Source organism: Xanthomarina maritima (genome assembly GCF_008084905.1).
Lineage (GTDB): Bacteria > Bacteroidota > Bacteroidia > Flavobacteriales > Flavobacteriaceae > Xanthomarina > Xanthomarina maritima.
In genome coordinates, this window is the sequence record NZ_VSFC01000031.1 from 528 (window position 1) to 58,198 (window position 57,671).

61 protein-coding genes and 1 other RNA gene (1 of these 62 only partly in view) are annotated in these 57,671 nt (G+C 30.8%); 29 read left to right on the forward strand and 33 right to left on the reverse strand.

Annotation, left to right across the window (positions count from 1 at the left end):
- The 8 genes from FVF61_RS06080 to FVF61_RS06115 form a co-directional block, all read left to right on the forward strand.
- On the forward strand, nucleotides 1-2,764 hold a 2,764-nt coding region (locus FVF61_RS06080), incomplete at its 5' end, for a T9SS type A sorting domain-containing protein (protein WP_158635188.1).
- 206 nt (nucleotides 2,765-2,970) lie between these two features.
- The gene (locus tag FVF61_RS06085; protein ID WP_148454412.1) at nucleotides 2,971-4,071 is read left to right on the forward strand and encodes a sensor histidine kinase; all 1,101 of its coding nucleotides are present in this window, start codon (nucleotides 2,971-2,973) and stop codon (nucleotides 4,069-4,071) included.
- 3 nt (nucleotides 4,072-4,074) lie between these two features.
- Entirely contained in the window at nucleotides 4,075-5,403 is a 1,329-nt protein-coding gene (locus tag FVF61_RS06090; RefSeq protein WP_148454414.1) for a sigma-54-dependent transcriptional regulator, read from the forward strand.
- A 182-nt stretch (nucleotides 5,404-5,585) separates the two neighbouring features.
- Entirely contained in the window at nucleotides 5,586-5,780 is a 195-nt protein-coding gene (locus FVF61_RS06095; protein ID WP_148454416.1) for a hypothetical protein, read from the forward strand.
- Nucleotides 5,781-5,791: 11 nt separating this feature from the next.
- Nucleotides 5,792-7,087 (forward strand): Glu/Leu/Phe/Val family dehydrogenase, encoded by a 1,296-nt coding sequence (locus FVF61_RS06100; protein WP_148454418.1) that lies wholly within the window; start codon nucleotides 5,792-5,794, stop codon nucleotides 7,085-7,087.
- A gap of 19 nt (nucleotides 7,088-7,106) precedes the next feature.
- Nucleotides 7,107-7,520 (forward strand): GreA/GreB family elongation factor, encoded by a 414-nt coding sequence (locus FVF61_RS06105; protein ID WP_148454420.1) that lies wholly within the window; start codon nucleotides 7,107-7,109, stop codon nucleotides 7,518-7,520.
- The gene (locus FVF61_RS06110) at nucleotides 7,520-7,897 is read left to right on the forward strand and encodes a hypothetical protein (protein WP_148454421.1); all 378 of its coding nucleotides are present in this window, start codon (nucleotides 7,520-7,522) and stop codon (nucleotides 7,895-7,897) included. The genes FVF61_RS06105 and FVF61_RS06110 overlap by 1 nt, the downstream gene beginning before the upstream one ends.
- A gap of 150 nt (nucleotides 7,898-8,047) precedes the next feature.
- On the forward strand, nucleotides 8,048-8,677 hold the full coding sequence (locus FVF61_RS06115) for a MarC family NAAT transporter (protein WP_148454423.1): 630 nt from the start codon (nucleotides 8,048-8,050) through the stop codon (nucleotides 8,675-8,677).
- Nucleotides 8,678-8,752: 75 nt separating this feature from the next.
- Here FVF61_RS06115 and FVF61_RS06120 read toward each other — a convergent pair whose 3' ends face one another.
- From FVF61_RS06120 to FVF61_RS06150, 7 genes are all read right to left on the reverse strand, one after another.
- On the reverse strand, nucleotides 8,753-9,319 hold the full coding sequence (locus tag FVF61_RS06120) for a DUF1579 domain-containing protein (protein WP_148454425.1): 567 nt from the start codon (nucleotides 9,317-9,319) through the stop codon (nucleotides 8,753-8,755).
- A gap of 66 nt (nucleotides 9,320-9,385) precedes the next feature.
- A complete protein-coding gene (locus FVF61_RS06125) occupies nucleotides 9,386-10,927 on the reverse strand; it encodes an acyl-CoA carboxylase subunit beta (protein ID WP_148454428.1) in 1,542 nt (513 codons plus the stop codon).
- Nucleotides 10,928-10,987: 60 nt separating this feature from the next.
- A complete protein-coding gene (gene accC, locus FVF61_RS06130) occupies nucleotides 10,988-12,427 on the reverse strand; it encodes an acetyl-CoA carboxylase biotin carboxylase subunit (RefSeq protein WP_148454430.1) in 1,440 nt (479 codons plus the stop codon).
- A 1-nt stretch (nucleotide 12,428) separates the two neighbouring features.
- Complete coding sequence (locus FVF61_RS06135) at nucleotides 12,429-12,914, reverse strand: acetyl-CoA carboxylase biotin carboxyl carrier protein subunit (protein ID WP_148454432.1); 486 nt, start codon at nucleotides 12,912-12,914, stop codon at nucleotides 12,429-12,431.
- A 46-nt stretch (nucleotides 12,915-12,960) separates the two neighbouring features.
- The gene (locus FVF61_RS06140; RefSeq protein ID WP_148454434.1) at nucleotides 12,961-13,635 is read right to left on the reverse strand and encodes a PrsW family intramembrane metalloprotease; all 675 of its coding nucleotides are present in this window, start codon (nucleotides 13,633-13,635) and stop codon (nucleotides 12,961-12,963) included.
- A gap of 18 nt (nucleotides 13,636-13,653) precedes the next feature.
- Entirely contained in the window at nucleotides 13,654-14,226 is a 573-nt protein-coding gene (locus FVF61_RS06145; RefSeq protein WP_233586721.1) for an NUDIX hydrolase, read from the reverse strand.
- An 86-nt stretch (nucleotides 14,227-14,312) separates the two neighbouring features.
- Nucleotides 14,313-15,401: a M42 family metallopeptidase gene (locus tag FVF61_RS06150; RefSeq protein WP_148454438.1), complete on the reverse strand. Its 1,089-nt coding sequence runs from the start codon at nucleotides 15,399-15,401 to the stop codon at nucleotides 14,313-14,315.
- Nucleotides 15,402-15,548: 147 nt separating this feature from the next.
- Between FVF61_RS06150 and FVF61_RS06155 the strand changes: the two genes are divergently transcribed.
- Together FVF61_RS06155 and trhA are read left to right on the forward strand one after the other, a co-directional pair.
- Nucleotides 15,549-16,211, forward strand: a complete 663-nt coding sequence (locus FVF61_RS06155; RefSeq protein ID WP_148454440.1) for a DUF4294 domain-containing protein — start codon at nucleotides 15,549-15,551, stop codon at nucleotides 16,209-16,211.
- Nucleotides 16,199-16,843 (forward strand): PAQR family membrane homeostasis protein TrhA, encoded by a 645-nt coding sequence (trhA, locus tag FVF61_RS06160; RefSeq protein ID WP_148454442.1) that lies wholly within the window; start codon nucleotides 16,199-16,201, stop codon nucleotides 16,841-16,843. The genes FVF61_RS06155 and trhA overlap by 13 nt, the downstream gene beginning before the upstream one ends.
- Before the next feature lie 29 nt (nucleotides 16,844-16,872).
- Here the strand turns inward: trhA and FVF61_RS06165 are convergent, their stop codons facing one another.
- The 5 genes from FVF61_RS06165 to FVF61_RS06185 form a co-directional block, all read right to left on the reverse strand.
- Entirely contained in the window at nucleotides 16,873-18,078 is a 1,206-nt protein-coding gene (locus FVF61_RS06165; protein WP_148454444.1) for a dioxygenase family protein, read from the reverse strand.
- A gap of 89 nt (nucleotides 18,079-18,167) precedes the next feature.
- Nucleotides 18,168-18,974, reverse strand: a complete 807-nt coding sequence (locus FVF61_RS06170) for a LytR/AlgR family response regulator transcription factor (protein WP_148454446.1) — start codon at nucleotides 18,972-18,974, stop codon at nucleotides 18,168-18,170.
- 125 nt (nucleotides 18,975-19,099) lie between these two features.
- Entirely contained in the window at nucleotides 19,100-19,528 is a 429-nt protein-coding gene (locus FVF61_RS06175) for a DUF4268 domain-containing protein (RefSeq protein ID WP_148454448.1), read from the reverse strand.
- Between the two features lie 79 nt (nucleotides 19,529-19,607).
- Nucleotides 19,608-20,282: a ZIP family metal transporter gene (locus tag FVF61_RS06180; protein ID WP_148454450.1), complete on the reverse strand. Its 675-nt coding sequence runs from the start codon at nucleotides 20,280-20,282 to the stop codon at nucleotides 19,608-19,610.
- A 49-nt stretch (nucleotides 20,283-20,331) separates the two neighbouring features.
- A complete protein-coding gene (locus tag FVF61_RS06185; protein WP_148454452.1) occupies nucleotides 20,332-21,063 on the reverse strand; it encodes a class I SAM-dependent methyltransferase in 732 nt (243 codons plus the stop codon).
- 93 nt (nucleotides 21,064-21,156) lie between these two features.
- Here FVF61_RS06185 and FVF61_RS06190 point away from each other — a divergent pair, with 93 nt between their 5' ends.
- Nucleotides 21,157-22,314, forward strand: coding sequence for a THUMP domain-containing class I SAM-dependent RNA methyltransferase (locus FVF61_RS06190; protein WP_148454454.1), 1,158 nt, complete (start codon nucleotides 21,157-21,159; stop codon nucleotides 22,312-22,314).
- Between the two features lie 43 nt (nucleotides 22,315-22,357).
- On the opposite strand, the gene FVF61_RS06195 is transcribed toward FVF61_RS06190, so the two are convergent.
- From FVF61_RS06195 to rlmD, 6 genes are all read right to left on the reverse strand, one after another.
- Nucleotides 22,358-22,969 (reverse strand): MarR family winged helix-turn-helix transcriptional regulator, encoded by a 612-nt coding sequence (locus FVF61_RS06195; RefSeq protein WP_148454455.1) that lies wholly within the window; start codon nucleotides 22,967-22,969, stop codon nucleotides 22,358-22,360.
- A gap of 64 nt (nucleotides 22,970-23,033) precedes the next feature.
- Nucleotides 23,034-23,297 carry a DUF2024 family protein gene (locus tag FVF61_RS06200; RefSeq protein ID WP_148454457.1) on the reverse strand — a complete coding sequence of 88 codons (264 nt, stop codon included), beginning with the start codon at nucleotides 23,295-23,297 and terminating at the stop codon, nucleotides 23,034-23,036.
- Between the two features lies 1 nt (nucleotide 23,298).
- Nucleotides 23,299-23,532, reverse strand: coding sequence for a thioredoxin family protein (locus tag FVF61_RS06205; RefSeq protein ID WP_148454459.1), 234 nt, complete (start codon nucleotides 23,530-23,532; stop codon nucleotides 23,299-23,301).
- A 126-nt stretch (nucleotides 23,533-23,658) separates the two neighbouring features.
- Entirely contained in the window at nucleotides 23,659-24,390 is a 732-nt protein-coding gene (locus tag FVF61_RS06210; protein ID WP_148454461.1) for a DUF6048 family protein, read from the reverse strand.
- Nucleotides 24,356-24,877, reverse strand: a complete 522-nt coding sequence (locus FVF61_RS06215; RefSeq protein WP_148454463.1) for a DUF6452 family protein — start codon at nucleotides 24,875-24,877, stop codon at nucleotides 24,356-24,358. The genes FVF61_RS06210 and FVF61_RS06215 overlap by 35 nt, the downstream gene beginning before the upstream one ends.
- 65 nt (nucleotides 24,878-24,942) lie before the next feature.
- Entirely contained in the window at nucleotides 24,943-26,352 is a 1,410-nt protein-coding gene (gene rlmD, locus FVF61_RS06220) for a 23S rRNA (uracil(1939)-C(5))-methyltransferase RlmD (RefSeq protein WP_148454465.1), read from the reverse strand.
- 334 nt (nucleotides 26,353-26,686) lie between these two features.
- On the opposite strand from rlmD, the gene rocD reads away from it, so the two are divergent.
- The gene (gene rocD, locus FVF61_RS06225) at nucleotides 26,687-27,931 is read left to right on the forward strand and encodes an ornithine--oxo-acid transaminase (protein ID WP_148454467.1); all 1,245 of its coding nucleotides are present in this window, start codon (nucleotides 26,687-26,689) and stop codon (nucleotides 27,929-27,931) included.
- A gap of 81 nt (nucleotides 27,932-28,012) precedes the next feature.
- Here rocD and FVF61_RS06230 read toward each other — a convergent pair whose 3' ends face one another.
- A complete protein-coding gene (locus tag FVF61_RS06230; protein WP_148454469.1) occupies nucleotides 28,013-28,339 on the reverse strand; it encodes a CCC motif membrane protein in 327 nt (108 codons plus the stop codon).
- A gap of 9 nt (nucleotides 28,340-28,348) precedes the next feature.
- Nucleotides 28,349-28,636 carry a DUF2752 domain-containing protein gene (locus tag FVF61_RS06235; RefSeq protein ID WP_199757281.1) on the reverse strand — a complete coding sequence of 96 codons (288 nt, stop codon included), beginning with the start codon at nucleotides 28,634-28,636 and terminating at the stop codon, nucleotides 28,349-28,351.
- A gap of 127 nt (nucleotides 28,637-28,763) precedes the next feature.
- On the opposite strand from FVF61_RS06235, the gene FVF61_RS06240 reads away from it, so the two are divergent.
- Nucleotides 28,764-28,967, forward strand: a complete 204-nt coding sequence (locus FVF61_RS06240; RefSeq protein ID WP_148454471.1) for a hypothetical protein — start codon at nucleotides 28,764-28,766, stop codon at nucleotides 28,965-28,967.
- Nucleotides 28,964-29,527, forward strand: a complete 564-nt coding sequence (locus tag FVF61_RS06245) for a Smr/MutS family protein (protein ID WP_148454473.1) — start codon at nucleotides 28,964-28,966, stop codon at nucleotides 29,525-29,527. Before FVF61_RS06240 ends, FVF61_RS06245 begins: the two co-directional genes overlap by 4 nt.
- On the opposite strand, the gene FVF61_RS06250 is transcribed toward FVF61_RS06245, so the two are convergent.
- Nucleotides 29,524-30,465: a hypothetical protein gene (locus tag FVF61_RS06250; protein ID WP_148454474.1), complete on the reverse strand. Its 942-nt coding sequence runs from the start codon at nucleotides 30,463-30,465 to the stop codon at nucleotides 29,524-29,526. The two genes, FVF61_RS06245 and FVF61_RS06250, sit on opposite strands and share 4 nt — an antisense overlap.
- 129 nt (nucleotides 30,466-30,594) lie before the next feature.
- Here FVF61_RS06250 and FVF61_RS06255 point away from each other — a divergent pair, with 129 nt between their 5' ends.
- Entirely contained in the window at nucleotides 30,595-31,743 is a 1,149-nt protein-coding gene (locus tag FVF61_RS06255; RefSeq protein WP_148454476.1) for a cysteine desulfurase family protein, read from the forward strand.
- Between the two features lie 88 nt (nucleotides 31,744-31,831).
- Here FVF61_RS06255 and FVF61_RS06260 read toward each other — a convergent pair whose 3' ends face one another.
- The 4 genes from FVF61_RS06260 to FVF61_RS06275 all read right to left on the reverse strand — a co-directional run bounded on the left by FVF61_RS06260 (nucleotide 31,832) and on the right by FVF61_RS06275 (nucleotide 37,050).
- Entirely contained in the window at nucleotides 31,832-32,335 is a 504-nt protein-coding gene (locus tag FVF61_RS06260; RefSeq protein ID WP_148454478.1) for a hypothetical protein, read from the reverse strand.
- A gap of 111 nt (nucleotides 32,336-32,446) precedes the next feature.
- Nucleotides 32,447-32,821, reverse strand: a complete 375-nt coding sequence (locus FVF61_RS06265; RefSeq protein ID WP_148454480.1) for a hypothetical protein — start codon at nucleotides 32,819-32,821, stop codon at nucleotides 32,447-32,449.
- A 53-nt stretch (nucleotides 32,822-32,874) separates the two neighbouring features.
- Nucleotides 32,875-35,292 (reverse strand): TonB-dependent receptor, encoded by a 2,418-nt coding sequence (locus FVF61_RS06270; RefSeq protein ID WP_148454540.1) that lies wholly within the window; start codon nucleotides 35,290-35,292, stop codon nucleotides 32,875-32,877.
- A gap of 54 nt (nucleotides 35,293-35,346) precedes the next feature.
- Complete coding sequence (locus FVF61_RS06275; protein WP_233586723.1) at nucleotides 35,347-37,050, reverse strand: M23 family metallopeptidase; 1,704 nt, start codon at nucleotides 37,048-37,050, stop codon at nucleotides 35,347-35,349.
- A 159-nt stretch (nucleotides 37,051-37,209) separates the two neighbouring features.
- Here FVF61_RS06275 and FVF61_RS06280 point away from each other — a divergent pair, with 159 nt between their 5' ends.
- The 4 genes from FVF61_RS06280 to rny all read left to right on the forward strand — a co-directional run bounded on the left by FVF61_RS06280 (nucleotide 37,210) and on the right by rny (nucleotide 39,616).
- Nucleotides 37,210-37,500 carry a hypothetical protein gene (locus tag FVF61_RS06280; RefSeq protein WP_148454484.1) on the forward strand — a complete coding sequence of 97 codons (291 nt, stop codon included), beginning with the start codon at nucleotides 37,210-37,212 and terminating at the stop codon, nucleotides 37,498-37,500.
- Nucleotides 37,501-37,515: 15 nt separating this feature from the next.
- Nucleotides 37,516-37,809 carry a cell division protein ZapA gene (locus tag FVF61_RS06285; protein ID WP_148454485.1) on the forward strand — a complete coding sequence of 98 codons (294 nt, stop codon included), beginning with the start codon at nucleotides 37,516-37,518 and terminating at the stop codon, nucleotides 37,807-37,809.
- Between the two features lie 52 nt (nucleotides 37,810-37,861).
- Nucleotides 37,862-37,989: non-coding RNA, 6S RNA (gene ssrS, locus FVF61_RS06290), on the forward strand.
- 52 nt (nucleotides 37,990-38,041) lie between these two features.
- A complete protein-coding gene (gene rny, locus FVF61_RS06295) occupies nucleotides 38,042-39,616 on the forward strand; it encodes a ribonuclease Y (protein WP_148454487.1) in 1,575 nt (524 codons plus the stop codon).
- Nucleotides 39,617-39,662: 46 nt separating this feature from the next.
- Here rny and xerD read toward each other — a convergent pair whose 3' ends face one another.
- Nucleotides 39,663-40,559, reverse strand: coding sequence for a site-specific tyrosine recombinase XerD (gene xerD, locus FVF61_RS06300; protein WP_148454489.1), 897 nt, complete (start codon nucleotides 40,557-40,559; stop codon nucleotides 39,663-39,665).
- A gap of 296 nt (nucleotides 40,560-40,855) precedes the next feature.
- Between xerD and FVF61_RS06305 the strand changes: the two genes are divergently transcribed.
- Both FVF61_RS06305 and aroQ read left to right on the forward strand, forming a co-directional pair.
- Nucleotides 40,856-41,476, forward strand: coding sequence for a hypothetical protein (locus FVF61_RS06305; protein ID WP_148454491.1), 621 nt, complete (start codon nucleotides 40,856-40,858; stop codon nucleotides 41,474-41,476).
- 107 nt (nucleotides 41,477-41,583) lie between these two features.
- Complete coding sequence (gene aroQ / locus FVF61_RS06310; RefSeq protein WP_148454493.1) at nucleotides 41,584-42,003, forward strand: type II 3-dehydroquinate dehydratase; 420 nt, start codon at nucleotides 41,584-41,586, stop codon at nucleotides 42,001-42,003.
- A gap of 115 nt (nucleotides 42,004-42,118) precedes the next feature.
- On the opposite strand, the gene lpdA is transcribed toward aroQ, so the two are convergent.
- From lpdA to msrB, 3 genes are all read right to left on the reverse strand, one after another.
- Nucleotides 42,119-43,495, reverse strand: a complete 1,377-nt coding sequence (gene lpdA, locus FVF61_RS06315; protein WP_148454495.1) for a dihydrolipoyl dehydrogenase — start codon at nucleotides 43,493-43,495, stop codon at nucleotides 42,119-42,121.
- A 133-nt stretch (nucleotides 43,496-43,628) separates the two neighbouring features.
- Entirely contained in the window at nucleotides 43,629-44,183 is a 555-nt protein-coding gene (locus tag FVF61_RS06320) for a DUF1572 family protein (RefSeq protein WP_148454497.1), read from the reverse strand.
- 76 nt (nucleotides 44,184-44,259) lie between these two features.
- Nucleotides 44,260-44,739, reverse strand: a complete 480-nt coding sequence (gene msrB / locus FVF61_RS06325) for a peptide-methionine (R)-S-oxide reductase MsrB (protein WP_148454499.1) — start codon at nucleotides 44,737-44,739, stop codon at nucleotides 44,260-44,262.
- A 140-nt stretch (nucleotides 44,740-44,879) separates the two neighbouring features.
- Here msrB and FVF61_RS06330 point away from each other — a divergent pair, with 140 nt between their 5' ends.
- From FVF61_RS06330 to FVF61_RS14400, 3 genes are all read left to right on the forward strand, one after another.
- Complete coding sequence (locus tag FVF61_RS06330) at nucleotides 44,880-45,710, forward strand: M48 family metallopeptidase (protein ID WP_148454500.1); 831 nt, start codon at nucleotides 44,880-44,882, stop codon at nucleotides 45,708-45,710.
- 76 nt (nucleotides 45,711-45,786) lie between these two features.
- Nucleotides 45,787-47,094: an MFS transporter gene (locus tag FVF61_RS06335; protein WP_148454502.1), complete on the forward strand. Its 1,308-nt coding sequence runs from the start codon at nucleotides 45,787-45,789 to the stop codon at nucleotides 47,092-47,094.
- A 336-nt stretch (nucleotides 47,095-47,430) separates the two neighbouring features.
- On the forward strand, nucleotides 47,431-47,559 hold the full coding sequence (locus tag FVF61_RS14400) for a hypothetical protein (protein ID WP_262712005.1): 129 nt from the start codon (nucleotides 47,431-47,433) through the stop codon (nucleotides 47,557-47,559).
- A gap of 83 nt (nucleotides 47,560-47,642) precedes the next feature.
- On the opposite strand, the gene FVF61_RS06340 is transcribed toward FVF61_RS14400, so the two are convergent.
- The 4 genes from FVF61_RS06340 to FVF61_RS06355 are packed head-to-tail and all read right to left on the reverse strand — an operon-like array spanning nucleotide 47,643 to nucleotide 50,578.
- Nucleotides 47,643-48,353, reverse strand: coding sequence for a head GIN domain-containing protein (locus FVF61_RS06340; protein ID WP_148454504.1), 711 nt, complete (start codon nucleotides 48,351-48,353; stop codon nucleotides 47,643-47,645).
- Nucleotides 48,354-48,371: 18 nt separating this feature from the next.
- Nucleotides 48,372-49,463 carry a hypothetical protein gene (locus FVF61_RS06345; RefSeq protein ID WP_148454506.1) on the reverse strand — a complete coding sequence of 364 codons (1,092 nt, stop codon included), beginning with the start codon at nucleotides 49,461-49,463 and terminating at the stop codon, nucleotides 48,372-48,374.
- The gene (locus FVF61_RS06350; protein ID WP_148454508.1) at nucleotides 49,441-50,004 is read right to left on the reverse strand and encodes a hypothetical protein; all 564 of its coding nucleotides are present in this window, start codon (nucleotides 50,002-50,004) and stop codon (nucleotides 49,441-49,443) included. Before FVF61_RS06350 ends, FVF61_RS06345 begins: the two co-directional genes overlap by 23 nt.
- Before the next feature lie 10 nt (nucleotides 50,005-50,014).
- Nucleotides 50,015-50,578 (reverse strand): RNA polymerase sigma factor, encoded by a 564-nt coding sequence (locus tag FVF61_RS06355; RefSeq protein WP_148454510.1) that lies wholly within the window; start codon nucleotides 50,576-50,578, stop codon nucleotides 50,015-50,017.
- Between the two features lie 239 nt (nucleotides 50,579-50,817).
- On the opposite strand from FVF61_RS06355, the gene lon reads away from it, so the two are divergent.
- From lon to pyrR, 5 genes are all read left to right on the forward strand, one after another.
- Nucleotides 50,818-53,268, forward strand: a complete 2,451-nt coding sequence (gene lon / locus FVF61_RS06360; protein WP_148454512.1) for an endopeptidase La — start codon at nucleotides 50,818-50,820, stop codon at nucleotides 53,266-53,268.
- 119 nt (nucleotides 53,269-53,387) lie between these two features.
- Nucleotides 53,388-54,407 (forward strand): type IX secretion system protein PorQ, encoded by a 1,020-nt coding sequence (porQ, locus tag FVF61_RS06365; RefSeq protein ID WP_148454514.1) that lies wholly within the window; start codon nucleotides 53,388-53,390, stop codon nucleotides 54,405-54,407.
- 100 nt (nucleotides 54,408-54,507) lie between these two features.
- Nucleotides 54,508-55,203, forward strand: a complete 696-nt coding sequence (gene cmk, locus FVF61_RS06370; protein ID WP_148454516.1) for a (d)CMP kinase — start codon at nucleotides 54,508-54,510, stop codon at nucleotides 55,201-55,203.
- 220 nt (nucleotides 55,204-55,423) lie between these two features.
- Complete coding sequence (gene rpsA, locus FVF61_RS06375; protein WP_148454518.1) at nucleotides 55,424-57,286, forward strand: 30S ribosomal protein S1; 1,863 nt, start codon at nucleotides 55,424-55,426, stop codon at nucleotides 57,284-57,286.
- A gap of 125 nt (nucleotides 57,287-57,411) precedes the next feature.
- Nucleotides 57,412-57,671: the start of a bifunctional pyr operon transcriptional regulator/uracil phosphoribosyltransferase PyrR gene (gene pyrR, locus FVF61_RS06380; RefSeq protein WP_148454520.1), read on the forward strand. Its footprint extends 280 nt past the window's final position; only the first 260 of its 540 coding nucleotides appear in the window; it begins with the start codon at nucleotides 57,412-57,414; its stop codon lies beyond the right edge, outside the window.

Consider the following 57,671-nt stretch of genomic DNA (forward strand, 5'->3'; position numbering starts at 1 on the left):
TGTAACAGATAATGAAGCTCCAGTAGTAAACTGTTTAGATTTACAGATTCAGCTAGATGAATACGGAAATGGAAGCATTGCGTTAAGTGATATTGATGGAAATTCGACAGATAATTGTGGCATTGCTAATGTCACCTTATCACAAATGACTTTTGATTGTTCAGATGTTGGAGGTGATTTAGATAGTTTGATTATTTCTGAATATGTTGATGGGACACAAAATGATTGTATAGAAATCTATAATGGCACTGGTAATCCAGTAAATATGATAGCTGATAATTACCGATTGAGAATATATGCTAATGGTGCCTCATCAGCCACTTATGATATTACTCTTTCAGGTATTATACCTAATGACGATGTATATGTTATTTGTTTTAATTCATTAGGTGTTAATAGTGCTATTATAGACCAATATTCTGGATTCGAATTTAATGGTAATGATGCCATTGCTTTAGTGAAATCTGGAAATGCTGTAGATGTTATAGGCGTTATTGGCACAGATCCTGGGACTGGATGGTCTTCTGGAGGTGTGAGTACTAATGGTACGACCCTAATTAGAAATGTTGATGTACTTCAAGCAAACATCAATGCTTTTGTTGCTAATTTAGCTACTGAATGGTCACAATTCCCTCAAGATACTTATGGTCATTTAGGAACACATGATATTGAAATTACAGATCTGGCTAATAACGTTATTTTAACGGTAACTGATATTCATGGTAATGTTTCTACCTGTGAAGGAAACGTTACTGTGATTGATGCTACACCACCAGTTGCGTTTTGTCAAAACATAACTGTTGCACTTCTTGAAGATGGTACTGTTAGTGTGGATCCTTCTCAAATAGATAATGGTTCTATGGATGCTTGTGGTATTGCCACACTTCAATTGGATGTTACAGATTTTAATTGTAGCCATATTGGAGTTAATCCTGTAGTTTTAACCGTTACAGATGTTAATGGCAATAGTGCGACATGTAATGCAACTGTTACAATTATTGATACAACACCACCTGTGGTTGCTACTCAAGATATTACAGTGCAATTAGGAGGAGATGGAACTGTGAGTATTAGTCCAGAAGATGTAAATAATAATACCATGGATGTTTGTAGTGCTGTTACATTAGAGGTTAGTCCAAATACATTTGATTGTGACAATATAGGAGAGAACACTGTTACACTAACAGCTACAGATATCTATGGAAATTCGTCTTCAGCTACTGCCATAGTTACTGTTGAAGATGTTTATGATCCAACAGCTGTTTGTAACGCTATTTTTGTTTATTTAGAAGCTGATGGGACTTATACACTATCTAATTCTGATATAGAAGCTATTGCAGATGGTAGTTTTGATAATTGTGATGACGATTTAGAATTTACAGTGACTCCAATGAACTTCAGTTGTGACAATAGAGGAGCTAATACGGTGACTTTAACAGTTACGGATAACTATGGAAATAGTGATACCTGTACAGCAACAGTAACCGTAGGTGGTAGTTTTATTGAGGACATCGTTATTTCAGCGAGTGAATTGCCAGAATTCTGTCAAGGAGCTGCTATTGTACTAACAGCAAATGCAGTCGTATCAGCAGGAAGTATAGATAATACAGTAACATACTTATGGGATACTAATGAAACCACACAATCTATAGAAGTGACTGCCAATGGCACTTACGGAGTATTAGTTACGTCTTCAACCAATTGTTCAGAATATATGGAAATAGATATAACTGACTTTGATGCTGGATCTTTAGTAGCTGCTTATACGATTCTTGCTGAAAATGAAGTCTATTTACATGGTAGTAACTTAGTTCAGTCTGGAGGTGTTGGTTCTATGAATCCTACCAATGGAAATGTTAAACTACACCAAGCAACTACCGTTAGTGGATTTGTTCAGTCGGTAAGTTTAGATCTTAACCAAGGAAGTACTGTAGGATCTTGGAATCAAACAGCAGCGAATCCAACTATACCACAGTTTGTTTACAATACGCAGTCTAATAATAGTAGTCCAAGCGTGACCATTAATAATAACCAGACACAGACTCTAAATGGTTCAGTTTATAAAACGATTACTGTTAAACAAGGAGCTACGGTATATTTCAGTCAGTCGAATGTATATATCAATGAGTTGAAAACCTTTGAAGGAGCTTCCATAGAATTTAATACATGTGCCAACGTATTTATCAATGAGAAATTTATGCTAGCACAAGGTGGGACTATCAATGCTGATGACAGTAACAAGGTAATTTTCTTTGTGAATGAGGATGTGCAGATAGAAAAAGGCTCTGATGTTCGAGCCAGTATTCATGCTAATACACATGAACTTATGGTTAAAGGAGATAATGCTAATGGCAATCAAGTAGCTCAGCCAACCTATATGAGAGGTTTGTTTATAGCAAATAAAGTGCATGGTAATAAGAATGTTATTTGGAATGCAGATGACTTATGTGATCCTTGTCCAATTTCAGCTCCTGCTACAGGAGGGAATGAGCATGTTTCGGAAAACACAAGGCTACAATTTAATATAGAAGTAGAAGCTTGGCCAAACCCGTCTGACACAGACTTTAAATTAAGACTGAAAACCGATAATTTATCAGATAAAGCAGAGATAAATGTATTTGATATGAATAATAGATTAGTGCATAAAAGTAACTTCCAGCCAGAAAATGTTTATAAATTTGGAAACGAATTTGATGGAGGTGTCTATTTAGTAAAAGTCTCTCAAGCAGGTAAGCATGTATATACTAGAGTCGTTAAGTTTTAAATAATTAGTGTTATTAATTTTAAAAAGAAACCTTTCAAGTTATTGAAGGGTTTCTTTGTTTTTTAACAAGTACAATATTTATAAACAACTATAAATAGTAGTATCTTTATCTCAATTTAAAAATAAAATATTTTTAAATATTTCCATATTCTCATCAAGAAATTGATTTGGTATATTAGATATTAAAGCATCATTATTTTGAAAGTATGTCACCATTAATAACAACAAAGGACAAGCTAAAAGAACGTATTAAGGAGCTTACATGCTTGTATAATATAAGTTCTTATATTGCTAATTCTAACCTAGAGAATTTACAGCCTACATGGAAAGCTATTGTACATAGTTTACAAGAAGCTATTAGGTATCCAGAAGATGCTTCTGTAGAACTTAAAATAGAAGAAAAATCCTTATCTGTTGGTAAACTATCTGAAAACAAAGTTTATATAGTTTCTGCCATTAAAGCATTTAATAAGCCTATTGGTTCCATAAAAGTGGGTTATTCAAAATTAAAATACAACGAGAATAGTTTTTTAAACGAAGAAATTCAGCTCTTAAATAAAATAGCTCTAGAAGTAGGTAATCTTATTGAACGTAAGCAGATTATTGAAAGTGAAGCTTTAACTAAGAGACAAATTGAACGTGCAGATAGGTTAGGAATTTTAGGGGAAATAACTGCAGGAATTGCTCATGAGCTTAATACACCATTAGCAAATATTTTGGGCTATACTGAATTATTGAAAGACCAATTAAAAAGCAATCCACAATCCATAAAAGATTTAGATAAAATTATAAATAGTGCTATTTTTTCAAGGGAAGTGGTTAAGAAACTCATGTTCTTTTCTTGTGATATGCCACATCAAATGGAGCTTTTAAATATTGTGCCTATTATTGAAGATGCCATAGGATTACTATCTCCTAATTTTAACAAGAAATCTTTAACCTGTCAGCTTCAAATAGATAATCAGCCCATTTTACTTCGTGTAGATGCTGTTCAGCTTACTCAAGTCATTTTTAATTTGGTTATAAATGCTATTTATTTTTCACCAGAAAAAGGGATCATACGAGTTGTAGTCTCCGAAAAAGAGAATCAGGTTATTTTAAAAATTTCAGATGAAGGTTCAGGAATAAAAAAAGAAAATTCAGAAAATATATTTCATCCATTTTTCACTACAAAACCAGTAGGAGAAGGGTCAGGCCTTGGTTTAAGTGTGGTACATGGCATTGTTAAAAGTCATAAAGGAAACATAACATTTGAGTCAAATACACCAAAAGGTACTATTTTTACAATAATACTCCCAAAAAACTAAGGCATGGGTTTAAATAAAGAAAACATTTTACTTGTAGACGATGATATTCATATTTTGGAACTCATTCAACGACATCTACAATCTTTAAATTACCATACATATAAAGCCGTTTCAGTAATTGAAGCCATAGAAATTTTAAAAGATAAGTCCATAGATTTATTGATTACAGACCTCAAAATGCCAGGAGTAGATGGATTGGAATTGGTAAAATATGTGTCTGAACATTATCCAGATATTCCTAAGTTAGTTGTAACAGGTTACCCTTCAATTGATGGTGCTTTAGAAGCAATGAAATCTGGAGTTATGGATTATCTAACCAAACCATTTACAAAGGAAGAGCTCCGTAAAGCTGTCATTAAATCCTTCAAATTAAAACCCAAAAAGAAGTTGCTAAAAGACCCTTTAAAAAGAGATGAAGCAGTTTCTTATGGTGAAATGATAGGTAAATCGGAAGCCATAAAAAAAGTAACAGACGTTATAGAACGCGTAAAAAACAATAAGGCTACTGTTTTTATTACTGGTGAAAGTGGTACTGGAAAAGAGCTTGTAGCTCGTTCCATTCATTATATGGGAAAATTTGCAAGAGCTCCTTTTATTGCTGTAAATTGTGGAGCTATTCCAGAAAACTTATTGGAAGCAGAGTTATTTGGTTATACAAAAGGCGCTTTTACAGGAGCCAATGATAATAGAAATGGATTTTTTCAAGCTGCAAATAATGGCACTTTATTTTTAGATGAAATTGGCAATGCCTCTTTGGCAACTCAACTTCGTTTGCTAAGAGTTTTGCAAGAAAAGGAAGTTACTAGAGTAGGTTCTCAAAAAGTTGAAAAAGTAGATGTAAGAGTTATTGCTGCTACTAACATTGATTTGAAAGAACTTATAAATAAAGGAAAATTTAGGGAAGATTTATATTATAGATTAACCGTTGTACAAATTCATGTACCACCTCTTAGAGAACGTATTGAAGATGTTAGTTTATTAACCGAAAAATTCTTGTTTAAATATGGAGTAGAGTATAAAGACCGATTGATTAAAATCTCACCTGAAGCGCTACAAGTCTTAGAACGTTATTCATGGCCTGGAAATATTAGAGAACTAGAAAATGTTATTCAACGAGCAGTCATAATGTGCGATAAAGAAATAGAAATAAAAGATCTTCCAGAACATATAAAATACCAAATAGATTTCCCAAAAGAAGATAGACTTTTCACTTTAAAGGAAATTGAAAAAAAACATATTCTTAAAGTACTAGCTGCCACAAATAATAATAAATCTCAAGCAGCAAAAATTCTTCAAATAGATAGAAAGACACTTAGCGAAAAATTAAAATAGTCTTTTTTTAATTGCGTACATTTTCCTCAAGTGAGTAAAAATTACCCAGTCCTATCCTTTTATAAAATTATATTTATTTATTTTAAAGTACTAATAAACAGGTGATTATAAATTATTTTTAAAATAATTTATAAAGTTGGCACAAGAGTTGTCTTAAGTGGTATGAATTAAAAAATGAGTTTATGAATACTTTGGATAGAAGTTTATGTAGAACATGTAGGTACGTAGATTCCTGTAGTTTAACATCAAACAAAAGCTTTATTTGGTCTTGTAGCGAATATGAATTAGCTAAAAGCCCAAAAGAAAACAATCAACCCCTAACATTAACAAAAGAGTTCGATCTAAAAACTGAAGAACGATTAGTTGAACTTATCTAAAAAGCAAAACAATGACATTAGTTAAAGAATTAAAAGTAAAAAAACAACCAAAACAAGGGATGTTAGACAATGTATTAAAACAATTTAATACAGCAGCAGATTTAGTGAATTTAAATCCAAACATTAAAAAAATATTAGAAGTAACAAATAATGAATTAATTATTCATTTTCCAGTAAGAATGGATAATGGCAATGTTGAAATTTTTAAAGGCTATCGTGTACAGCATAATAACGCATTAGGACCATATAAAGGTGGTTTACGTTATCATCCAACAATAGATATAGATTCTGTAAAAGCATTAGCTATGTGGATGACCTGGAAAACCTCTTTAGCAGGACTTCCTTATGGAGGTGCAAAAGGAGGTATTCAAATGGATCCAAGTAAATATTCTACTTCAGAGTTAGAACGTATTACAAGACGTTTTACTTATGCATTAGGAGAAAACATTGGACCAGAGCACGATATACCAGCACCAGATGTTAATACAAATGCACAAACTATGGCTTGGATAGCAGATACGTATATGTCTACAAAAGCTCCTTCAGAACGTTCAAAAAATCAACACGTTGTTACTGGAAAACCTATAGGTTCAGGAGGTTTAGAAGGTCGTGATAGAGCTACAGGTTATGGAGTTTATTTAACTATTAAATTTTGGGCAAAGAATAAAAAAATAGATTTAAAAAATAAAACTTTTATAGTTCAAGGTTTCGGAAATGTGGGCTATTGGGCTGCTCATTTCTTAGAATTAGAAGGAGCTAAAATGATTGGAATTCAAGATGCTTTTGGAAGCATCGTAAATAAAAATGGTCTTCCAGTCGAGTTATTATTTGAATACACAAAAACCAATAAGGGTAGTATTATTGATTATCCAAATTCTAGTGCTATTTTAAAAGAAGATTTCTTTAGTTTGGATTGTGACATTTGTATTCCAGCAGCTTTAGGAAATCAGATTACAGAAGAAAATGCGCATCAAATAAAAGCCTTTTTAGTAGCAGAAGGAGCCAATGGACCTACAACTGTTGAAGCAGAAAAAATTCTTTTAGAACGTGGTATTGAAGTTATACCAGATATTCTGTGTAATTCAGGAGGTGTTATTGGAAGTTACTTTGAATGGCTTCAAAACAGAAATGGAGAGCTTTGGGAACTAGATGAGATACTTGTAAAATTAGAAAAGAAGTTAAATGAAGTCTTTAAAAAAGTGTTACAAGCTTCTGAAAGTAAAGGTATAGACTTGAGATCATCAGCTTACTTTATTGCAATAGAGCGAATAGAGAAGGCTTATATACAACGAGGCATTTTCCCATAAACAATTAAAATTTTTAGCAATGAAATACGGTAGCATTATATTAGAAAAGAAGGAATACGTTACTTTAAAAAGACTTATTAATTTATCTGGAAATTATAAAGATGAGTCAAGAAAAAATTCAGTTTTAAGGTTAAAAACCGAATTAGAAACTGCAATAATAACAGATGAAGATGAGATTCCTTTAGACATTATTAGATTTAATTCCATTATTACAATAGAATCTAATGATGGATGGTCTAACACATTTCAACTGGTTTCGCCAGCCGATAGTAATTATTCTGATAAAAAAATATCTGTATTAACACCAATGGGATCGGCTGTCATAGGCTATGCAAAAGGAGACACTATAGATTGGGAATTTCCTGGAGGTGTAAAATCGTTAAAAGTGTTAGAGGTAAAGCAAAATAATATAAACAATCAATATCAATTGTAATGAAAACACTTACACATTATACTCATGAAACAGATGAGCAGGTTTTGCATAAAAAAAGAATTGTAGAAATAAATATCTGGATTTCGCATTTAAATTATATTATTAATGAATGTGATTGGTTGGCAAAAATAGCATCAAATAAAATTCAGGATAAGGATTTAAGAGATTCGCTTTTGGAAAAATCTGAGAATAACTCGTCATTATTAAATGAGTTTTATAGTTATAGAAGCACATTAAACAGTTTTTACGAATGTAACGATCTTGATTGCGATTTGTATTATATTGATTTGCATAGTACATATTGTAAGAAATATTTAAAGCATTTAGAAAACTATCGAGCAGTAAAAGATCAGGTGTTTCTTAAAATATTATTGTAATTAAGTTTACAATTTTGTTAGTTAGTTGGTTTTTTTAAGCTATGAGAGTTTAATAATTCTTGTGGCTTACTTTTTTACATTTTATTAATTTTATATTAAATGTTGCTTAACTTTGCACACTCAAATTGAATATATTTTTACATAAAAAACATGGAGTTATTTTTATTAAGTTTTGGAGCCTTATTTTCTATTATGAATCCATTAGGAACTGTTCCAGTTTTTGTTGGATTAACGGGAGATAATACAAAAAAAGAGCGTGCAGTAACTGCTTTTTGGACAGCTATCGATGTTTTGGCTATTTTGTTATTATCCTTTTTTGCAGGAAAATTTATTCTTTCTTTTTTTGGTATTAGTTTAAATGCTTTAAAAATTGCAGGAGGTTTAATTATCGCATCTTCTGGTTTTGCGTTATTAACAGGTAAATTTAGAGAGCATAAAGGTATGAAACGAGATCGTGTGCAAGAAGATATTCAAAATAGAGATTCTATTTCCTTAACGCCTTTAGCCATACCTATGTTAGCAGGTCCTGGAACCATTTCGCTTTTAATAGCCTATAACCAAGAATATCAATCTACACAAGACATATTAATTTTAGTAGGTTCTATGATTTTTGTTTCTTTTACTATTTATTTAATTTTAAAAAGTGCACATTTAATTGTGAAATTCTTAGGAGCCTCAGGCATTAATGCACTATCAAGAATCATAGGGTTTATAGTTATTGCAATAGGAGTAGAGTATATTATGTCTTCTGTAATTTCGGTTTTTGAAAGTCTAATATAGATTCGTTGTAATAAAAATAAAAAGCCTTCTTCAAACTTAAATTGAAGAATACTTTTTATTTTATTGATTGAATAATTATTTTTTTCTAGTGTAGGTAATTTCCATGTTCTTTAAATCCTTCCCATTTTCAACTATAAACATTTCAAATTTATGTGAATCTTCAGAAGTTTTTGTAATCACTTCTTTTACGTGCATTTCTTTACCTGTAGCAGGATCGATCATCTTACCTTCTAAGGTTAAGTTATCTGCTTTCGTATTGTATTCCCCTTCCATAAACATAATACTACTTCCAAAATTATCTATCCAAGTAGCTAAGAATTTTTTTTGAGCCTTATCGTATCCCGTAATACTTTCACCCATAAAAGGTTGACCCATCATATTTCCTGAGTGTGAAGACCTTTGGTATAAGCCACCCATAATCATTTCGTTTGTTGTGGATGCTTTAGATATATTAGGTTCTTGAGATGTTGGATCCATCCACATTTTTACAGTGGCATCCCATTGTCCATTCATAGAAGCTAGCCATTTGTGTTGCTCTCCTGGTGTCATATTTTCTTGCCAGGCTTTCATTTCTTCTGGTGTTTGTGAGAAAGCAGTTATACCTACTAACAAACACATATTAGTGATTATTAATTTTTTCATAATTCAAAAGATTAATTGGTTTATTATAAAGATACAATAAAATTTAATCGATTGTTCTTCTGTATATTACAATGGAATGTTCCCATGTTTACGTTTTGGTCTTTCAACCTCTTTATTTTCAAGCATGGAAAAGGCTTTAATTAGTTTACGTCTGGTGTCTTTTGGTAGAATAACTTCATCAATAAAACCACGTTCAGCAGCAGAATATGGATTTGCAAATAAGTCGGCATATTCAGCTTCTTTTTCTTTCCATTTAGCTTCTTTGTCTTCTGCTTTATTTATTTCATTTTTAAAAATAATTTCAGCTGCACCTTTGGCTCCCATAACAGCAATTTCTGCACTTGGCCAAGCAAAGTTCATATCTGCTCCAATATGTTTAGAATTCATAACATCGTAAGCTCCACCATAAGCTTTACGTGTAATTACAGTGACTCTAGGAACCGTAGCTTCGCTAAAAGCATATAATAGTTTAGCTCCATGAACAATTATCCCATTCCATTCTTGATCTGTTCCAGGTAAGAATCCAGGAACATCTTCTAAAACTAGTAAGGGAATGTTAAAACAATCGCAAAAACGTACAAATCTGGCTGCTTTTTTTGAACTGTTTACATCTAATACACCAGCTAAAAACATGGGTTGATTGGCAACTATTCCTATGCTTTTCCCACCTAAACGAGCAAATCCAACAAGAATATTTTCAGCATAATCTTTATGAATTTCATAAAAGGAATCCTCGTCAATAATACCAGAAATGACATCATGCATATCGTAAGGTTTGTTGGCATTGTCTGGTACAATATCTGAAAGGCTTTCTCTAACTTCCTCCTGTAATTCAAACGAAAGTGGAGCAGGAGTTTCTTTATTATTTTGAGGCAAATAACTTAATAATTTTTTTACATCTTCAAGACATTCTATATCATTTGAGGAGGTTTTATGAGCCACACCAGATTTAGTTGAATGTGTACTGGCTCCACCTAATTCTTCACTAGATACCTCTTCGTTAGTTACTGTTTTTACCACATTTGGACCAGTAACAAACATATAGCTGGTATTTTCAACCATGATTGTGAAATCTGTCATTGCAGGAGAATACACTGCTCCACCAGCACATGGACCCATAATGGCTGAAATTTGTGGAATCACTCCAGAAGCCTGTACGTTACGGTAAAAAATATCGGCATAACCACCAAGCGAACGAACACCTTCTTGAATACGTGCACCACCAGAATCGTTTAAACCAATTATTGGAGCACCAACCTTAACAGCTAGATCCATGACTTTACATATTTTCTCAGCATGTGTTTCGGATAAGGAACCACCAAAAACAGTAAAGTCTTGTGCAAATACATAAACTAATCTGCCATTTACAGTTCCATAACCTGTTACCACACCATCTCCATAAAACTGTTGGCTTTCCATGCCAAAATCTTTGGTTCTATGTGTTACAAGGGTTCCAATTTCTTCAAAAGAACCTTCGTCTAATAAATACATGACACGTTCTCTAGCTGTTAATTTTTTCTTTTCGTGTTGTTTATCAATACGCTTTTGTCCACCACCTAAATAGGCTTGATTTAGTTTTTCGTTGAGGGTGTTTATTTTTGATTTCATAATAGTTTTTCTATAAAAGAAACACTTCGACAAGCTCAGTGTAACAATAATAAATTTCAGTTAATTAGGTAAACGTAATAGTTTTTGATCTTCTAAATATTGCTTTACTGCTAAGTATGCTGCTATTTTAGCTTCGTTTTCATGCTTAGCTTTGAGAATTTCAGGGGCATAGTATTTCTTCACAAAATGCGTGTCGAAATTTCCAGATTTAAAGGCCTCATGTTCGCAGACAAAGGTTCCAAAAGGTAAGGTGGTTTGAATCCCTTTAATTTGATAATTCTCAATGGCTTTTATCATGAGCTGAATGGCTTCGTCACGTGTTTCGCCATAAGTTATTAGTTTTGATAACATTGGATCGTAATAAATAGGAATGTCCATACCTTCTTCGAAACCATTATCCACTCTAATGTTTTCGCCTATTGGTAGTTTGTAAACTTCCAGATTACCAACACTTGGTAGGAAATCGTTTAACGGATCTTCAGCATACACTCTTAACTCTAAGGCATGACCTTTAATCTTTAAATCTTCTTGTTTAAAAGGAAGGACTTCTCCTCGAGCCACTCGAATTTGCAATTCTACCAAATCTGTTCCAGTAATTAATTCGGTTACAGGATGTTCCACTTGCAAACGTGTATTCATTTCTAAGAAATAGAAGTTGTAATTTTCGTCTAATAAGAATTCAACTGTTCCAGCTCCTAGATACTCACAAGATTTAGCCACTTTTACTGCAGCTTCTCCCATTTTTTTACGTAATTCTATGGAAAGTACTGAGGAAGGAGCTTCTTCTACTACTTTTTGATGACGACGTTGGATGCTGCATTCTCTTTCAAATAAATGAATGATATTACCATGGTTATCTGCCATGACTTGTATTTCGATATGTCTAGGAGAAGTTACATACTTTTCTATAAAAACAGAACCATCACCAAAAGCATTTACAGCTTCGCTAATAGCACGTTCCATTTGAGACACAAAATCGGCTTCTTTTTCAACGACACGCATCCCTTTTCCACCACCACCAGCTGAGGCTTTGATTAGAATAGGAAAACCAATGTCTTTTGCAATTTTTTTAGCTTCAGGAATATCTGTAATAGCTTCATCTGTTCCAGGAACCATAGGAATGTTATAGGTTTTAACAGCTTCTTTAGCTGCTAATTTAGAACCCATAATTTTTATGGCTTTAGATTTTGGACCAATAAATGTGATGTTATTTTTTTCGCATAGTTCAGCAAAATGTGCATTTTCACTTAAAAAACCATATCCAGGATGAATGGCATCTACATTTAGTTCTTTAGCAACTTCAATAATTTTATCACCTAATAGATAAGACTGACTTGATGGTGCTTCACCAATTAAAACAGCTTCATCTGCATATTTAACATGAGGTGCATGTCTGTCTGCCGTAGAATAAACTGCGACTGTTTTTATGCCCATTTTTTTAGCAGTTCGCATGACGCGAATGGCAATTTCTCCTCTATTTGCTATTAGTATCTTCTTCATGTTATTCAAACTCTATTAATAGTTGATTTTTGTCTACTGTTTCACTTTTTGAAACTGCAATTGATTTAATAACACCATCTCTAGGAGAGGTTAACATATTTTCCATTTTCATGGCTTCAAGAATTAAAAGAGGATCATCTTCTTTTACTTCCTGACCAACTTTTACATTAATATCTAAAATTAATCCAGGCATAGGCGCTTTTATGTCGTTGATTTTTTTTGTAGTTCCAACTTCAAAGCCCATTTTTTTAATTAATTCATCTAATGCGTTGTTAATTTCAACTGTATACGAATTATTATTAATTAGGATGGTGTAGGTTTTATTAATAAAATCTTGATTTGTGATTTTAGCCTTATAAGACTTATTATTTTCAAGAATATGATATTGATTGCTTGCAAGTGATATGGCATCAAATTCAGTAATTTTTTCTGGTTCTATGTCGAATTCAAATGAATTATTGACATGAATTTTAAATGTTTTTGGCATAATTTATTAATGAACTGTAAATATAATTATAATATATAGAATTTAGTTAAGCTTTGAATTTAGATATTTGTTGATGAGAAATAATGGCTTTTCTTGCTAAAAATAACCCAACAAATAATGATAGAAAAGCACCTATCCAAATACCTGGAATAAAGTCTATAAATAGAAAGAAATCGTAAGCGCCATGAAAAAGAACAGCAAGGAAAAGGCCTAATAAATTATATTTCCAAGGTTGTTTTGAGAATTTTGCTTTGCCCATAAAATAGCCCATAAGTACTGCAAAAGTAGCATGAGCTGGAACAGCAGTAAAGGCTCTTAAAATGGCCACTTGATAACCACCTTCTATGACGTACATGATATTTTCGGTAGCAGCAAAACCCATAGATACCATAACGGCATACATAATACCATCAAATGGTTCGTTGAATTCTTTATTAGGTTGCGCAAAAAAGCGCACAATAATATACTTGCTAAATTCTTCTATTACAGCTACTATAAGAAATGCTTTTAAAAATTGTTGGGTGATACTATATTTATCGGTTAGAGGAAGTAAAATGTCTGTACCTAAATACAAAATAGTCGTTATTAATACACTCACTATAGCTCCTAATATGAAATTAAAAAACAATAATCTTCTAGGCTCTTTTTCATATTCATCTTTACAATAAATGTAAAGAATAATAGCAATAACAGGAGCAATGGCTAAGAGTAATAATTTCATGAAATGAAAATAGTAAAATTAAATTAGTTGTAAGATATGTTTTAAAACAACTTGATAATATGTTTTATTTGAAGGGACTAAATGATTATTATTATCAGTGAACTTTAAAATTTTTTTAAACTCTGATATGCTAACTAATTTTAATGTTTCGACTTCCCCAATTTGAGGTGTTAATTTATTAATGGATACATTTAACTCCACTAAAAACGTATGATGAAACTCATTATCAACAATCCCATTTTCATAGGTTTGAAAACAAGGAAACACCCCAATTTTATACAATTCATTTTCTCTAATAGCCAAGCCTATTTCTTCCTGTGTTTCTCTTATAGCTGCCTCTTCAATAGTTTCTCCAGCATCTACATGTCCAGCCACAGACACATCCCAAAGCAAAGGGCAAATGGTTTTTGTAGCAGCACGTTGGGCTAATAAAATTTCACCCTTTTTTGTGTAATACCAAACATGTGCTGTGTTGTGGTAGTAACCTTTTGTGTGAATTTCAGACTTTAAAGCTGTCTTTCCAGTCGGTTTTTGATCTTTGGTTATGATGTCAATTAATTCGTCCATATAAAAACCGTCATTACGAAACATTTTGGTAGTCTATTCACTTATTTAAATGATTACATTTATAAACAGATTGCCACGTCACTACACTCCTTGCAATGACAGATTATGGGTTATTTAAAATATGAAAACGTTTCGCCATCTTCAATTTTAAGTAGCGTTTCGTAAATCAGTTTAATCACATTCTCCACATCGTCTCTATGTACCATTTCTACTGTGGTATGCATGTATCTTAGAGGTAAAGAAATTAATGCTGAAGCTACACCACCATTGCTATAAGCAAAAGCATCTGTATCTGTTCCAGTTGCTCTAGATAGAGCAGAACGTTGAAACGGAATTTTCTTTTCTTCGGCTGTTTCAGTAATTAAATCTCTAAGTTTTTGTTGCACAGCAGGCGCATAAGCAACAACAGGACCAAGCCCAAGTTCTAAATGACCTTCTTTTTTCTTATCAATCATTGGCGTTGTGGTATCGTGTGTCACATCTGTAACAATTGCCACATTTGGTTTGATGGTTTGTGTAATCATTTCAGCACCACGTAAACCAATTTCTTCCTGTACCGAATTGGTAATATACAAACCAAAAGGCAGCTTCTTTTTGTTTTCATGTAGTAAACGTGCTACTTCTGCAATCATAAAGCCTCCCATTCTGTTATCTAAAGCACGACAAACAAATTTGTCTTTATTTAGAATATGAAATTCGTCTGGATAGGTAATTACACAACCAACATGAATTCCCATTTTTTCAACTACAGCTTTATCTTTTGTACCAACATCTATTGTAATGTTATCAGGTTTTGGAGTTTCTTCTTTCGATTTGTCTCTGGTATGTATTGCTGGCCAACCAAAAACACCTTTAACAATGCCTTTTTTAGTGTGTATATTTACAATTTTACTAGGAGCGATTTGATGATCGCTTCCACCATTTCTAATTACGTAAATTAGACCATTATCTGATATATAATTAACATACCATGAAATTTCATCGGCATGTCCTTCAATTACTACTTTAAATTTAGCTTTTGGGTTAATTACACCAACAGCAGAACCATAGGTATCTGTAATAAACTCATCTACATAAGGTTCTAAGTACTTCATCCAGATTTTTTGCCCTTCCCATTCGTAACCTGTTGGAGCTGCATTGTTTAAATATGTCTCTAAAAAATCTAGCGATTTTTTGTTTAAAATGCTCTTTTTTGCCATGATAAAAATTTTTGCACTAAAATAATAATATTAATAGTATTTTATGGTTTTTGCTTAGGTAAATTATTAATTTTACCAATGTATTTGTAATGATTTTAGATATGTTAAGTCTAAACATATAGATTTCCATTTTCATGGAAAATGAATATGAAAAAAATAGTATACTTACTTTTATTTTTACCCTTTTTGGCTCAAAGTCAGATTGATTCTCTTGTTATAGAAGATCAAGATTTTGAGTATATCATTATTGAAGGTGACTCTATTCCACATACTACTATTGATTTAGATGAAGTTTTGCTCTTACATAAACTTAAATTTGATAGTAAAGAAGATAGAAAACGTTACTTGATTTTAAGACGAAAAACGATTAAGGTTTATCCTTATGCAAAATTAGCAGCTGAACGTTTAGAGTCTTTAAATGAAAGAATAGATCATATAAAAAAGAAAAGTGATCAGAAAAAATATGCTAAAATGATACAAACATATATTGAAGATGAGTTTGCAGAAGAGCTAAAGCAGTTGACTAGAACTGAAGGACAAATTTTAGTCAAGCTTATTTACAGGCAAACAGGGGAAACGACCTTCGATTTAATTAAAAGATTGCGAAGTGGATGGAGAGCATTTTGGTTTAATAGTACTGCAAACTTGTTTAATATTTCTTTGAAAGAGGTTTATGATCCGGAAAACGTAAAAGAAGATTATTTAATTGAGGACATACTTCAAAGAAATTTTCAAAGTGGCTTGCTTGAAAGACAAGATTCTGTCATAAAATTTGATTTTTTAGAGTTAACTGAAAAATGGCTGAAGTAAAAAATAACCATATACAATCTGTATTTGAAGAGCGCTTAAATGCGTTAACTCATGGAGTAGGAGCTTTAATGGGAGTAGCAGCTTTAGTTTTACTTATAATTTTTAATACTGAGAAAACAAAATGGAGTTTGTTTAGTGTAATTGTTTATGGCTTATCTATTATAATCCTATTTAGCTCTTCAACCTTGTATCATGCAGTTCAAACTAAAAATCAGAAACATTATTTTAGAATTATTGATCACATTAGTATTTATCTTTTAATTGCTGGAACTTATACGCCTGTAGCTTTAATTGCATTAGACGAGAGCAAAGGTTGGCCAATTTTTTGGGTGGTGTGGACAATTGCACTATTAGGACTTATTCTGAAAATATTTTTTACTGGAAAGTTTGAAGTTTTTTCAGTCATACTCTATTTAATTATGGGTTGGCTAATAGTTATAGATTTTACTAACCTTGCAAACTATATAGGAACAAATGGTACTTTATTACTGTTTGCAGGTGGCTTGTTTTACACCTTGGGCATTGCCTTTTATGCCATTCACAAAATTCCTTATAATCACGTTATTTGGCATTTGTTTGTTTTAGTAGGAGCTATTTGTCACTTTTTTTTGGTGTTTTTTTATGTAATTTAAATATTGTATTTACAGTGTATTCTAAGACTTTAATTCTGCTTAGCTCTTGAGAGTTTAAAATATTCATTAGCTGTTTCATCAAGTAAATTTGTAATTTTAATTAAATTCTCTGGAGTTGGTTTTAGGTTAACATATTTGTCAACAATATTACTACGTTTATAAATTAGAAAAGTATTTTCAACATTTGGATTTATTTTGTTCAAATACACTTCTGAAGCTTTATCACTAAAAGAAGGCACAAATGTTAAAGCAACTTTAGTTAATTCAAGTTCATTTCCAAGTTTTTCTAACTCTTGTTTTCTATTGTTTAAATTATAGTTAGATTCATTGCCATAAATAAAATAGGCTTTCAAATATTTCTCTCTTTTTTTGCTTTCATTGTCTAAAAATATGAGCCAATATTTTATTTCATTCCAATTTGGATTGTTGCCAACAAAATATAAAACACCATGATACCACCCGTATTTACATATTGGGCAAGTTTTTGTTCCTTTATCAGCTCCAAATGCATGAAATGGTGTGAAAGAAATAATATCTTCACCAATATTCTTCCCTGAATTTACAGAGTTCGTATTTTGTATTGGGTAGTCAGGAATATTTAATCCTAAAATAATATTGCGTTCACCAATCCATAAACCATCTTTTTGAACAAATCTAATAACACCACTTCCACCTCGATTTTCCATTTTTTTCCTACGATTTGTAGTTAATAAAGGATCATTATCAAAAACAAAATCGTCTATGTAGTATGGATCTTTCATGTTTTTCTCATGAATAGTTATATGCATGTGGGCAGGTTCGTTTCTACTTGGATAAGTTCCAGGTTTAATGGTGTATATGGAATATTTTCCTTGCTCGTCTGCTTTTAACCAACCTCTTATATATCCGTGAGTATGTCCCAACTTGTTTTTGGGCATATTTCTTTCTTCATCTTCTTTTGTTTCATAAACACCAAGGCTATTCGTTTGGTAGTAGTAAAGAATAACATTTGGAGCAGGAGTTTTTCCATCTATTTGATAGACTGTTCCAGTTAACAAAATTTTTTGTCCTTTTCCTTTATACGCTGGGCTTGTGTCACTAGTTGTTAGGTCTTCAGGCATGTTGTAATAAAAAGGCATTGATTTGTCAAAGTCATTACTTAAAGAATTTGATTGCTTTTTAGGAGTTTGTCCGTTACAGTTTAACAAATTTAAACATGATAATAGGAGACATCCAATTTTAAAAATTCGTAACATTATTTTATGTTTTTATTAAATGTAGCTATTAAAGTGGTTGTTTGCACTTTATTTTACAGGTAGTTATCTGTGTGGAGTAAATAATTGGTTTACTGGAGTAGTTGTTGCCAATTGCCTCTATAATGCCTACTTAATCTAATAACTTGACCATTTTCAAGTGTTGCATCATAATCACCATTACTTCTTGATTTTAGCTCCTTTGTGTATTTGGCATTTATAATTGTAGAACGATGTACTCTTAAAAAGATAGTTGGGTCAAGTCTTGTTTCAAATTCTTTTAAACTTTTATTATCTAAAATTTTTTGATCTTTTGTGTAAATAATTGAATACGGTTTATCGGTCGAAATTAGTAGTATTGAAGATGTGGGAATTGTTATAATTTTTGAACCAATTTTTAGCTTTATTTTTTCTTGATAAAAATTGGTTAAGTGAGGTTTTTTATAAATTGAAATATAAATAGCAGGAAAAATTACATACCATAGTAAAGCTATATAAAATTGATTTGAAAAGGCAGCTTTAATAATATTTGAAAAGCTATGTGCAGGTGTGAATACCAAATTGCTAACCAAAATGAATATAGATGTAAAAAATAGTATATGAAGAACACTAATGATTAAACCAATTCCTAAATTTAAAGGTAATTTGCCCAATTTATTTTTAGGATTAATGATTTTTATTAGTTTGTTTATAATAAAAGTAAATGGAATGAAAAAAATCCAAAACGTATTGTAAAGCAATGATTCTGAGATATAAAATCCTGTTTGTTGTATGCTGCTAAATATATAATCCTGAAGCACAGCAAGTAGAAAAACAAAAACCACAATAATGATATATAAAGGTATTTTATCAAATTTTGATATTTTGAGTATTTCCCTTTTGTAAATTGATTGTTCCAATTTTTTGTTACTATTAAGTTTGCGTACAACATCTTTGTACTAACTTTAAATAATATTTCTATTATAGTAGATGTTTGTAGACAGGAACTAAGTTAGCCTAATTTATTTAAAATGTCAAGGTTGGTTTAACCCTTAATAATATCTTGATATTCTTCAAAGAATGATTCAAATTTGCTCATGTATTCATTAAAGAATTCCATAACAATTCGCCAAGATTTTTTATTATGAATGGAGACAGGAGTATCTAAAAGCACATAGATTCTAGAAATTTCTTTACCATTCTCTAAAAAATATTCTTCTTCAAATATGGCTTCTGGTAAAAACTCATCCAATAAAATAGATTTTAAAGCTAGTAATTTTCCCCAATGATTGATGCGTTCTTCTAGGTCGTCTTCAAGATCTAAAGCTACTAAAGCTATTTTGGTATCGAAATGAAATTTAAAACTTAAACCTTTTATTTTCGTATCGTATAACAGCCACTTTCTGGGAAAAGATTTTCCGAAACTAGTCCAAAATTCTTGTTTTAATAGTCTAGACTCTTCTTTACTGAACATGATAAAAAGATTTACGATTAGAGATTAACGATTTATGATATTAGATTTTTACCATTAGCCATTAGCCATTAGCCATTAGCTAAATAATATAAGCAATTGCCACACCAAATAAAATAGCTAATAATTTTGACATATTAAATTTATGTCCTTCACTGCTTTCAAACAATATAATGGTAGAAATATGGAAAAATATTCCAATTACAACGGCATTAATAACATATATATAATGTTCAGCTATGCTCGTGTTATTAGAAATAAAAGTTCCTAAAGGTGTCATGATAGCAAAGAAAATTAAAAAACCTGCAATTTGCATTTTGCTATAATTGGATTGCACCAAAAAACTAGTGATTAGTGTAGCAATCGGGATTTTATGTATTAACACACCATAAACCATATCATTATGCTGATGGATAGGGAATCCTTCTAAAAAGCTATGTATACATAAACTAATAAAAAGTAACCATGGAAAATTGGTGTTGTTTTTATGTATATGAATATGTCCATGTTCTGCACCTTTGGAAAAGAATTCCAAAATTATTTGTAGTAAAATCCCAAACATAATATATAAGCCTGTTTGTTTGGCTTCTAGATGATGATAGACTTCTGGTAATAAATCGAAAAGTGTTAAAGCCAATAAGAATGCACCACTAAATGAGAGTAGGAGTCTTGTAAAAAGACCTTTTTTTTGTTTCAAGACGAACACTATTAAAGCTCCTACAAGAACTGCAAAAATGGGTAATAAATATTTGTTCATAAGTGTTTAAAACTCAGTAAAATGAGAAATATTAATATCTTTTGTCGACCTATTTAAAAATCATAATCAATCTTTCCGACGTATTTTTATCAAACTTACGTAATTTATAATCACCAAACACATCTAATAAATGTACACCTGCTTTTTCAAATAGCACTTCAAAATCTTTTAAAGTGAAGGTTTTTACACGTTCATGAAAATTAAAATCACCTTCTTCATTTTTAAAAGAGATGTCTTTAAATAAATAACCATCTTTTACATAGCGTTTTAATTTAAAGTCTATCCCTTCAACTGTTTTTGTGTCTTCTGGAACTAAATTAGATATCACAAAATCGCTATTCATAAAATCAATGACACCAAAGCCAGTTTCATTTAAATCTGCTTGTATGGCTTTTATCGTTTTAAGATTATCTATTTCGTCATCAAAATACCCAAAGCTTGTAAACAGATTAAAAACGGCATCAAATTTTTTATTGTACGGCTTACACATATCATGCATCTCAAAATGCAAACTTTCATTTTCAAATTGTTTGGCATAAGCAATGCTATTTTCAGATAAATCGACTCCAGTTACATTATAACCTAAAGAATTTAGATATACCGAATGTCTTCCCTTTCCACAAGCTAAATCAAGGATTTTGCCATCTTCTGGAAGGTTTAAATAATTGGTAAGATTGTCCATGAACATTTGAGCTTCTTCATGGTCTCTATCTTTATATAAAATATGGTAATATGGTGTGTCAAACCAAGATGCATACCATTGTGTTGCGTTTTTATTCATATTTATTTCCTAAGAAAATAGGAATCTTTTAATTTTATAAAATATAAGTTGCCACAAAAATACTGTATTTTTGCAATCTATTTAATGTCTGCAATGGAGAATAATTTTAAAATGGTTGCCAAAACTTTATTTGGCTTTGAAGAATTACTTGCAAAAGAACTGACACAACTTGGCGCACAAGATGTAAAAATAGGTGTGAGAAATGTTAGTTTTACAGGAGACAAAGGCTTTATGTACAAAGCTAATTTAGGCTTACGTACAGCTATTAAAATTTTAAAACCTATTGAAACATTTAAGATAAAAGACGAAAAGGATTTATACGATAAAATCTATAACATGTCCTGGGAAGCTTATTTAAAACCAACAGGAACACTTGCTGTAGATGCAACTATTAATTCCAATGTGTTTACACATTCGCTATATGTCGCACAAAAAACAAAAGATGCAGTTGTAGATAAGTTTCGTGACACTTCAGGACAACGGCCCAATGTAGATTTAAAATTTCCAGATTTAAAGATTAACGTACATATAGACAGAGAGATATGTCATATTTCTTTAGATTCTTCTGGAGATTCTTTACATAAACGTGGATATAAAACTGCTACCAATATTGCTCCCATCAACGAAGTGCTTGCAGCAGGTTTGGTCATGCTTTCTGGTTGGGATGGTCAATGTGACTTTATGGATCCCATGTGTGGAAGTGGTACCATTTTGGCTGAAGCAGCTATGATTGCTTGTAATATTCCACCAAATTTAATGCGTAAGGAATTTGCATTCGAACGTTGGGCAGATTGGGATGTGGATTTGTTTGAAAAAATTGAAGAATCGCTTTTAAGTAAAACCAGAGATTTTCATTATAAAATTATGGGTTATGATAAATCTCCAAGTGCTGTAGCCAAAGCCAAAGACAATATTAAAAATGCGCATTTAGAAGAATTTATAAGTATTAAGCACGAAGATTTCTTTAAAACCCAAAAAGCTGGTGAAGATAAGCTGCACATGGTTTTTAATCCTCCTTATGGAGAACGATTGGATATTGAAATGGAGGAATTTTACAAACATATTGGCGATACACTTAAACAAGGCTATCCAGGAACAGACGCTTGGTTTATAACATCTAACTTAGATGCATTAAAGCACGTTGGGTTAAGACCTTCCAGAAAAATACATTTGGTAAATGCCAAGCTAGAAGCACGTTTTGTTAAATACGTGATGTACGAAGGAAGTAAAAAGGCGAAGTATAATAATTAATATTCAGTCTCAGTTACAGTTTCAGTTATAAATGCTTTTATGTTTAAGCAGTTAATTTAGCATCGAATTCAGGGCAATCTAATCGAATATCTGAGGTACGAAGTTCTTTTTCTAACAAATTACAGGTATGTGTATTGTCTTTGTTTTCATAAAATTTACATCCAAAACAAGTACGTTGAACCGTTAAAACACCTGATTGATTTAATTTATAAATAACCTGACTTAAAGTACTAAAAAGGTCTTCAAGTTTGTTTTCGTTTATAGTTTCCAAGTTTGATTTTATAGGATTGGCAAAATCTTCAATTAATTTAATCGTTTCTTTTCCAGTTTTTGATAAGAAGATAGAAAAACTTCTACTATCTGTTGATGAAAAATCTTTTTCTATTAACCCTTTTTTTATAAGTACTCGAACAGCATCGCTAACAGTAGGTTTTGTAATATTAAATTCGTTTGCTAAATGACTTACATTGCACAAATCTTGTTTATGATAAGCCACAAAAATCAACATTTGGATTTGAATTGGACTTAAGCCAAACTCTTTGGCTTTATCCCAAAGAAGGACTTTAAAAGCTTCAGATATACGTTCTAAAGCCACAATAATTTTGCTAGACGTATTTTGATTTTGAAATTCTGGATTAAAAATAGAATCAGTCATAAGTTATATATAAAATTGCCTATCAAGATAAACTTGACAGGCAAAGTTAGTTATCCTAATTAAATTAGTTGCAATGTTCCATTTCAATTATATGAAAACCTAGCTTTTCAATATTTTTTACTATGTCATCGGTTGCTTGTTCTACATGGCAAAAGTTACATTCTGATGATGTTAGTTTCCCAGTTTCAAAGGGTTTGCTTTTTAAATACAGTTTACCAAAATTAATAATGATTTCTTCATCTGTGATATTATTAGGTACCAGTATATCAAAATGCATGATATTGCCATCTTTTCTTTGGACATATGTGTCCCAAACGGATACCTTCATCTTAGCCTTTTACATCTGCTATTGAAGCTCCATAATTGATATGAAGTACGTTACCAGTAGGTGTAACCATAGCTGGAACCGATTTTACACCTGCTTTTTCAGCTTCTTCTATTCTGTTTCTAATTTCACCAATATTAACAACTTCTACATTGTTTTTTCCAACTAATTCTATGATATCGTGTTCTGCACTTATACAAACTGGACATCCTGCGTGATAAAAAATAGACTTACTCATGATCTTATATTTTAATTAATGCATTATTGCATAACAAATATAGTAAGGAATCCTAACAAAATATCATTTGATTATAATTTTAACATAATTAAATCATCCAAATGATTTAGAATAAGTGAAATAGATTTACTTTTCCTTTTTATAGAAAGGGATTAGGTAAGAAATAGAATAACCATAACCAAAGCCAAAGCCACCACTATCATAAGTTTTATAAAAACCAGGAATGTATAGATTTTCAAAATTATTTGGTTCGTCTTGAGTCATCATATATTTAAATTGGGCATTTAAACCAATGTATAAATTGTTTAACACTTCGGCTTTAATACCAATTATAAACTCTCCCCAAATGGCTGTTAAGCCACTAAATTCTTCACCAACATCTGAGCTATATTGTGGTGTCCAATATTGATTTTGGGAATAGACACTGTAACTATTTAAGGTCTGACTAAAACTACTAGCAGCAACACGAAATCCACCATAAAGCATGTTTTCCATGCCATACCAGTTTTCATATGCATTATAATCTACTCCAACTTTAAAGTATGTACCTTTTGTTGTTACATTTAAATAATCGTTATCTGTAATTTTATCTTCTGCCCCAAATTCTCCAGCTAAATACCATTTTTTAGTAAGTCTAAAGTCTGCATTAATTTCGAAGCCTTTATATTCATCATCAATAAGTGTTCTAACAATTTTACTTAAATCGCCACCTAAACGTAACCCATAATTTTCTTTATGTTTTATGGAATCTGTCTTTGAATTTATTATACTATCATTTTGTGCTTGGGTAGTAGCACATAAGAGAAGCAAAACGAAAAGAGGATTAGTGATATATTTTATAATGTATGTCAGATTCATTTTCTATGGTTTGGTTGTCGTTTTGTGCTCTAACTAATTGGATCCATTTATCTCCATCATCATCTACTGTTATAATCACATTTTCGAATATTGTTTTATAGCCACAAGCACGAGATACATAAATATCTTTTCTTACGTAACTAACGGTTATAGTATCTGGGTTTCCAAGAACATTATCGTTATCATCTAACCTATAGTTTTTATGTAATATGAATTGTGTTGAGCCTTCTGTTGTTTTTAAAGGTAAATATGCTTCGCTTAAATTTTTGCTGCCATCATATCCTGGTAAAACTCCTGGATCTGGATCTCCAATTCCATTAATTCTTAATTTAACAACGTTTTTTGGTGTATCTGTACTTGGGAAATTGATATCGTAAAATGCAATGTGCATTCTGGGAGTTGTTTCAGTACTTTCAGAGCAAATATCATCTTTTTCACAGTTAGTTACTGTAAGGGAGAGTAGAAGTAAGGCTATTATTTTTTTCAACTTTTTAATTATTTTAATAAAGACTCTTTGTTAGGCTAGGAGTGTTATTATTCTTTAAACTGAATTTATCGTTTTTCCAAAAGTACAACATTTTCTACATGATGCGTTTGTGGGAACATATCAACAGGTCTTACTTTTGTAATTTTATAAATCTCCTTCATTAAAGCTAAATCTCTAGCTTGAGTTGCGCTATTACAGCTAACATACACCACTTTATTAGGTGCAATATTTAATATTTGTTGTACCACATCTTTATGCATTCCATCTCTTGGTGGATCAGTAATAATCACGTCTGGATGTCCATGAGTTTTTATAAAATTCTTATTAAAAACATTTTTCATATCTCCAACATAGAATTCAACGTTTTCAATACCATTTAATTGTGCATTTTCTTTAGCGGCTAAAATGGCATCAGGAACAGCTTCTACACCAATTACTTTTTTAGCTTGTTTGGAAACAAATTGAGCTATAGTACCAGTTCCTGTATATAAATCGTAAACTAATTCGTTTCCAGTTAAACCTGCGTAGTCTCTAGTTATTTTATATAATTGATATGCTTGCTCTGAATTTGTTTGATAGAAAGATTTGGCATTTATTTTAAATTTTAGGCCTTCCATTTCTTCAAAAATATGGTCTTGTCCTTTGTAACAAATAACCTCTTGATCGTAAATGGTATCGTTAGCTTTTTCGTTTATAACATATTGTAAGGATGTTATCTCAGGAAATGTTTCAGCTAAATAATTTAATAATAATCCTCTCTTTTCTACATTATCTTTAAAAAACTGAAGCATGACCATGATGTCTCCAGTGGAAGAGGTGCGAATCATTAAAGTACGTAACAATCCAGTTTGATTTCTGGTATTAAAGAATTCAAAGTCATTTTTAACAGCAAATTCTTTTACAGCATTTCTAATGGCATTAGAAGGATTTGCTTGTAGATGACATTTTTTAAGGTCAAGAATTTTGTCCCACATTCCTGGAATATGAAACCCTAGAGCATTTCTATCTCCTAAATCTTTATCAGATTGAACTTCTTCTAATGTTAACCAACGACTATCACTAAACGAAAATTCCATTTTATTTCTATAGAAATATTCATTTTCAGAACCTAAAATTGGTGTAACTTCAGGTAGTTCTAGATGACCAAGTCTCGTTAAGTTATTAACCACTTCTTTTTGCTTAAAAAACAATTGGTGTTCATAACCCATATCTTGCCATTTGCAGCCTCCACAGGTGCCAAAATGCTCACAAACTGGAGTCGTACGTTTATCAGATAGTTTATGAAAAGCAATGGCTTTTCCTTCATAATAAGATTTTCTTTTTTTAAAGGTTTGCACATCTACTATATCTCCTGGAACAGCATTAGGTAAAAAAATTACTTTTCCATCTGCTGCTTTAGCAATGGTTTTTCCTTTAGCTCCAGCATCTATAACATCTACGTTTGTAAATACTTGTTTTTTATTTCGTCTTGACATGCTGCAAAAGTAATGAAAGGATTTACTATATGCGAGATAAGAATTGCGAATTTTTAAGTTTTATAATTAAAATGGTTTAATTTTAAAATGATGCTTATTTCCTTGTTCGTTTTGTTTTATAATTATTTTAATTAGACACTTATATTTATTAATTTGCGAGCCCTAAGGGATGATTTCTCTCTCACGCTGCTTTTTCAGATTATCTGAAAAAATAAAGGTACAGTAGGAATGGTTATTTTACTCGTAAATAGAGATTAATTATTAATATTTGTTTAAAATAAAATGTCAAACGGTGTCTTTAAATAGAGACATGAAACTTTAAATTATAATAAAAATGGCTGTTTTAGACCAATTAACATCGCAACAAGCGATAGATTTAGAAAACAAGTATGGCGCTCACAACTATCATCCACTTCCAGTAGTATTAAGTAGAGGAGAAGGAGTCTATGTTTGGGACGTTGAAGGAAAAAAATATTACGATTTTCTTTCGGCATATTCTGCTGTTAACCAAGGACATTGTCATCCAAAAATTGTTGGTGCTATGGTGCATCAAGCACAAACCTTGACATTAACTTCGAGAGCTTTTTATAACGACATGCTTGGAAAATACGAAAAATTTGCTTGCGAGTTTTTTGGATTTGATAAGTTATTACCTATGAATACTGGAGCTGAAGCTGTAGAAACTGCTCTAAAAATATGTAGAAAATGGGCTTATGAAGTTAAAGGAATTGAAAATAAAGAAGCCGAAATTATTGTTTGTAAAAATAATTTTCATGGTCGAACAACTACCATTATATCATTTTCAAACGATCCTGTAGCACGTAAACATTTTGGCCCTTTTACAGATGGATTTATAAAGATTGATTATGATAATTTAAATGAGTTAGAGTCTGCTTTAAAAAATAACCCTAATGTGGCTGGATTTTTGGTTGAGCCAATTCAAGGGGAAGCTGGAGTTTATGTGCCTAGTGAAGGATATTTAACAAAAGCAAAAGCTTTATGTGAAAAATATAATGTGTTATTTATAGCAGACGAAGTACAAACAGGTATTGCAAGAACAGGAAAGATATTAGCAGTAGACCATGAAAATGTCAAGCCAGATATTTTAATTCTAGGAAAAGCATTAAGTGGAGGAGCTTATCCTGTTAGTGCTGTATTGGCTAATGATGATATAATGAATGTTATTAAACCAGGAAATCATGGTTCTACTTTTGGAGGAAATCCGGTTGCAGCTGCTGTGGCAATTGCTGCTCTTGAGGTTGTAAGGGATGAAAATCTAGCAGAAAATGCCGATAACCTTGGGAAACTTTTTAGAAGCGAATTAAACAAATATATTGAAACAACGAATTTAGTAAGTTTAGTAAGAGGTAAAGGTTTATTGAATGCCATTGTTATCAACGATGATGAAGAAAGTGAAACAGCTTGGAATATATGCTTAGCTTTAAGAGATAACGGATTATTAGCTAAACCAACTCATGGAAACATTATACGTTTTGCGCCACCTTTGGTGATGAATGAAGAGCAATTATTAGATTGTGTATCTATTATTGTTAAAACTTTAAAGCAATTTGAGGCATAAGAGTAGTTTGAAACATTAATTAAAATTCAAATAATAATAAAAGCGACCAATTGGTCGCTTTTATTATAAATTAATACATGTTTATTGATTACCCCATTCTTCCATCATGATTTCAGATTGAAGCATTATTTCATCCCAACCAATAGTAGCAATTCTATAGATAGTCATCCCTAGATATAATATGTTAATAATTAAAATAGACATAGCAACTATTTTAGCTGTATTCATTGCATTTACACTATTTGGGTCATAATTTTCAGGGTTTTCTTCTACCTGTTTCAATTTATTGTAAGCAATAAAAAATGCAATTCCAGCTAAAATAAATCCAAGTCCTCCAAAACAACAGCATAATAAACCTAAAATTGCTAAAACATAAACAAGAGCTGGATTGAGATTTTGTTTTTCCATAAGTGATCGTTAATTGATAAATTTAAATGTATAACTTACAATAATAATGCTAATGCTTACTATAGCAAGTATTTTAATGATTTTATTTGAATGTTTAAATTTAAAGAAAAAATTGATTCCAATAAAAAGGAATAACGGAATTAAAGTATAAATAGCTGGATACATTTTAAATGCAGCTAAAAACTCACCTTTTATTAAAAATAAAAAAGCTCTTTGAAAACCACAGCCTAAACATTCAAATCCTAAGATTTGTTTGTTTAGGCATGGTAACATAAAATCTTCTATAGAAGACATCATAATCCTTTAGTTAGATTTATTAAAGGTATAAAATCTAGATTATTATTTATTTGAAACTACAACCTTTTTATTGATTATTGTTTACTTAACTCTATATTTGTTAAATTGATAAAACATACAGTTGTAAATGAATTTTAACAAGTATATAAATTATATTTTAATAGTAATAGGTTGTATTGTAGCTATTTATGCACAAGCAGGAGAGGGGCAAGATGTTGTGATTTTGATCTTAGGAATCGTTATTTTGATGTTTGGTTTGTTTAGAATATCTAGTACCATTCCTAGTAAACAAAATAAAGAGGATGAAGATTTTAAACAGGATATAGAATGATTTTCAAAGTTGGAAATAAGGTATCAGTCTTAGATGAAGATTTGTCTGGATTTATTAAAAAAATTAATGGCTCTGATATTACCATTGAAACTACCGAAGGTTTTGACATGGAATTCCAAGCTAACGAATTGGTTGTTATTAAAAATGAATCTCAGCTAAAAAAAAATTCATTCTTAGATGTGCCACTAGAAGACGTCTTAAAAGAAAAAGAATCAATTAAAAGAAAGACTCCTGTAAAGAAAAAAGTTAAAGAACGCTTCGAACCAACCATGGAAGTAGATTTGCATATTCATCAATTAACTGACAAATCTGGTAGAATGAGTAATCACGATATGCTTACTCTACAATTAGATACTGCCAGAAAACAACTTGAATTTGCTATTAGAAAACGCATTCAAAAAGTGGTTTTTATTCATGGTGTAGGAGAAGGTGTTTTAAAAATTGAGCTCGAATATCTATTTGGCAGATATAATAACGTGAAATTCTATGATGCTAATTATCAAAAATATGGTTCTGGTGCAACAGAAGTTTATATTTTTCAGAATACAGAAAAAGATTAAAAATCTGGTGTTACAGTTCTTGTGCTAGATGTTCTTGTATCTTGAAGCATTCCAAAATCAAATACATCTTGATTAAGAGTAGGAAACGTAATACTATCTACAATAAGCGACACTTCATACGTTTGTTTAATATTATGTGGTCTATATTCTGTAGCAAGAACAATTGTGGCTATTTGTGGATTTAAATAATCTGCAATTGTTGGATTGGTATAATCGTTTGAAGGATTCAAATCTTGAGTAATGTTTTCTTCATTTATTGTTAAGACTAAATCTCCATCATCGTCATTATCCAGATAGTTTGGCACACCATCTCCATCAGTATCTTGTGGATCTGTTAACGGATCATCATCATCATCGTCCATATCATAATCAATAAGTTCTGTACTTGTAAGCACGTTGTCTCCATCGTCATCTTCATCTAAAAAATTTGGCAATCCATCTCCATCTGTATCATCATCATATAAATTACCATTATTATTTAAATCTTCCATTTCAGCAGGAATACCGTCATTATCATCTTCAGTATATATTGTTGTAATTGTGTAATTACCAGAAATGCTAGATTGATCTTCAGTTATTTGTAAATTAGAAGGTGGCACATCGTTACAAAATAAATTATCTGAATAAGAAGCATAACTTCTATAATTTAATAAGTTATTAACGCCATCTATAGTTCCTTCAGTTATAGGATTAGCCAATACTACTAATATAGAATCTGTATCAATATAGATTAACTCTAAAATTTCATCAAGAGTTGTTGCTGGCGAACTAATTTGTAACGAAATAGATTCTGCAGGTAACTCCTTAACATTGTAAAAAACCAATTCTCCACAGGTTTCAAACGTGTTATCAAATTCTAATTCTACTAAAATAATATCTCCATCATCGCATGAAGTCACAAAAAGTAAGATTGTTAAGAGTGTTATTAATTTTCGCATAGTATTATTAGAATTTTGAACAAAAATAAAAGATTTAGTAAATATACAACGAGGCTTCTTGTAAATAATTATAATTGCTTTATTTTTGTCCCCTTAATCGTGATTTTTATATCATGCTAAAATACGTTTATGGAACCTGTTTATTTTGATAGTGCTGCAACTACACAAGTAAGAGATGAAGTTATTCAAGTCATGCAAGACGCTTTATTAAATTCTTATGGTAATCCTTCATCCACTCATGCTTTTGGAAGAGCATCAAAATCTATTATAGAAAACACCAGAAAAACTATTGCAAAAGAATTACATGCTTCACCGCAAGAAATTATTTTTACTTCTGGAGGTACTGAAGCTGATAACATGATTTTGCGTTGTGCTGTTAGAGATGCCAATGTTACAACTATTATTACATCGACAATTGAGCATCATGCAGTTTTACATACTGTTGAAGAACTTAGAAACGAATATGATGTTGCTATAGAATTTGTAAAGCTTCAAGCATGTGGTACACCAGATTATAATGATTTGGAGCGTTTATTAAAAGCGAATGATGAGAGAAAACTTGTTAGTTTAATGCATGTTAATAATGAAGTAGGAAACTTATTAGATATCGATAAAGTAGCAAAACTTTGTCAGGAAAACAACGCTTTGTTTCATAGTGATACCGTTCAGTCAATTGGACATTATAAATGGGATGTACAAAAAACCCCTATTGATTTTATGACTGCTGCAGCTCATAAATTTCATGGACCAAAAGGTATTGGATTTGCATTTATAAGAAAAAGTAACAGTTTAAAACCACTAATTTTTGGAGGTTCTCAAGAACGAGGTTTTAGAGCTGGAACAGAACCTGTTCATAACATAAAGGGCTTAGAAAAGGCATTTGTATTAGCTTATGAAAATTTAGATGAAGAGAGAGAATATGTAGAGGGATTGAAAAATTATTTTAAATCTGAAATTAAAAAAGCAATTCCAGAAGTTAAGTTTAATGGAAATTGTTCGGACAATTCAAAAAGCACTTATACCTTATTAAATATCTGTTTACCTATGTCTGTTGAAAAAGCATTAACCCTTCAATTTCAATTAGATTTAAAAGGAATTGCTTGTTCTAAAGGAAGTGCTTGTCAAAGTGGAAGTGGCAAAGGGTCTCATGTGTTAGAGCAAATTTTAAATGAAGAAGATAGACAAAAACCTTCCATTAGATTTTCGTTTTGTAAATACAACACCAAAGAAGAGATAGACTATGTAATTGGTGTGTTGAAAGAATTTGTAGAGAAATAGATTTTAGATAAAAGAGAATAGAATATAGAGATAAGATAAAAAACCTTCAGATGAAATTCTGAAGGTTTTTTTATAATCAAATTAACACTTAAGCTGCTTGAACTTTTTTTATTATTCTATTCTTAATTTTTGTTTCCCATTTTTCTAACAATTCAATTTCATTACTCATTTCTATGTTTATATCTACATTGTAAAACTCTAGTACCTTTTTAGAATTACTTGCTGTTTTATAGCCAATAACCAAGTCTATTCTGTCTGTTTCAATTTTATTAGTTGTTTTATTCTTGAAAGTTCTATGTGTTTTTACAATTTCGCAAGAGTTTACTTGACTTAAATCAATTATTGTAATGTTCTGTTTGGCCTCAATTATTTTAGAATATATTATTTTGTTTGCCATTTCATCTATGGCAATTGCATAATATGTTCCCCAAAAATCAGGATCGCTTATTTTTAATTTGCTTTTTAAGGCTTCATTAATAAAACTTTCTTTAGATTTTTTCTTTTTACTTTTTTGAGATAATTGTAATAAGATGAGAGGTAATATGATGATTAGAGCTATTACAACTCCAATGATTGTGCTTTGTGATTCCATTTTAATATTATTTAGTATATATACATTTTGTTGGCATTAAGCCAATAGTAAATTAAATAGAATAACTGATTTTCAATATGATAGCAGTTATTTAATAATAAAGAAGAAATTTTAAGAAAATGTATGGAAAGGGTAGAGAAGTTTTTCTATATCTAATCCAGGATGGATGTTTTTACTTCTATAGAAATATTGACTGTCTTTAGATATGGTGTAAGTTTCAATATGTTTAAATATCTGAAACTGCTTATTATAATCTGATGTTTGTAAATTAATGAAAGACTCAATTACAACATTTTCAAAAGATTCTAAATCTGAAATTAAATAAGATGTTGGAGATTTAGAATTTGAATGATATACTGATACATCATGACTCTGATTTTCATTAAAAAGAGAATTGATTATAAAATTCTGAATTGATACACTTAAGCTTATACAATATATAAGTATAAGACTGAAGGAAACCAGATTTTTAAACCAATTTTTCATAGAACAAATGTAGATTGGAGTTTTTAATAATTAAAAAAAAGAATGTTAAATTATTAAAACTTCATTGTTGTTCTTACATTAAAAACACGAGGCGTTAAATAATTTGGAATAGCGTATTGTCTTTTACTATATACATCTCTAACCCATGTGTTTGTAATGGAATTTTGTGCATCAAATATATTGTATATTTCAAATCCTAGAGAAAGATATTTAAAGGGTTTTCTCCAACCTGTATGTGTTTCGTTTTGGTCTACAATTACATATTGAATTCCAATATCTGCACGTTTGTAATCTGGTAATCTATTTTGATATTCATATGGATCAGCATAACTTGGAGAGCCTCCAGGAAGTCCTGTGTTATAAACTAAGTTTAAATACATTTTTAATTTAGGTAGACTAGGCACATAGTCTTGAAATAAGGCTGCAAACTTTAATCGTTGGTCAGTAGGTCTAGCAATATAACCTTTATCATCAATATTTTCTTGAGTTTTCAAATAGCCAAAACTAAACCAAGATTCTGTTCCAGGAACAAATTCACCATTTAACCTCATATCTAATCCATAAGCATAAGCAGTTGCATTATTGGTAGCTCTATATCTAATTCGAACATTTTCAACAGTATATGGGTTTACGTCTGTAATATATTTATAATAAGCTTCTGTAGTTAATTTAAAAGGTCTTTCCCACATTTTAAAACTATATTCATGTCCAATGACAACCTGAATGGATTTTTGCGCTTCAACTTCTGGTCTAACAGTTCCTGTAGAATCTCTTAATTCTCTATAAAAAGGAGGTTGAGAATAAATTCCACCACCTATTCTAAACAGCATGTCTTTTTCCCAATTTGGTTTAATTGCAAATTGTGCTCTAGGACTAAAAATAGTTTGTGTTGTTTTCTCAATTCCTTCACCACTTACAGTCCAATTTTGAACTCTCGCACCAATATTAAACCAAACCTCATTATCTCCAATAGAGGTTCTTTTGCTCCATTGTAAAAAAGCTTGTAATCTTTGAATGGTAGTTTCGTTTTTAGCTCTAACATTTTGGAAAGCAACTAATGGACCTTCATAAGGTGAATATGGTTGATCGTTAAAATAGTCTAAATCTGGAGGATTGATAGAAAAACCAGCAGAATCAACTACTTCCCATTCAACTAATCTATCTCTAATGTCTTCATTTGTATATTTTAAAGACCATTCAAAATCGTTTTCATCAACTGTATATTTACCATTTTGCTCGATACTAGTAATAAGTGCATCTAAATCGTTTCTGCCATGATTTAATTGACCACCAATACCTTCGCTAAATTCTACTTCACCTAACTCTTCATCTCCAATATTAGTATTTACTTCCCCAAGTCTGTATTGTGCCAATATATCGAAATATTCTTCTTCTGTTGTATGGTAACTTGCAGCAATTAAGTTAAGAGTAACATCGTCGTTTAAAAGATATGTACCTTTTAAGGCTCCAAATAAGGTTTGATATTGATCTTTTTCTTGTCCTTCGTAAAAAACCAATAAGGCTAAAGGATTTTCTAAGGTTCCAAAGTTTGTTTGTCGAGTTTTTGGTTCGTAATTGTATTTGTTTATGGATGCATTTCCTAAAAAGCTAACAGTAAATTTATGTGAAAAGTTGTAGTTTATCTGAGTTTGAAGGTCAAAATACTGAGGGTCGTAGTTCGATTCAGTTTCTTGAGCATTAACAAATAAGCTATTGTTTCTATAACGTACTCCAACAATTCCAGAAAGTTTCGTGTTTTTGCTAATAGCTTCAGCAGTAAGACTTCCACCTAGAAGGCTTACATCTGCACTAATTCCAAAATCGTAAGGTTTTCTATAAGTAATGTCTAAAACAGAAGCTAATTTATCGCCATATTTTGCTTGAAAACCACCAGCTGAGAAGTCAACATTTTGGACCATATCTGGGTTGACAAAACTCAATCCTTCTTGTTGTCCAGAGCGAACTAAAAAAGGTCTATACACTTCTACACCATTGACATAAACTAAATTTTCATCGTAATTTCCACCTCTTACAGAATATTGTGTACTTAATTCATTATTACTGCTTACACCAGGAAGTGTTTTTAATAAATTTTCTACGCCAGCATTTGCACCAGGAATCAATCTAACTGTTTGTGGGTCTAGAGTTACTATGCCTTCAACGTCTTTTCTTTTTTTACTAGATATAACTACTGTTGAAATTTGTTCGACAGACTCTTTCATTACAGGATGAAACTCTATGTCTTCGCCATTTTTTAAATTAAAAGTCGCTACAATACTTTTATAAGAAAGATGTGTGAATTCAACAATTACATCTTGATCTGCAGGAATTTTTAATATAAAAAAACCATTGTCGTTAGTTATAGTTCCCTTATCTCCAGCTTTAATGTTTACATTTGGGATAGGATTTTTGGCATCATCTAGAATAACGCCTTTAAGTGTACCTGATTGAGAGAACCCTATGTAGGATATCAAATAAAGGAAAAAACTAAATAGATAATATTTATTGTTCAAAAGGGTAGTTTTTTATTTTCTGTAAAATGTAATTTCAAAAGTAGAATTATTTCCAACATTATCGGTAACAATTAGCTTTAAATTATTTTTTGTTTCATTAATTATGCCATCGTTAAAATCATGAGTTAATGTTTTAGTTTTATAATCGTACTCCATTAAAATCCATTTACCGTTTACCGTTGCTCGATAATTAGATATTCCAGATTCGCCATCATCAATTTTAATTTTCAAATATCGATATTTACTTAACCATTGACCATCTGAAAAATTTAAAGGTTTTATAGTTGGATTTATAGTGTCTGATATTAAAGCATAAGTCCCTAAATCGTCAGTAATTGTGTATATCAGGTTTTTTTCTTTGGTTGTAGAAGAATACCATGGATACTTTTTATAGCCAACTAATCTGGCTATATAAAGTTTATCTGCATCAGTTGTATTGAAATTACTTATGTTGTATGTTATTTTAAAATGCTTTTTAACAGGAATGATGTCTGTATGAAGCGAAATGGTATCGTTTTTCACAGAAAAATCTATATAAAAATCATTATAAAAAGTATCTGGATAAAATTCTACTGAAATGTTATTATGCAATAATTCATTTGTTTTATCAGCATATATAAAATAAGGAGATTCAAATATATCTTTTTGTTTAATGTCATCAATTTTTTTACCTTCAATATTTATGGTTAACCAAGACGTATTGTTTTGGAAATCTTTTACTGCTACTTTGTAAACTGAAGAGGTACTATCTTCAACTATAATATAACCATTGTTATCTGATTGCTGATATAAACTTAAAGGGTTGTTTTTATCTATAAACAATTTTTGAAGTCTTTCTTTTTTAGTTTGATAATGTTCATAATCTATAAATTGATTTAGATGTCTGGTTTCATCAAAAGAAAAACGTTTAAAATCTATATCTATCTTACTATTGCCATTAAAAAAAGTTTTAATATTATATACTCCATTATTATTATAAGCTAAATCTTGTCTATCTGTAGACTCGATAGCGAATCCTATTTTCCCAAATGCTTCAATATTTTCAACTGTATAATTGCCATTCGCCAATGGAATTAAGCGAAGTTTCTGTTTCTCATTTGATTTGTTAACATGAGAGTTTTCATCTATAGGGTATGCATAAACATTTTTAATAACAGGAATGGTTGTGTCTTTAATATCAATGCCAAAAAGTAGTGGATTTATGGGTCTTTCCTCATTATCTCTTATTTCAAAATGAAGATGTGGACCACCAGAACTACCTGTATTACCACTATATCCTATTTGCTCTCCTTTTTCTACAATTAAATCTTGAATATTAGGAAATAATTCTATTTCGAATGACTCTTTTTCGTATTGCGCTTTTTTAATATAGGCTTCAATTTCTGGAGAAAATTTTTGCAAATGAGCATAAACCGTTGTGTATCCATTTGGATGGGTTATATAGATAGCTTTACCATACCCATAAGTTGAAATTTTAATCCGACTCACATAGCCATCTGCCGATGCATATACTTTTAAGCCTTCTCTTTGTTGCGTTTTAATGTCTAATCCAGAATGAAAATGATTAGAACGTAATTCAGCAAAAGAACCAGAAAGTACCAAAGTTACATCTAATGGATTATTAAAATAATCCTTCGGATAATAATCTTGTGCCATACAAAATGCACTAAAAAATAAAAAAAATGGTAAGCTAATTCTCATAGAAAAGAAATTCATGCTAAAATATTAATTTGAACGAAATCTGCAAAAGATATATTGTATACTATTACGCTAAGATTATCAACTTATTACATGCTTTTGTAAATTTTATGTAAAAACAATTGTAATTTAAATTAAGGTATGTTAACTTTGTCTAATAAGTATTGAATATTGTAAATGAGTAAAATTGAAGAAATTGTCGATGCTTTAGAAAATAAAATTAGCCTTGTTTTACTAAAGTTGGAAGAGGTAAACAAAACTAATTCAAAGTTAAAGCAAGAATTGAAGAAATCTCAACAAGACCTTCAAAACCAAAAACAAGAAATTGTTTCATGGGAAGAAAAATATGAATCACTCAAAATTGCAAATACAATGCTTGGTAGTGACGAAAATAAAAGAGAAACAAAGCTTAAAATAAACACATTAATTAGAGAGATTGATTATTGTATTGCGCAATTATCTGAATAATGTAAATAGTCAACAATGTCAGATAAGCTTAAAATAAAGCTTTCAATAGCAAATAGAGTATACCCATTAACTATTCAGCCAAATCAGGAAGAAGGGTTACGAAAAGCTGCTAAAAACATTGAAACAATGATTAATCAATTTGAGCAAAGTTATTCTGTGAGAGATAAACAAGATGTATTAGCCATGTGTGCTTTACAATTTGCATCTCAAGTAGAACAAAAAACTATAGATAAAGAAAATGTAAGTGAACATGTTGAAGACAAGCTAACAGCTTTGAACAATTTGTTACAAGTACATTTAAGCTCTTAACGTTCTTTAAAATAAATAAGGTTACTGCCTACATTAGTTAATTTTTTGGAAAACTCAACATTACTTCTTTAAAAAGGGTGAGTTTAAGCTGTAAAAGCGAGCTGCTAGTGCTGATTTTTGTCAGTATCTCGAGCAGATACTTGATCAGTTTGTTAGCCCTAAACTTGTTTTAAGGAGTTTAAATCAAAACAACAACTAGTGTAGGCTTTTTTTATATAATAAATTAACTAACATGGACAACTCAATTATATTACTTATAGGTGGAGTGCTTTTAGGAATCATTATTGGTTTTATAATAGCTAAAGCAATAGAAAGAAATAATGCTTCGAAACTTATAAAAGGTGCTAAAAAATCGGCTGCTTCAATTATTAAAGAAGCAAATAATGAAGGAGAAAGCATTAAAAAAGATAAAATACTTCAAGCAAAAGAAAAGTTTATTGAATTAAAGTCTGAGCATGAAAAAGTCATCATGTCTCGAGACAAGAAAATGGCAGAAGCCGAAAAACGTACTAGAGATAAAGAATCTCAGATATCTAGTGAATTATCTAAAAACACTAAATTAAATCAAAGTTTAGAAGATAAAATTAAAGACTATAACCATAGATCTGATATACTTTCTAAAAAGCAAGAAGAAATAGATAGGCTTCATAAAAGTCAAATAGAACAATTGGAAGTTATATCTAGTTTGTCTGCTGAAGAAGCTAAATCTCAATTAGTTGAATCTTTAAAAGGAGAAGCAAAAAACGATGCTATGGCTTATGTTCAAAGTACACTTGAAGAAGCTAAACTAACGGCACAACAAGAAGCTAGAAAGGTTATTATTAACACCATTCAACGTATTGGAACAGAAGAAGCTGTAGATAATTGTGTGTCTGTTTTCAATATTGAATCTGACGATGTTAAAGGACGAATTATTGGACGAGAAGGAAGAAACATTCGTGCTATAGAAGCAGCAACTGGAGTTGAAATTATTGTAGATGATACACCTGAAGCAATTATTCTATCTTGTTTTGATTCTGTTAGACGTGAAATTGCTCGTTTATCTTTACACAAATTAGTAACAGATGGAAGAATACATCCAGCTAGAATTGAAGAGGTTGTTAAAAAGACAACCAAACAAATAGAACAGGAAATTATTGAAGTAGGAAAACGTACCATTATAGATTTAGGAATACATAATCTTCATCCAGAACTTATTAAAGTCGTTGGTAGAATGAAATATCGTTCGTCTTACGGACAGAATTTATTACAACACTCGAGAGAAGTAGCAAAACTTTGTGGTGTCATGGCAGCAGAATTAGGCTTGAATCCTAAATTAGCGAAACGTGCTGGATTGCTTCATGATATTGGTAAAGTGCCAGATGCTGAGGCAGATATGGAAACTCCACATGCTATTTTAGGAATGCAATGGGCAGAAAAGTATGGTGAGAAAGATGAAGTGTGTAATGCTATTGGAGCGCATCATGATGAAATAGAAATGACTTCGTTATTATCTCCAATTGTACAAGTGTGTGATGCTATTTCTGGAGCAAGACCAGGAGCTAGACGTCAAGTATTAGATAGTTACATTCAACGTTTAAAAGATTTGGAAGATATAGCCTTTGGTTTTGGAGGGGTTAAAAAAGCTTATGCTATTCAAGCAGGTAGAGAATTGAGAGTGATTGTGGAAAGCGAAAAAGTTTCAGACCAAAATGCCTCTGATTTATCGTTTAATATCTCACAAAAAATTCAAACAGATATGACGTATCCAGGTCAAGTTAAAGTAACTGTTATTAGAGAAACTAGAGCAGTTAACATAGCAAAATAAACATTAAAACATAGATAAGAATAAGCCCACTAATTAGTGGGCTTTTTTATTTTCTTGGGTGAAATGTTTGAAGTACGTTTTTTAAATGACTTTTATCTACATGCATGTAAATTTCTGTTGTAGTAATACTTTCATGACCTAGCATAAGCTGAATGGTTCTTAAATCGGCTCCATTTTCCAATAAATGAGTTGCAAACGAATGTCTAAATGTATGTGGAGAAATTATTTTGTTTAAATCTATCTTTACTGCAAGTTGTTTTATAATTGTAAAGATCATAGCTCTTGTAAGTTGTTTTCCACGTCTGTTTAAAAATAAGGTATCTTCATGACCTTTTTGAATTGAAAGATGATTTCTTACTTCATTTTTGTAGCAGTTTATAAACTTTTGTGTTGAATCTACAATTGGTACAAAGCGTTGTTTATCTCCTTTTCCAGTTACTTTTATAAAGCCTTCATCAAAAAATAAATCTGAAATTTTCAGGTTGGTTAATTCACTAACACGTAACCCACAACTATATAAAGTTTCTAAAATTGCTCTATTGCGCTCACCTTCTGGTTTACTTAAATCTATAGCATTAATTAATTTATTAATATCTTCTAATGAAAGTGTATCTGGAAGTTTCCTGCCAATTTTAGGCGACTCTATTAATTCTAAAGGGTTATCGGTTCTATAATCTTCAAAAATAAGGTAATTAAAAAAACTCCGTAAACCAGAAATCATTCTAGATTGCGTTCTGGCATTTACAGTTTTAGCAAAATCATAAATAAATTGTTGGATTGTCTCTTTTTGAATAATTAAGGGTGTTTCATTAATTTCATTTAATTCTAAATAGGTTATAAGTTTTTCAACATCTAAACCATAACTTGAAATGGAGTTTGTAGATAACCCTCTTTCAATTTTTAGATATAACTTAAAATCTTTTAATGCTTGAGACCATTTCATTAACACAAAAATAAAGTAAATATCTAGTGGTTACTAAAGTTTTTAGTGTCTAAAAAATTAATATTTTATTGAAATTGTTAATAACTTTATGTTTAAATTTCAAATAAACAATTAGTTAGGAGCTTATGTTAATTAAATTGTTGATAAATATAAGTTTTTTGTTTATAATTCTAAAAAAAAGTATTTAGTTTGCTATATTAATTTAAAAACCTATAAATTGTTTTAAAACATTGTTTTTTTATTGATAAATAATTATTTATATTAAAACATATTAATTAATAACTAATAAATCAATTATGAAAAAAATATTTTTATGTGCTGCAATAGCAGTTTTCGGATTAACTTCATTGAATGCTCAGAACGACATCATGGAGTCGGCTAAAACAGGTAGTTTTTATATTGGAGCCAATATTGGATTCTCTTTAATTAACGACAATTATTATTATGATGATGATTATGATAATGATGATTATGGGTCTTTTAACTTTGGATTTGATGTCGCTTACTTGTTTGAAGTTATTGATAATCTAGAAGTAGGTGGTCTTGTTGGATATACTCAATATATCGCAAAAGGTAGTTATTGGAATGGAGATTATGATGAGCAATTTAACGAATTTGTATATGTGGATTTTGAAGATGCATCCTTTATTCCAATAGCAGTTTCAGGAAGATACTATTTTGGAGACCATAGATTCTTTGGAGGTTTAGATTTAGGAGTTGGTATTAATGTTGCTGGCGATGCTAAAACTGGCTTTTATGCCAGACCAAAATTTGGTTTCGATTTAGGTCCAGTTGCCCTTATTGCTGCTTTTCAAAGTATTTCTGGAGGACAGGATTATAATAACTCTAATAATGTTCAGGTATATTCTCTAAATGGTTTTAAATCGTTCAACTTTGGGGTTGAATTTGGATTCTAATAGACATAGACATTAATTTTAAATATATAAACCGAAGTTAATTACTTCGGTTTTTTTATGCCTTAATTTTTGATACCTTTACTAGAAATTAGAACAAAATCTTACAGATGAAAAAACTCATCATAATAAATGGTCCAAACTTAAATCTTTTAGGTAAACGTGAACCACAAATTTATGGAAGTCTTACTTTTAAAGAATTTTTTGAAACTATTAAAGAGAAATATCCTCAAGTAAGTTTGGAACATTATCAATCGAATGTTGAAGGAGAATTAATTAACAAAATTCAAGACGTTGGGTTTTCTTATGATGGTATTATTTTAAATGCTGCTGCTTATACGCATACATCTGTTGGAATTGGAGATGCAGTTGCAGCCATTGAAACTCCAGTTGTCGAAGTACATATTTCTAATACGTTTAATCGTGAAGACTTTAGGCATCAATCTTATGTAGCACCAAATGCTAAAGGTATTATTGTTGGATTTGGTTTACAAAGTTATGAGTTGGCTATTCAAAGTTTTTTGAAATAGATAGTTTCACTATTAGAAATTTAGAAGTTTGTTTGCACAAATTTTAGAAAAAAATATGCGATTCAAACGAATCACATATTTTTCTATTTATCTAGAAATCTAATATTCTAAAAATCTATAAGTGTATCACCTCACCATAAGCATCAGCAACTGCTTCCATAACAGCTTCGCTCATGGTTGGATGTGGATGTACAGCTTTTAATACTTCATGTCCAGTAGTTTCAAGTTTTCTGCCTAAAACGGCTTCAGCAATCATATCTGTTACACCAGCTCCAATCATATGACAGCCTAACCATTCGCCATATTTAGCATCGAAAATAACTTTTACAAATCCATCTTTAGTTCCAGCAGCACTTGCTTTTCCAGAAGCTGAGAAAGGGAATTTTCCTACTTTAATTTCGTAGCCTTTTTCTTTGGCTTGTTTTTCTGTTAAACCAACACTAGCAATTTCAGGAGACGCATAGGTACAACCAGGAATGTTTCCGTAGTCTAGTGCTTCAACATGAAGCCCAGCAATTTTTTCAATACACAGAATTCCTTCAGCTGAAGCTACGTGAGCTAGAGCTTGCCCTGGAGTAACATCTCCAATGGCATAATAACCAGGGATATTGGTCTGGTAGTAATTGTTTACTAAAATTTTATCTCTATCTACTGCAATACCAACATCTTCTAGACCTATATTTTCAATATTTGTTTTAATTCCTACTGCTGATAAAATAATATCTGCTTCAAGAACTTCTTCACCTTTAGATGTTTTAACTGTAGCTTTAACGCCTTTTCCAGAAGTATCTACTTTTGTAACTTCAGAAGACGTCATAATTTTTATTCCACTTTTCTTAAACGAGCGTTCTAATTGTTTAGAAACATCTTCATCTTCAACAGGAACAACATTAGGTAAAAACTCAACAATAGTTACTTCAGTTCCCATAGAATTATAGAAATAAGCAAACTCAACGCCAATAGCACCAGAACCAACAACAATCAATTTTTTAGGTTGTTCTGGTAAAGACATAGCTTCTCTATAACCAATAACTTTATTACCATCTTGTGGTAAACTAGGTAGTTCGCGAGAACGTGCTCCAGTTGCAATTATTACATGATCTGCACTGTACTCTTTTCCATCCACATCAACTTTCTTACCTGTTTTTAACTTCCCAAAACCTTCAATGACGTCAATTTTGTTCTTTTTCATTAAAAACTGAACCCCTTTACTCATGCCTTCAGCAACACCACGACTTCTTTTAACTACTGCATTAAAATCTTTATCATAATCTTTAACAGATAAGCCATAATCTTCAGCATGTTTTAAGTATTCAAACACTTGTGCAGACTTTAATAATGCTTTAGTTGGAATACAACCCCAATTTAAACATACACCACCAAGGCTTTCTTTTTCAATAATAGCAGTTTTAAATCCTAATTGCGATGCTCTAATAGCAGTTACGTAGCCTCCAGGACCACTTCCAAGAACAATGATATCGTATTTACTCATCCGTATATTTTTTAGTCATTTTAAGAAGCTACGAAGTTACGAAAAGTAAATTTTATATAACAAGTACCAATTGCTAAATGTCGATATTTAGTTTGCTTATATATAATTTTTATTTTTTAGAATAAAGTAAGTATTAAAGATTATCTGTAAAATGTCTTCTACCTTTTTCTTTACTAAACTTTTGTTTATTAAATGAAGTAGATTTACCTTTTGGTATTGAAAGCGATACCCAATCATTTCCTATTAATAATTTTCCTATATAAGCTATTTGTCCAATATGATATGGATAGTGTCCTAATTGCCTGAAAATGGCTTCAGATACTAAATGACCTTCATTTCTAATATAAACTGTTTTATTTAAATCTGAATCATTTAGAGAATTTAAAGCATTATATAAACAACTCCAACCATTTTCCCAAGCAGCAATAATTTCTTTTTTATTTATATATGTTTGTTCAAACTCTAGGTCTCTATGCCTCCAATTTTTTTCACCATCTTCAGTTAAAAAATTGGTCCATCTGCTAAGCATATTCCCAACCATGTGTTTAACTAAAACAGATATGCTATTTGAGGTTTCATTTGGAGCCCATTGCATGTCTTGGAAAGAAAGTTGCTCGAAAGTTTTGTCCCCAACTAATTTATAATAATCAAATTGTTTCTTAATTGCAGGTATATATATGTTTTTCATAAACTAAAAGTAATACAAATACCTATAAAATCTAATTTTGAATTGTAAAATTTTGTAATTCAATTAAATGTTTTTTCTAAGGCTTTGGAATAAAGTCTAAAGCTGCACCATTAATACAGTGTCTTTTTCCTGTTGTGGTTTTTGGACCATCGTTAAAAACATGACCTAAATGGCCACCACAATTTGCACAATGTTCTTCAATGCCATAAAAATCTGGTGAACCATCTTTAGTAAATGCTACATGTCCTTCAATTTCTCTGTCAAAACTTGGCCAACCAGTTCCTGAATCGAACTTATATACGCTTTTAAATAATGGGGCTTTACAAGCTGTACAAACATAAGTTCCTTTTTCTTTATTATTATTTAAGGGACTTGAAAATGCTTTTTCTGTTCCAGATTCTCTGAGAACATAATATGCCATTGGACTTAATATTTGTTTCCACTCTGCATTTGTCTTATTAACTAGAAAAGAATCTTTGTTTGTAGTTTCTTTTTTAGTTTGACTTGTACAGCTTTGAGTACTTATGATTAAAATTATAATAAATAGTCTTCTCATTATTTGAGTTTTTTTTTTAAGTCGAGGCTAGATTCAAATCATTACAACAATGCTTTTAAATTAATGTTAAAAACAAAAGGGGAAGTAATTCGAAAAAAGGAATGATTTTTGTATTTTTAAATTAATTAAAAATCATTAAAATGAATTTAAAGAATAAAATAATTGTATTTGGATTACTATTAATAATTATGTCTTGTGCAACAAATCCTTTTACTGGTAAGCAAACCATGGCTATTGTTCCAAACTCTCAATTGTTTCCAACAGCTTTTCAACAATATAATCAAGTGCTTTCGGAGAGTAAGGTTATTAAAGGAACTTCACAATCTGAAATGATAACACGTGTTGGCCAAAGAATTTCTATTGCTGCTGAACGTTGGTTAAATGCCAATGGTTATGAAGGTTATTTAAAAGATTACAAATGGGAATACAATTTAATTGACGATAAAACGGTAAACGCTTGGTGTATGCCTGGAGGAAAAATAGTCTTTTATACTGGAATTCTTCCAATTGCACAAAGTGAAACAGGTGTAGCTGCTATTATGGGGCATGAAGTTGCACATGCTCTGGCTAATCATGGTCAACAACGTATGAGTGCCGATTATATTCAGCAAGGTGTTGCCATTGCTGGAAATATTGCCATTCAAAATGATAACGATAGAGAAGCATTTAACCAATATTATGGTATTGGGTCTCAAGTAGGAGTGATGTTGCCTTTTAGTAGAAGCCATGAAACCGAAGCAGATAAAATAGGATTAATATTAATGGCAATGGCTGGTTATAACCCGAGTGAGGCAGCAGAATTATGGAAAAGAATGAAAGAAAATAGTGGAGGAAGTGCTCCTTTAGAAATTTTAAGTACACATCCATCTAATGATTCTAGAATTCAGGAAATTAATTCTTTAGTACCTATGGCTGTTGCTGAAGCTAAAAAATTTGGAGTCACTACATTTAAACCAATTACTAAATTTTAAAAGCATTATTTAAAATATTTACTTACTTTCGAAGCTGTTCAAAATAGGACAGCTTTTTTTATTTTAATTATACTTTATGTCAAAATTCGAAAAAGGAAATAAAAAATTATTGAATGCTTGGGCATTTTATGATTGGGCAAATTCAGTTTATACCTTGACCATTGCATCCTCTATTTTTCCCATTTTCTATTCTGCCTTATTTATCAGTAATATTAAAACAGTTCATGCATTTGGTTTTGAATTTAAAAGTACTGCTTTAATAACATTTGTTACTGCTTTTACTTTTTTGGTAGTATCGTTTATGTCTCCATTGCTATCTGGAATTGCAGATTATATAGGTAATAAGAAAGGGTTTATGAAATTCTTCTGTTATGTTGGAGGAATTGGTTGCATTGGATTGTATTGGTTTAGTTTAGAGCATATCTATATCAGTTTGATTTGTTACTTTATGGGCTTAATAGGTTATTGGGGAAGTTTGGTTTTTTATAATTCTTATTTGCCTGATATTGCATTTCCAGAACAACAAGATAGAATAAGCGCCAGAGGGTTTTCTTTTGGATATGTTGGAAGTGTTTTGTTGTTAATTATCAATTTAGGGATGGTTATGAGCCAAGACAATGGTGAAGATAAAATGCAAATGATGCGTTGGTCTTTTGTTATGGTAGGAGCATGGTGGATTTTATTTAGTCAATATACTTTTTATGTTTTACCAAAAGGTGTTTTAACAGGTGAAAGAGTTACTAGAAACGTTGTTTTAAATGGATTTAGAGAATTACGTCAAGTATGGCATCAGCTTAAAGGAAATTTAAGACTGAAGAGATATTTATTGGCATTTTTTGTTTTTAGTATGGCTGTACAAACCATTATGTTAGTGGCAGTTTATTTTGGTGAAGAGGAAATTTTATGGGCTGATGAAAGTGAAAAAACAATGGGATTAATTGTAAGTATTTTATTAATACAAATTATAGCCATTCTTGGTGCCGTTTTAACTTCAAGAGCATCAGAGAAATTTGGAAATATAAAAACTCTTATAGCTGTTAATTTTATATGGATGTCCTTATGTTTTGCTGCTTATTTTGTAGTAACACCAATTCATTTTTATATGACTGCAGGTTTTGTTGGATTGGTTATGGGAGGTATACAAGCTTTAGCGAGGTCTACTTATTCTAAGTTTTTACCTGAAACAGAAGATACTACATCATTCTTTAGTTTTTATGATGTAGCCGAAAAAATAGGAATTGTTATTGGAATGGTTATTTTTGCGACCATCGATCAAATAACAGGAAGCATGCGAAATGCCATCGTATTTTTATTTGTTTTCTTTTTAATAGGTATTATATTGTTATTTAGAGTGCCTAAATTAAACCAAAAATTAGTTTCTTGAAAAAATGCTTATGTTTACAAAAATTATTTTAAAACCTATTATGAATAATTTAAAATTTGCCCCTTATTTTCTTCTTACTTTTTTAATGTTTAGTATTTCTTCTTGTGATAATGACCCTTTGGAAGGTGATTTTAATAATACTTCTAGTAATTGAAATGGAAATGGAACTAACACAGAACTAACTTCTTTATTTGATAAATGGTAGTATGATTCTGAGGATTTTCAGCAGACATTTATTTTCACTCAAATGGCCAATATGAACAAAAAGTTGACCTGTTAGGAACCGAATTAATCTCTACAGGAGATTGGTTATGGGAAAACGAGAGTGAGCAAATAATGAAAATTGAAAATTTAGGAGGTTCAGGACAGGTAGCTTCTGATATCTGGTTTCGATTTAGTGATATACAAGAAACATCCTTTAACTTAGAACAATCTACAGATGGTATTAGTTATTCTATTCCTTGATTGTATTTAGATACTGATTAATTTCTCAGATTTTAAAAAAAAGCCATTTAATATTAAATGGCTTTTTTTTATATTTTTGAAATTTAATCCTTACTTATACTTCCAGAACCAGACACTTTGGTGTATTCTTTTTCTGGATTACCAGAGTATTTAATATCTCCAGAACCAGTTACTCTTGCTTTTAGAGATATATTACTAACAACATTTGCATCTCCAGAGCCTGTTACAGTAATATCTGTATGATTGGAAGTTAAACTTGTTGCATTTATATCTCCAGATCCTGTTAAAGTGGCTTCCAGGTTATTTGTACTTCCTTTTAGCTTAATATCTCCAGATCCTGTTAAATCACATTTTAATGTGTCAACTTTTAAAATCAAAGTAACATCACCAGAACCAGATAAGGATACTTCTAAATCTGTAGAAATTATAATCTCTTTATTCCATAAATCTCCAGAACCTGCCAAAGAAACTTCATCAATATCATGAAAAGGAATGGTAATTCTTATTCCTTTATTTAAAGAAGGTTTTAAACTTGCACGATCTTTTGTTTTTACTATAAGTTTGTTGTCTTTAACTTCTGTAACTATGTATTCTAAAAGGTTTTCTTCGCCCTCAATTTTAATTTTGCCTTCAGTACCTTTTACTAATTCAAAATCCATAAACCCAGAACATGATATAGCGTCATAATTTGCAGTGGTTCTTGTTATAATAGTCATGTTTCCGTTGCCTTTTACTTTTTGAGCAAAACTATAAGTAGAAAGAAGCACAGTAGCAATAAGAATTAATTTTTTCATATATGTTTAGATTAATGGTTAGTTTTTGAAAAATGAAACACTTCCGTAATCAGATTCTATTTTTATTAAGTTTCCTGAATTTGATGCTCCATAATAGCCAGAATAATATTTTCCTCCAGATTCTTCACGTTTTTTGTTGAATTGAAAATCACCACTATCTTTTAAAGAAGCATACTCTAAGTTGATGTCGAAATTAAAATGATAATTGGAATCATGACCAATTTTAATTCCTGTATAGTCTGAATTGATGGTAACGTTTTTAGCTTGATTGGTTAATCTATCAATTTTAATGGAGCCATAATCTGCTTCAATAGCTATATTTTTATAAACATCACCAATTACAACTGTTAAATAGTCTCCATTACCAGTAATATTATTAGCTCTATTAATTTTTACAGAACCATAATCGCATACATAATTTATATCTTCAGCGGTTTCTAGGATAGATGAAGTGTAGTCTGCGTTTAAATTAATATTTTTTGCTTTAGCAATGGTAAAACCACTATAATCGGCATTTATTTCAGCACTATTTATATATTCAAAATAGCAATTTGAGGTGTAATCGAAGCTTATTCTGTTGTTATCTGCCATTAATTCTTTGGTAGTAATTTTACCATAATCGCAGCTAATAGTTGCTCGGCCTTCTAGTTTGTCTAAATTAATATTTCCGTAATCATTACTTAAATCAACTGAATTTGAAATTGGCATTTTAACGACATAATTAATTGTCATGTTTATATTGCTAGATCCACTCCAATTCCACCAAGAACTTTTGGTTTTATTGAAAATGGTTTTTGCAGAAACCAAACTGTTTGTTGCACTAAAATCAACCGTAATATCATCCAATTTTTTTTGTACTTTATCTTCGTCGTTTCCTTTGGTTGTGATAGTCACTACAATTTCAATCCGATTTTCATTCCAAGTCACAATGTCTAAATTGCCATAACTATTATCTATCTTTAAAGTGGCATTTGAAGACACATTAAAAGATTTTTTAATAATTTTTTCTTTGGTGTGTTTCTCGTTAGTTACATTTTTAGTTGTTGAAAAACTAATTATTGGAATTAATAAAAAGAAAAACAGAAGTTTATATTGTTGTAATGTTTTCATTGTTTAATTTATTTAGTTGTTTAATATTTTCTATGTGTTTCATTGTGTTTTGAAGAATATCAATTCTGTTTTGAAAATTCTTAATCATGGCATATATAACTCGGTTGTCATCACCACTTTTAGTTAAATCTCCTTTTAGGTTTTCGTATTCTATTTCCAGTTTTTTAATTTGAATTAAAGCATCTTTAATAATAATTATAGTTTCAAGATTAGACGCTTGCTCTAATTTTTTTAATTCTTCGGAAATGGCACTTGTAAAAAAAGATTGAGTTTTTGCCATTTCTGGAGACACATTTGCTAAGTCTCTAACAGCATTATGCTGATTATTTGTAAGAAATAAAGTAATTATTAATACAATAGATGCTGCAATACCAAGTATTGGTTTCCATAAATTTCTACTTTTCGATTTAGTACTAGAAATTTTGCTTGCGTTGTTATTTAATTTGTTCAAAAAACGTTTGGTGTGGTCAGAATTTGGTTCTTCAACATCAAAACTGTCTTTTAAATCTTCAAATAGCTTATTTAAGTTGTCTGTGCTCATAACTATTGTTTTAATGTGACACTTGTGGTTGTAATATTTTTCTTAAACTTTCTTTTGCTCTCGATATAGTGGTTCTACAATTAGCATAACTTATGTTTAGTATGTCGCCAATTTCCTCATAATCGTAACCGTCTATTAAGTGTAATGTTAGAGTAACTCTATAGTTTTCTTTTAAAGAATTTAAAGTCTCTAAAACCTGCTTAGCTTTAAGATTTGTAAACTCATAATCAGTTGTAACTCCAATATCATCACTTTCTAATTTGTATTTAACATCATCAAAAGAGATGTTTTGATATTTATTATTTTTTTTATAATGATAAATACTATTATTTATGACAATTCGTTTTAACCAAGCACCAAATGTTAAACTATCTTGTATGCTTTCAAGTTTTGTAAAAGCTAACAGAAAAGATTCCTGCATAATGTCTTCAGCTTCAAAACTATCTTTTACAATTCTAAAAGCTACGTTGTACATGGCTTTGTAATATCTATTATAAATTTCCAATTGCGCTAATTGGTTTCCAGATTTACAAAGCAATACAAGTTGTTCGATATTTTGATGGGTTAGTGTCAATTAAAACAATTTGTTATTATAAAGATGACGCGTTTATAAGTTTGTTACAGTTTAAAGAAAATAAAATTAGTGTTTCAATAGAAACATGGCATATTAATTGAACTTTTAGTTGAAAATATATCTTAATTTTGTTTGTAGATTGCTAATAACAAGTTAAATAGATATATGTTAATATTAATTTTAAAAGATAATAATTTTGTTATTAACTAGAATAATGACAGAATGACTTAATAATATATATGAAGAAGAGAGATTTATTTAACATTGACAGTTTGTCATTTCAGGAGTTTGATGAAAATTCAGAATTAATTCCTTTAATGACACCTGAAGATGAAGAAAAAATAAGTAATGAGAAATTACCTGAAACTTTGCCTATTTTATCATTGCGAAACACCGTTTTATTTCCTGGAGTAGTAATACCAATTACTGCTGGAAGAGATAAATCTATTAAATTAATAGATGATGCAAATAAAGGAAATAAAGTTATTGGTGTTGTTGCTCAAAAAGATGAATCTGTTGAAGATCCTACTGCAACAGACATTCATCAAACAGGAGTTGTTGCTAGGATTTTAAGAGTACTTAAAATGCCAGATGGCAATACAACAGTTATTATTCAAGGAAAGAAACGTTTTAAAGTTTCCGAAGTTATTACTGAAGAGCCTTATATGAACGCTACTATTCGTGAAGTTCCTGAAGCAAGACCAGCAGAAAACAACAAAGAATTTGGAGCTATAATTGATTCTATAAAAGAATTAGCGCTTCAAATTATTAAAGATAGTCCTAATATTCCTAGTGAAGCTTCTTTTGCAATTAAAAACATTCAAAGCAATCCGTTTTTAATAAATTTTGTGTCTTCTAATATGAATCTTTCTGTTAATGAAAAACAATCTTTATTAGAAACTAACGATTTAAAAGAAAGAGCTCTAGCAACATTGAAATTCATGAATATGGAATTTCAAAAATTAGAGCTTAAAAACGATATTCAGTTGAAAGTTCAAAGTGATATGAATCAACAACAAAGAGAATATTTCCTGCATCAACAAATGAAAACCATACAAGAAGAGCTTGGAGGTGTTAGTTATGATGAAGAACTTGAAGAAATGAAATCTCGTGCTAAATTAAAAAAATGGGACGATAAAGTTTCAGAGCATTTTAATAAAGAGATTGCCAAAATGCAACGTATGAATCCTCAAGTTGCAGAATATTCAATACAAAGAAATTATTTAGATCTTATTTTAGATTTACCTTGGAATCATTTCAGTAAAGATAAATTCGATTTAAAACGTGCTAAAAGAATTTTAGATTGTGACCATTATGGTTTAGACGATGTTAAAAGAAGAATTATTGAACATTTAGCCGTTATTAAATTGCGTAACGATATGAAATCTCCAATCCTGTGTCTTTATGGACCTCCAGGAGTTGGTAAAACCTCATTAGGAAAATCGATAGCAGAAGCCTTAGGAAGAGAATATGTAAGAATGTCTTTAGGAGGCTTACGTGACGAGGCTGAAATTAGAGGCCATAGAAAAACATATATTGGCGCCATGCCTGGAAGAATTCTTCAGAGTCTTAAAAAAGCAGGCACTTCAAACCCAGTATTTGTTTTAGATGAAATAGACAAGTTGTCTAATTCGCATCAAGGAGATCCTTCTTCAGCTATGTTAGAAGTTTTAGATCCTGAACAGAATAGCGAGTTTTACGACAATTTCTTAGAAATGGGATATGATCTTTCTAAAGTTATGTTTATAGCTACTTCTAATAGTTTATCAACCATTCAACCAGCTTTATTGGATAGAATGGAAATTATAAATGTAACAGGTTATACTATTGAAGAAAAAGTAGAAATTGCTAAAAGACATTTGTTGCCAAAACAATTGAAAGAACATGGACTAACAGAAAAAGATTTAAAAATTGCAAAAGGTCAACTTGAAAAAATTGTTGAAGGTTATACCAGAGAATCTGGAGTTCGTGGTTTAGAAAAGCAATTAGCAAAAATGGTTCGTTATGCAGCCAAAAATATTGCTATGGAAGAAGACTATAATATTAAAGTTACAAACGAAAATATTATTGAAGTTCTAGGTGGACCAAAGTTAGAAAGAGATAAATACGAAAACAACAATGTAGCAGGAGTAGTAACAGGATTAGCTTGGACTAGAGTAGGTGGAGACATTCTTTTTATAGAATCTATTTTATCTAAAGGAAAAGGCAACATGACCATAACAGGAAACCTTGGTACTGTTATGAAAGAATCTGCAACTATTGCCATGGAGTTTATAAAATCTAATGCTAAAGAATTAAATTTAGATCCAGACATATTCGAAAAATACAATGTACATATTCATGTGCCAGAAGGAGCGACTCCAAAAGATGGACCAAGTGCAGGTGTTACAATGCTTACCTCTTTGGTATCTTTATTTACGCAAAGAAAAGTTAAGAAAAGCTTAGCTATGACTGGAGAAATTACTTTAAGAGGGAAAGTGCTTCCAGTAGGTGGAATAAAAGAAAAAATTCTTGCGGCTAAGCGTGCACGAATTAAAGAAATTTTACTTTGTGAAGATAACAGAAGAGATATTGAAGAAATAAAACCTGAATATCTAAAAGGATTAACATTCCATTACGTCTCAGATATGAATGATGTAATTAAAATAGCACTTACAAATCAAAAAGTTGTTAATGCTAAAGAGCTTTAAGCCTATAACCATTATAATAAATCAAAACCTCGAAATTATTTTCGAGGTTTTTTATATCACTTAAAAATAAATTATACTTGCATCCGTTTTTAAGTTAGATTTAGTTTCTTTGCACCTTTATGATTAAGAAAATTACGGTAGTTATCATTATGCTATTCAGCACTTTTGTTTCGTCACAAGTAGGTGGTGAGACTACCTATCAATTTCTTAATTTAATTTCTTCACCTAGACAAGCAGCTTTAGGAGGTAAAGTTTTTACTAATATCGATTACGATGTTACTCAAGCACTAACAAATCCTGCAACTATTAATGTTGAAATGGATAATCAGCTCGCTTTAAATTATATGAGTTATTTAGGAGGCATAAGTTATGGTACTGCTGCCTATGCTTATACTTGGGATAGAAGAACTCAAACTTTTCATATGGGAGTTACCTATGTAAATTACGGAAGTTTTGATGGTTACGATGAAAATGGAAACTCTACAGGTTCTTTTACTGGCAATGAAGCAGCTCTTTCTTTTGGTTATGCTGCACAATTAGGGTATTCAGACTTTTATTTAGGTGGAAACATCAAATTAATAACATCTCTACTTGAGCAATATAATTCTTTTGGAGCAGCTATAGATGCTGGTCTTATCTACATAAATGAAGATATAGAATTTCAGGCAACGTTGGTTGTTAGAAATTTAGGAATGCAAATAACTACTTATGCAGGTTTAAACGAGCCTTTACCACTTGAGATTGCCTTTGGAATGTCTCAAACATTAGAACATGTGCCTTTACGTTGGCATTTAACGTTTGAGAATTTGCAGACTTGGCCAATTTCAGTTGCAAATCCTGCTAGAGCAGAAACAGATTTAGAAGGAAACCAAACTCAAGAAGACGTTGGTTTTTTTCAAAATGTCTTAAATCATACCATTTTAGGAGCAGAAATATTTCCAGCAGGAGCATTTAGTATTAGATTAGGTTATAATTTTAGAAGAGGTCAAGAATTAAAAATTGTAGATCAGAGAAATTTTTCAGGAATTTCGGCTGGATTTGGTTTAAAATTAAATAAACTAAGATTTAGCTTTACACATGCAAGATATACAAGTGCAGCAAATGCTAACTTTTTTGGTTTGCAACTTGATTTAAGGTAATTAATGATTGATCTGCTATTATAGCTATAGCTACTTTAACGAATTTTGAAACTAACTACAATAATTTTTTAAGTATTTTAGGCACTTGAAACTATATTAAATGAATAAAATTACCATCGCCATTGACGGATTTTCCTCAACAGGTAAAAGTACTGTAGCCAAACAATTAGCCAAGCATTTAGGTTATATTTATGTGGATTCAGGTGCTATGTATCGAGCTGTTACTTGGTTTGCTATGCAGAATGGTTTTATAAATGAATCGCAATTTTATATTCAAGATTTAATTTCAAATCTTAAAAAAGTTTCTATTAGTTTTAAGTTTAATATCAATTTAGGGTTTGCCGAAGTTTATTTAAATGGACAGAATATAGAGAAGCAAATTAGAACCTTAGAAGTTTCAAGATATGTAAGTCAGGTGGCAGAAATTTCTGAAGTCAGAGAGTTGTTAGTAAAACAGCAACAAAACATGGGAGAGAATAAGGGCATTGTTATGGATGGTCGCGATATTGGAACCGTTGTTTTTCCTGATGCTGAGCTTAAAATATTTATGACAGCTAGTGCTAATACCAGAGCCAAAAGGCGATTTGATGAATTAATTAATAAAGGTGAAAAAGTTTCATATTCAGAAGTTTTAAAAAATGTGCAAGAAAGAGATTATATAGATTCGCATCGAGAAGATTCTCCCTTAGTAAAAGCTCATGATGCTATAGAAATAGATAATTCTAATTTAACTTTACAAGAACAATTCAACAACATACTACAACTAGTTGAAAACAAGCTTAAAGAGTTTAATTAAATCATTAATTTTTAGAAAAATACATTAGGTTATTAAAACTAAAAGCATTAATTTTGCACTCCTTTTAGCGAAGAGTCAGAAATTAGAAGGAATCGAAACGCAATAATAATTAACACTTCTGTGTGTTATTTGCTTAAATTTTCTGAAACATTACAGAATACAAAACATGATGATATTAGTATTCGGACACCGAAATTTTATCATTATTAACTTATATTAAATGGCTGAAAAAGCAAATCAAGCTGAAGTTGAAGCAACAGAAGCAAAAGCAGTTGAAGCAACTGAAACTCAAACAGTAGAAGCTCCAGTAGTATCTGAAGCTCAGGCAAATCCAGAAAAATTCTTAAAAGACTTCAATTGGCACAATTACCAAGAAGGTATTGATGAGGTTGAAGATTCTCAATTACAAGAATTTGAAAAATTAGTAGCTGAAAATTTCGTTGACACATTAGATGATGAAGTTGTTGAAGGAGAAGTTATTCACATAACAGATCGTGATGCTATTATTGACATTAACGCAAAATCTGAAGGTGTTATTTCATTAAACGAATTTCGTTACAATCCAAATTTAAAAGTAGGAGACAAAGTAGAAGTATTAATTGATGTTCGTGAAGACGCAACAGGACAATTAGTATTATCTCACAGAAAAGCTCGTGTAATTAAAGCTTGGGATCGCGTTAACGCTGCACATGATAATGGTGAAATCGTTAATGGTTTTGTTAAATGTAGAACTAAAGGTGGTATGATTGTAGATGTTTTCGGAATCGAAGCCTTCTTACCAGGTTCTCAAATTGACGTAAAACCAATTAGAGATTACGATCAGTACGTTAACAAAACAATGGAATTTAAAGTGGTTAAAATTAACCATGAATTTAAAAACGTTGTTGTTTCTCATAAAGCGCTTATCGAAGCTGATATTGAAGAACAAAAGAAAGAAATTATTGGTCAATTAGAAAAAGGTCAAGTATTAGAAGGTGTTGTTAAAAACATTACTTCTTACGGAGTCTTTATCGATCTTGGTGGTGTAGATGGTTTAGTTCATATTACAGATCTTTCTTGGTCTAGAATTAATCATCCAAACGAGATTGTTGAGTTAGATCAAAAATTAAATGTTGTTATTCTTGATTTTGACGAAGATAAATCTAGAATCCAATTAGGTCTTAAACAATTATCTAAACATCCTTGGGATGCTTTAGGTGAAGAAGTAAAAGTTGGAGATAAAGTAAAAGGTAAAGTAGTTGTTATAGCAGATTACGGTGCATTTATTGAGGTAGCTGATGGTGTTGAAGGATTAATTCACGTGTCAGAAATGTCTTGGTCTACACATTTACGTTCTGCTCAAGATTTCGTTTCTGTAGGAGATGAAGTTGAGGCAGTAATCTTAACTCTTGATAGAGAAGACAGAAAAATGTCTCTTGGAATTAAGCAATTAACTCCAGATCCTTGGACAGACATTACTTCTAAATACCCTGTTGGTTCTAAGCACACAGGAATTGTACGTAACTTTACAAACTTTGGTGTTTTTGTAGAATTAGAAGAAGGTATTGACGGATTAATTTATATCTCAGATTTATCTTGGACTAAGAAAATTAAGCATCCAAGTGAATTCTGTAATGTAGGAGATAAGTTAGACGTTGTAGTTCTAGAATTAGATGTAGAAGGACGTAAATTAAGTTTAGGTCACAAACAAACTACTGAAAATCCTTGGGATAAATACGAAACTGAATTCGCTTTAGATACAGTACATACAGCAGAAATTGCTGAGGTTGTTGATAAAGGTGCAACTATCGAATTTAACGAAGATATCGTTGCTTTTGTTCCTTCTCGTCACCTTGAAAAAGAAGACGGAAAGAAACTTAAAAAAGGAGATACTGCCGAATTCAAAATTATTGAATTTAATAAAGAGTTTAAACGTGTAGTTGCTTCTCATACTGCTATTTTTAGAGAAGAAGAAGCTGCTAATGTAAAAGCTGCTGCTAAAAAAGCAGAAGCTCAAGCTGCAGAGTCAAAACCTACTTTAGGTGATGCAAATGATGCTTTACAAGCTCTTAAAGATAAAATGGACGGAAAGAAATCTAAATAATTTCCATTTCATTTATAAAAACAAAAGCCTTCAATTATTTTTGAAGGCTTTTTTTATTACTATTAAATAAACTTTAAATTTTAAAATTTTGCATTACCTTTGTATACCAATTAAGTTTGGATAATATGAGTCAAAAAGTGTTACTTAATGCAACAGAGGTAAACATCATTCTTCATAGACTGGCTTGTCAATTAATTGAAAAACATAAAGACTTTGCAAACACTGTATTAATTGGAATTCAGCCAAGAGGTAAATTTCTTGCCGAACGATTAACTAAAATGCTAAAAGATGAATACAAGATTAAAAATGTTCAATTAGGGCTTTTAGATATTACATTTTTTAGAGACGATTTTAGAAGAGGGGAAAAAACTCTTGAAGCCAATAC

Excerpts from the sequence above, each read along its gene's own strand:
- FVF61_RS06140 (WP_148454434.1), bottom strand. The coding sequence starts at position 13,635 with ATGAAATTATTACTCTTAGCCATTGCTCCTGTTATTGCTATTATTCTT.
- rny (WP_148454487.1), top strand. The coding sequence starts at position 38,042 with ATGGACAACTCAATTATATTACTTATAGGTGGAGTGCTTTTAGGAATC.
- porQ (WP_148454514.1), top strand. The coding sequence starts at position 53,388 with ATGATTAAGAAAATTACGGTAGTTATCATTATGCTATTCAGCACTTTT.
- FVF61_RS06245 (WP_148454473.1), top strand. The coding sequence starts at position 28,964 with ATGATTTTCAAAGTTGGAAATAAGGTATCAGTCTTAGATGAAGATTTG.
- FVF61_RS06305 (WP_148454491.1), top strand. The coding sequence starts at position 40,856 with ATGAAAAAAATATTTTTATGTGCTGCAATAGCAGTTTTCGGATTAACT.
- msrB (WP_148454499.1), bottom strand. The coding sequence starts at position 44,739 with ATGAGAAGACTATTTATTATAATTTTAATCATAAGTACTCAAAGCTGT.
- rpsA (WP_148454518.1), top strand. The coding sequence starts at position 55,424 with ATGGCTGAAAAAGCAAATCAAGCTGAAGTTGAAGCAACAGAAGCAAAA.
- FVF61_RS06185 (WP_148454452.1), bottom strand. The coding sequence starts at position 21,063 with ATGAATAAAAACGCAACACAATGGTATGCATCTTGGTTTGACACACCA.
- cmk (WP_148454516.1), top strand. The coding sequence starts at position 54,508 with ATGAATAAAATTACCATCGCCATTGACGGATTTTCCTCAACAGGTAAA.
- FVF61_RS06350 (WP_148454508.1), bottom strand. The coding sequence starts at position 50,004 with ATGAGCACAGACAACTTAAATAAGCTATTTGAAGATTTAAAAGACAGT.
- FVF61_RS06285 (WP_148454485.1), top strand. The coding sequence starts at position 37,516 with ATGTCAGATAAGCTTAAAATAAAGCTTTCAATAGCAAATAGAGTATAC.
- FVF61_RS06105 (WP_148454420.1), top strand. The coding sequence starts at position 7,107 with ATGAAATACGGTAGCATTATATTAGAAAAGAAGGAATACGTTACTTTA.
- FVF61_RS06100 (WP_148454418.1), top strand. The coding sequence starts at position 5,792 with ATGACATTAGTTAAAGAATTAAAAGTAAAAAAACAACCAAAACAAGGG.
- FVF61_RS06120 (WP_148454425.1), bottom strand. The coding sequence starts at position 9,319 with ATGAAAAAATTAATAATCACTAATATGTGTTTGTTAGTAGGTATAACT.
- FVF61_RS06260 (WP_148454478.1), bottom strand. The coding sequence starts at position 32,335 with ATGGAATCACAAAGCACAATCATTGGAGTTGTAATAGCTCTAATCATC.
- FVF61_RS06205 (WP_148454459.1), bottom strand. The coding sequence starts at position 23,532 with ATGAGTAAGTCTATTTTTTATCACGCAGGATGTCCAGTTTGTATAAGT.
- FVF61_RS06180 (WP_148454450.1), bottom strand. The coding sequence starts at position 20,282 with ATGAACAAATATTTATTACCCATTTTTGCAGTTCTTGTAGGAGCTTTA.
- FVF61_RS06210 (WP_148454461.1), bottom strand. The coding sequence starts at position 24,390 with ATGAATCTGACATACATTATAAAATATATCACTAATCCTCTTTTCGTT.
- xerD (WP_148454489.1), bottom strand. The coding sequence starts at position 40,559 with ATGAAATGGTCTCAAGCATTAAAAGATTTTAAGTTATATCTAAAAATT.
- FVF61_RS06340 (WP_148454504.1), bottom strand. The coding sequence starts at position 48,353 with ATGAAAAAATTAATTCTTATTGCTACTGTGCTTCTTTCTACTTATAGT.
- FVF61_RS06125 (WP_148454428.1), bottom strand. The coding sequence starts at position 10,927 with ATGAAATCAAAAATAAACACCCTCAACGAAAAACTAAATCAAGCCTAT.
- FVF61_RS06200 (WP_148454457.1), bottom strand. The coding sequence starts at position 23,297 with ATGAAGGTATCCGTTTGGGACACATATGTCCAAAGAAAAGATGGCAAT.
- FVF61_RS06090 (WP_148454414.1), top strand. The coding sequence starts at position 4,075 with ATGGGTTTAAATAAAGAAAACATTTTACTTGTAGACGATGATATTCAT.
- trhA (WP_148454442.1), top strand. The coding sequence starts at position 16,199 with ATGGCTGAAGTAAAAAATAACCATATACAATCTGTATTTGAAGAGCGC.
- FVF61_RS06345 (WP_148454506.1), bottom strand. The coding sequence starts at position 49,463 with ATGAAAACATTACAACAATATAAACTTCTGTTTTTCTTTTTATTAATT.
- FVF61_RS06165 (WP_148454444.1), bottom strand. The coding sequence starts at position 18,078 with ATGTTACGAATTTTTAAAATTGGATGTCTCCTATTATCATGTTTAAAT.
- FVF61_RS06190 (WP_148454454.1), top strand. The coding sequence starts at position 21,157 with ATGGAGAATAATTTTAAAATGGTTGCCAAAACTTTATTTGGCTTTGAA.
- FVF61_RS06255 (WP_148454476.1), top strand. The coding sequence starts at position 30,595 with ATGGAACCTGTTTATTTTGATAGTGCTGCAACTACACAAGTAAGAGAT.
- FVF61_RS06335 (WP_148454502.1), top strand. The coding sequence starts at position 45,787 with ATGTCAAAATTCGAAAAAGGAAATAAAAAATTATTGAATGCTTGGGCA.
- FVF61_RS06085 (WP_148454412.1), top strand. The coding sequence starts at position 2,971 with ATGTCACCATTAATAACAACAAAGGACAAGCTAAAAGAACGTATTAAG.
- FVF61_RS06145 (WP_233586721.1), bottom strand. The coding sequence starts at position 14,226 with ATGTTTCGTAATGACGGTTTTTATATGGACGAATTAATTGACATCATA.
- FVF61_RS06250 (WP_148454474.1), bottom strand. The coding sequence starts at position 30,465 with ATGCGAAAATTAATAACACTCTTAACAATCTTACTTTTTGTGACTTCA.
- FVF61_RS06135 (WP_148454432.1), bottom strand. The coding sequence starts at position 12,914 with ATGCCAAAAACATTTAAAATTCATGTCAATAATTCATTTGAATTCGAC.
- lpdA (WP_148454495.1), bottom strand. The coding sequence starts at position 43,495 with ATGAGTAAATACGATATCATTGTTCTTGGAAGTGGTCCTGGAGGCTAC.
- FVF61_RS06230 (WP_148454469.1), bottom strand. The coding sequence starts at position 28,339 with ATGGAAAAACAAAATCTCAATCCAGCTCTTGTTTATGTTTTAGCAATT.
- FVF61_RS06275 (WP_233586723.1), bottom strand. The coding sequence starts at position 37,050 with ATGAATTTCTTTTCTATGAGAATTAGCTTACCATTTTTTTTATTTTTT.
- accC (WP_148454430.1), bottom strand. The coding sequence starts at position 12,427 with ATGAAGAAGATACTAATAGCAAATAGAGGAGAAATTGCCATTCGCGTC.
- rocD (WP_148454467.1), top strand. The coding sequence starts at position 26,687 with ATGGCTGTTTTAGACCAATTAACATCGCAACAAGCGATAGATTTAGAA.
- FVF61_RS06265 (WP_148454480.1), bottom strand. The coding sequence starts at position 32,821 with ATGAAAAATTGGTTTAAAAATCTGGTTTCCTTCAGTCTTATACTTATA.
- FVF61_RS06115 (WP_148454423.1), top strand. The coding sequence starts at position 8,048 with ATGGAGTTATTTTTATTAAGTTTTGGAGCCTTATTTTCTATTATGAAT.
- aroQ (WP_148454493.1), top strand. The coding sequence starts at position 41,584 with ATGAAAAAACTCATCATAATAAATGGTCCAAACTTAAATCTTTTAGGT.
- lon (WP_148454512.1), top strand. The coding sequence starts at position 50,818 with ATGAAGAAGAGAGATTTATTTAACATTGACAGTTTGTCATTTCAGGAG.
- FVF61_RS06095 (WP_148454416.1), top strand. The coding sequence starts at position 5,586 with ATGAATACTTTGGATAGAAGTTTATGTAGAACATGTAGGTACGTAGAT.
- FVF61_RS06155 (WP_148454440.1), top strand. The coding sequence starts at position 15,549 with ATGAAAAAAATAGTATACTTACTTTTATTTTTACCCTTTTTGGCTCAA.
- FVF61_RS06280 (WP_148454484.1), top strand. The coding sequence starts at position 37,210 with ATGAGTAAAATTGAAGAAATTGTCGATGCTTTAGAAAATAAAATTAGC.
- FVF61_RS06175 (WP_148454448.1), bottom strand. The coding sequence starts at position 19,528 with ATGTTCAGTAAAGAAGAGTCTAGACTATTAAAACAAGAATTTTGGACT.
- FVF61_RS06235 (WP_199757281.1), bottom strand. The coding sequence starts at position 28,636 with ATGATGTCTTCTATAGAAGATTTTATGTTACCATGCCTAAACAAACAA.
- FVF61_RS14400 (WP_262712005.1), top strand. The coding sequence starts at position 47,431 with ATGAAAATTGAAAATTTAGGAGGTTCAGGACAGGTAGCTTCTGATATC.
- FVF61_RS06320 (WP_148454497.1), bottom strand. The coding sequence starts at position 44,183 with ATGAAAAACATATATATACCTGCAATTAAGAAACAATTTGATTATTAT.
- FVF61_RS06195 (WP_148454455.1), bottom strand. The coding sequence starts at position 22,969 with ATGACTGATTCTATTTTTAATCCAGAATTTCAAAATCAAAATACGTCT.
- FVF61_RS06110 (WP_148454421.1), top strand. The coding sequence starts at position 7,520 with ATGAAAACACTTACACATTATACTCATGAAACAGATGAGCAGGTTTTG.
- FVF61_RS06330 (WP_148454500.1), top strand. The coding sequence starts at position 44,880 with ATGAATTTAAAGAATAAAATAATTGTATTTGGATTACTATTAATAATT.
- FVF61_RS06240 (WP_148454471.1), top strand. The coding sequence starts at position 28,764 with ATGAATTTTAACAAGTATATAAATTATATTTTAATAGTAATAGGTTGT.
- FVF61_RS06150 (WP_148454438.1), bottom strand. The coding sequence starts at position 15,401 with ATGGCAAAAAAGAGCATTTTAAACAAAAAATCGCTAGATTTTTTAGAG.
- rlmD (WP_148454465.1), bottom strand. The coding sequence starts at position 26,352 with ATGTCAAGACGAAATAAAAAACAAGTATTTACAAACGTAGATGTTATA.